This window comes from Lacibacterium aquatile (assembly GCF_042683105.1).
GTDB lineage: Bacteria > Pseudomonadota > Alphaproteobacteria > Elsterales > Elsteraceae > Lacibacterium > Lacibacterium aquatile.
Genome location: NZ_JBHUIP010000012.1, coordinates 623,863 through 681,533 on the forward strand (window position 1 = coordinate 623,863; position 57,671 = coordinate 681,533).

The window sequence follows — 57,671 nt, forward strand, 5'->3', positions numbered from 1 at the left end:
GAAGGGGAGATCGGTGATCTGCATCGGTCTTAGACTCTCAAGAGGCCCATGGCGTCATAGGTCTCGGCCAGCACCGGCTTGGCAATGGCAGAGGCCCGATCGGCGCCCTTCTTCAGGATAGCATCGATATCGCCCGGCGCCGCCATCAGGCGGTTCAGTTCGGCCGAGATTGGGGCGATCTTTTCGACACAAAGGTCGGTCAGATCCTTCTTGAAGCCCGACAGCTGCTGCCCGGCATATCGAGCAACGACCTGCTCGCGGGTCATGTCCGAAAGCGCGCCATAGATGCCGACGAGATTGGCGACCTCGTACCGTTCCGCCATCGCCTCGACCGTTTCCGGCATGGGCTCGGGATCGGTCTTGGCCTTGCGGACCTTCAGAGCAATGGTTTCGGCATCGTCGGTCAGATTGATGCGCGAATAATCGCTCTCATCCGACTTGGACATCTTCTTCTGGCCGTCACGCAGCGACATGACGCGGGTTGCGGCGCCGAAGATCTGCGGTTCGGGCAGCGGGAAGACTTCCTTGCCGAACTGACGGGCAAAGGCACCGGCGATATCGCGCGCCAGTTCGATATGCTGCTTCTGATCCTCGCCCACCGGCACGTGGGTGGCCTTATAAAGCAGGATATCGGCCGCCATCAGCACCGGATATGAGTAGAGGCCCAGGCCTGCGTTATCCCGCGCCTTGCCGGCCTTTTCCTTGAACTGGGTCATGCGGTTCAGCCAGCCCAGCGGGGTGATCGTACCCAGCAACCAGGCGAGCATTGCATGCTCCTGCACCCCGGACTGGTGGAAGATGATGTTCTTCACCGGGTCGATGCCGCAGGCGATATAGGTCGCCGCGACTTCGCGGGTCGCGCGCAGCAGCGCCGCCGGATCCTGCGGGACGGTCAGCGCATGCAGATCGACGATGCAGAAGATCGACTCATACTGATGCTGCAGCCCCACCCAATTGCGGATCGCACCCAGATAATTGCCAAGGTGCAGATGATGGGTCGGCTGAATGCCGGAGAAGATGCGGGTCATCGATAAATCCAGGCGCTGACAAAAAGACTAGAGGGGGTGGCTTATACCACCCCCTCCTTTTGCCGTCATCTAACGAGAGCGCCGCAGCAACCTCAAGATATCCTTGAGACTGAAAGCCCCCAGCACCTGACCCAGAATCGCATAGACCAGCCCCCCGCCCGCAACCAGTCCCGCCAGCAACGGGTAGCGCCAGGGCTGACCTGCCGCCAGATGGGGCATCGCGTAAGGCACCACCACCCACAGGGCGCCGCCCATGACAATCGAGACGATCAGCAGGCGCCACAACCGGCCCTGCAACGGTTTGTCCATAACAAGGTGCCCCTGGCGCGACAGGGTCCAGCAGAGCATGGCGACATTCAGCCAGCTCGACAGGCTGGTCGCTAGCGCCACGCCCACATGGGCCAGAAACGGCATCAGCGCCAGATTAAGCACCACATTGGCGACCAGACAGATGATGGCAAAACGCATCGGCGTCTTGGTATCGCCGCGCGCAAAGAAATTGGTCGCCAGCGCCTTGGCCACCACGAAGGCGGGCAGACCAGCCGAGAAAGCCGCCATTGCCCCCGCCGTGCCGATGGCATCGGCGGCTGTGAACAACCCGCGCTGGAACAGCACCACGGTGATAGGCAGAGCCAGAGCGACCAGACCGGCGGCAGCGGGCATGGTCAGGATCAGTGCATATTCCAGCGCCTTATTCTGGCTGGACAGGGCTGCGGCTTTGTCACCGCCCCGGATTTGGCGCGATAGCACCGGCAGCAAGGTCGTCGCCACCGCCGCCCCCACCACGCCCAGCGGCAGCTGCGCCACCCGGTCGGCGTAATAGAGCCAGGAGATGGCACCTGCAGGCAGCAGGGAGGCGATGATCATATCGACCATCACGTTGATATGGGCGACGCCGCCTGCGATCAGCGCCGGACCCAGCGTGCGCAGCATCTCGCGCACCTTGGGTGACAGTCGGGGGCGACGCAGGCCAACCGGCACCCCGGCCCGGCCGCAGGAAATCGCCAGCCAGACGAACTGTGCGATGCCCGAGGCCACCACACCCCAGGCCAGGGCATGACCTTCGGTCTGGGTATATTTCGGCAGGAAGATCATCGCCGCGATCATGCAGAGGTTCAGCAGAACCGGCGTGAAGGCCGCAGCGCCATAGCGCTCGACCGAATTCAGGATCCCGGACTGCAGGGCCGCCAGCGACACCAGCAGCAGATAGGGGAAGGTGATGCGACCGAGGTCGACCGTCAGGCCAAACCGTTCCGGGTCATCGATGAAACCCGGCGCCATGGCGGCGGTCAGCAGGGGCATACCCGCCTCGGCCAGCACCGTAAAGATCAGCAGCGCGCCCAGCAGACAAGCCATGGCCTGTTCGGCAAAGATCAGGGCGGCCCGGCGCCCGTCGGTGGCCAGCAGTCCGGCGAACACCGGCACGAAAGCCGCGTTGAAGGCCCCCTCGCCAAACAGGCGGCGGAAGAAGTTCGGCAGCTTGAAGGCCACGACAAAGGCATCGGCCACCGGCCCCGCGCCCAGGACAGCGGCCATCATCATATCGCGGATGAAGCCGAGCACGCGGCTGAGCAGGGTCAGGCTACCGACGGTCGCGAAGGCGCGGGTGAGACTCATGATGGCCCGGTTCTAGCGGCAATCGGCAGGTCGCACAATCGGCTTTGGCTGCAGCCCTCCGGCCTGATAAGAGGGATTGATGGATGAACCGCTGTTCGATGCCCCCTTCCGTGCAAGTTTTGGCGAGCTCTTACGCTGGCGCCGGGATGTGCGGCACTTCCGAACCGATCCGGTCGCCTTCTCCCTCATCCAGACCTGCCTGGATGCCGCCCAACTGGCACCGTCCGTCGGCAATAGCCAACCCTGGCGCTGGGTTCGCGTTACGCAGGCCCGCGCGGCGGTCCGCCACTCCTTCGAAGCCTGCAATGCCGAGGCGCTGGCCCGGTACGCGGGCGATCAAGCGGCCGACTATGCCCGCCTGAAGCTGGCCGGACTGCGCGAAGCCCCGGAACAATTCGCGGTCTTTACCGATAGCGGGACGGCCCAGGGCCATCACCTCGGGCGCCTCACCATGCCCGAAACCCTGTCCTACTCCACGGTCGGGGCGATCCAGCATTTCTGGCTGACGGCCCGCAGCCTCGGGCTTGGCGTCGGCTGGGTGTCGATCCTGGATCCGGTGACGGTCACCCAAGCGCTCGACGTACCGGATAGCTGGCACCTGACGGCCTACCTCTGTGTCGGTTGGCCCCGAGAACCATCGGACGTGCCTGAGCTGGAACGGCGCGGCTGGCAGGATCGCACGGCGGCAGGCCGGGTTGTTATCGAGCGGTAGCATCCCGCTCCCAAACAAACGCTGTCATCCCGGCCCCTGAGCCGGGATCTTGTGTAGCCAAGCCGCGTCGTCCGATCCTTCCGCCCCTCCATCGTCATCCCGTGGCTTGACCACGGGATCTCCTCCGGGAGCTTGCCCAAGCAGTCTGAGGACATGTGGAAATGCTCTGGAAGGAGATCCCGGGATCAAGTCCCGGGATGACGATTCATGAGGGGGAGACCGAAATCCGCACCCAAAAACAAAAAGGCCCGGAGAAGCTCCGGGCCTTCAGGTAGCGGGGAGGAACCCTTACGACTGGATCGACAGGCGGCTCTTGTTGAGGTCCATCTTGGCCTCATAGGCGCGCTGGCGCTGATCGACGTTATTGACCTGGGCCTGATCCTCTTCTCCGGCTGTCGCATCCAGGCTTTCGAGGGCCGAGAAGGCGAGCATGGTCAGGAGATCGAGGTTCAGCGGACCGGTCGGCAGGCCATCGCTGGCAAGCGCGCCGCCCGAGGCATTCAGGCCGGTCGGGCCGGTGCCATTGGCGGCCAGCAGGCGGGCATTCGCCATGGTCGGGCCGAAAGCGGGGCCCTTGGCGGCGCCCGTCGCACGCGGACCGGCAGCAACGCCATCTTCGAGCGAGGCGAAGGCATCCGACTTGGTTTCGATGGAACGGCTGAACAGCTTATAGACTTCGCCCACCGTGCGCGCACGGCCCGTGGCCTTGTCATAGAAGACATTCTTGTTCGACGCGGCAGCTTCCGGCATCAGGCTGGCGGCCGACTGGCTGCCGTTCTTCTCGATCGCCTGCAGGAAGCGGGTTGCCCCGCCGGCGCCCAGGAAATGCGCGAGATACAGCTCGGTCGAACCGACATCATGGCCGAGCGAGGCTTCGATCTGATTCTTGTTCGACAGGGCGAATTCGGCGCCCAGGACCGCCGCGACCTTCGGGTCCTTGCGCATGTCCATGATGCGCTGCTTCATCGCCGGGTCGGCGACCTTCAAGCTGCCGCGACCGTCGGACTGAATGGCATTGGCTTCAGTGGCAAGACCGTGCTTGGCGCCATGGTCCTTCATGGTGCGAAGCCAGGTCGAATCGATGAACTGATAAAGGCCCGTGGCGCTGCTGGTCCCGGCCTTGGCATCCGTCTGGAAGCTGCTTTCCTGGGCGGCCTGGGCCATCAGGTAGCCGAACTCCACACCCGTCTTGCGGGACGCATGGCGGATGCTCGACAGAACTTCGCCGTCGATTTCATATCCGGCGACCTTCGCGTCCGAAGCGCGCGGAGTCTGGCGAGAAAGAGGGGCCTGGGTCAGAGTCATCGTGCACAAACCTGTTGCTAGTCGAGACACCATAACAAGTTCTCGAACAGGTTTCAGCGGGCATTATTTGCCGCATTCACTAGGAGATTCTTGCCGAGGACTCTTATTCTGTCTTACCGCCGCGCTGCCGCTAACAGAGCAGCCGCGCCAATAAAGGCGCCACCCGTAATACGATTGAGCCATATCCTGCCGCGCAGACCCAGATTGAGCAATCCAACACCGCGCCCCGCTGCCACATACGCCAGCGCCGCGACGACCTCGGTCGCCAGGAACCCGGCCCCCAGCATCAGGAACTGGGGAATATACGCAGCGTCGGGGGTCACGAACTGTGGGAAGACGGCGGTGAAGATCAGGATCGCCTTGGGGTTTCCGGCGGCAATCCAGAACTCGCGCTTGGCCAGCGCCAGCAGACTGTCGCCCTTCCCGCCGCCCGGACCTGACAGGTCCATCGGCGGTGCAAGCCATATCTGGATACCCAGAAACAGGAGATAGAGCACCCCGCCCCATTTGATCACTTGGAACACCAGTTCGGATGTCGCGAGCACGGCGCCAAGACCAACCGCCGTCAGGCCAATCATCAGCAGAAAAGCGACCAGACGCCCTGTGACTGCGATCATCGCCCGCGTCACGCCGAACCGTAGGCCATTGCTCAGGCCCAGCAGATTGTTCGGCCCCGGCGCCATCGACATCAGGAAGGCGGCAGGAAGAAACAGCAACCAGGTCTGCGCACTCATGACTTCTCTTCCAACGTGCAAAATATTTAGGCAGCGCCCTTGCAAGCAGCGCCGACTTGGGCCTCTATGGCGCGATCATGAGCCTAGTGAAGCGTTACTTTGACGTCTATCGCGGATTGCCCGCCGCGATGTGGTGGTTGGCGGGCAGTATGTTCGTCTGGAACTGCGGGCAGACCGGCCTCGCCTTCACCGCCGTGTATCTGGCTCAGAAATATGCGACGTCTGCGACCGACATCGGCATCGTGCTGGGGGCTGCCGGGCTGGGCCGCTTTCTCGCGGCCGTGCCATCTGGCTGGCTGGCGGACCGGGTCGACAACCGTCGCCTGATGATCATCCTGATGGCGATCCAGGCCCTTGCCTTTATCCCGATGGTCTATTTCGCCAGCATTCCGGCCTTAAGCGCGACCGCCTTCGTGATCGGCATGTGCGATCAGGGGCTGCGCCCGCCCGGCATGGCCTGCGCGCTGTTCCTCTGCCCGCCCGAAGACCGCATGCGCGGCTATGGCCTCAATCGCCTTGCCATCAACGCGGGCCTAGGGGCCGGAACCTCGCTGGGCGGGCTGATCTATGCCGGATGGGCCGACGGCATCTTCTGGGTCAATAGCGTCGCCTGTATCGCCGCCACCCTGATGCTGCTGCCCATGCCGAAGGTGGAGCCGCGCGGGATGGATCCGAAAGCAGAAGGTCAGACAAGCTCGCCGTCGGTCTGGCTGGACAAGGACTATATCCTGTTCTGCGCCGTGCTGATCCTTGGCACCACCGTCTTTATGCAGTTCCGCTCCACCCTGGCGACCGATCTTGTCAGCATCCAGGGCGTCTCACCCGCCACCTTCGGCTTCCTGATCGCCTTCAACTGCCTCGCCGTCGCCCTGTTCGAGATGCCGGTCATCGCCGCCATACGCCGCTTTGCTGCCCATAAGGTGACGGCTGTGGGCGTGGTTCTGGTGGGGGTCGCCTATGGCTCGCTGGCGATCTGGGGCGGGCTGCCGGGCGCGATCATCTGGATGATCCTCTGGACCTTAAGCGAGATGGCCCTGCTGCCCGCCAGCATGGGCATTGCCCAGAAGCGGGCGGAAAAGGGCCGCCCAGGGGAAACCATGGCGATCTATTCGCTGGTTTTCTCCATCGCCTCTACCATCGGGCCGCTATTCGGCGGCTATCTTCTAGATCACGCAGGCGGGCAGATCCTGTGGGGCGGATCGTTCTTCCTGTGTCTTGCCTCAGCGCTGGCGGTCCTGAAGATCGGGCGTAAGTTCGGCTAGACGACCGTCGTTCGGCCTTGGGTCGGGCATGCCCGCGATTTCCTTGACCAGCTTCGCCCGCACAGCAGCGGCAAAAGCCTGAAAGTCGCGGGCCGGCTCCATGAAGGCGCCCGGACCGCCGATCACGAAATTGCGATAATACTCGTCGAGCTTCTGATCGAGCTGGCCAAAGGGGTTGGGCCGGTCGTTCAGGATCGGCAGACCGTTGATCACAATGCCAGCTTTAACAGCTTCATCGCGCGCCACCGTCACAGGTGCGCCCGAGTTGTTCGAGCCGTCGCCCGACACATCGATCACCTGACGCATGCCTTCATGCGGGGCGCTGGCAATCAGGCTGGTGCCTTTCTTGATGGCTTCGGAGATCGAGGTATAGCCATAGAAACTGCGGTCGGCTTCCAGGATCCGCCCAGCCGCCATACGAGCACTTTCCTCGTTCTCGATCACCGTCCAATCCAGGATCAGCACCTGCTGATCCGCCCCCGACCATTCGATATAGCTGATGGCAATGGCGCCGATGGACCCGGACTGGATCGCCGCCAGGATCTCCGGATGGGTCAGGGCCTGGGCATACCCTTGGCGCTGAAGCTGGAACTCCTCCGAATCGACCGACCGCGAAATATCGACGGCCAGGACCAGCAGCAGGTCCACCACGCGGGCTGAAGCGGAAGCGATGGGCAATAGACTGGCGAGAAGCGCCAGCAGGAGAGGACGGAATAGCTTTCGTATAAAACGCTGCCAAAGTCGCTGAACGTGGGCCATGTCTACCCCCCGACGCGCTGTCATCTGCCTTTAACATTAACCCGGCTGGGCTTTTCGGCAAGAGGCAGAGATGACAGGCCGCGCCCGATCACCCTCCACCGTGACATCTATGCACGAGGGGTGGGGTTGGTTCCGTAGAGCAGGTAACCGGCCTCAAGTAGCGAAGCGGTAGGCCAACACAAAACGACAAAACGGCCTCGATCCGCCCGATCGAGGCCGCTTGTCTCCAGATACCCTACCCAAAGCGGGGGCGTCGGTTAGGGCATCGGGAACCCTATTCCGCAGCTGCCGCCTTTGCGTTGCCGTGGAACTGTTCGGTTTCGGTCGATCCCGCCATCGCGGTCGTGGAGCTGAGCCCGCCGGAGATCGCCAGCGACACGGCATCGAAATAGCCGGTGCCGACTTCGCGCTGATGACGGGTCGCGGTATAACCCGCGCTTTCGGCTGCGAATTCCGCCGCCTGCAACTCGGAATAAGCCGCCATGCCGCGTTCCTTGTAGCCCTTGGCCAGTTGGAAGGTGTGGAAGTTCATGTTGTGGAAGCTGGCCAGCGTCACGAACTGGAACTTGTAGCCCAGCGCCCCGAGTTCCCGTTGGAACTTGGCGATGGTGGTGTCATCCAGCTTCTTCTTCCAGTTGAAGCTGGGCGAGCAATTGTAGGCCAGCAGCTTGCCGGGGAACTTCTCATGCACTGCCTCGGCAAAGCGGCGCGCTTCGTCCAGGTTCGGCTCGGAGGTTTCCCACCACACGAGATCGGCATAAGGCGCGAACGCCAGACCACGGGCAATCGCATGATCGACACCGACCTTGGCGCCCTGCTTCAACCGGAAGAAGCCTTCCGCCGTGCGCTCGCCGGTCAGGAACGGATGGTCCCGCTCGTCGATATCGCTGGTGATCAGCTGGGCCGAATGGGCATCGGTCCGGGCCACCAGCAGGGTGTCGACGCCGCAGACATCGGCGCCGAGGCGTGCGGCATTCAGGGTGCGGATGAACTGCTGGGTCGGCAGCAGCACCTTGCCGCCCAGATGACCGCATTTCTTCTCGGACGCCAACTGATCCTCGAAATGCACACCGGCAGCGCCCGCCTCGATCATCGATTTCATCAGCTCGAAGGCATTCAGCGGACCGCCGAAACCGGCTTCGGCATCGGCGACGATGGGGGCGAACCAATCGATGCTGTCGTCATCCTCGGCATGATGGATTTCGTCGGCGCGCTTCAAGGTGCGGTTGATGCGCTGCACAACTTCGGGAACCGAGGAGGCGGCATAGAGGCTCTGGTCCGGATACATCTGGCCGTTGTTGTTGGCATCGGCCGCGACCTGCCAGCCGGACAGATAGATCGCCTTCAGGCCTGCTTTGACCATCTGCATCGCCTGATTGCCGGTGAAGGCACCCAGCGAATTGATGTAATCCTCACTGTGAAGGTCACGCCAAAGCCTTGCCGCGCCCCGCTTGGCAAGCGTGTGATCAATCGCGACCGAACCCGCCAGACGCTGCACGTCGGCCACGGTATAGTCGCGCTGGATCCCCCGCCAGCGATTGTCTTTGGCATCGGGCAAGGGGCTGTGCTGGATGGTCATCATGCTTCTCCGCATCGGTTCCTGGTGGCGTCGGCCGGGCTCTTCCATCCCGTTCCTGCGATGAACTTATTGCAGCGCAAAAACCTCCCTTACGGCAATGCAAACTTGAAAATCTGCCAGATAGAGTGCAATGATTTACTGATTTACGAATTGCAAATACCGAACATGTAAGGAATTTACATGGCGCGCGAACAGATCAGACTTGGCGGAAAACTGCGGCGTCTGCGCCAGGAGCAACGTCTTAGTCAGGTGCAGATGGCCGAGCAGCTGGGCATCAGCGCTAGCTACCTCAATCTGCTCGAACACAACCAGCGCGCCGTGACGGTCCCGGTTCTGCTGAAGCTGGCGCAGCGGTTCGGGATCGATCTCGACAGCTTCACGGACGACGATGACGGACGCCTGGAAGCCGAGATGATGGAGGTTTTCGCCGATCCGTTGTTCGACGGGCAGGACATCAAGCCGGCGGACGTCAAGGAACTGATCGGCGCCGCGCCCAGCCTGGGGCGGGCCGTCCTGTCGCTCTATCAGGCCTTTCGCGGCAGCCGCGCCCCCACCGCCGCTGCGGGTGATATGGCGGGCGAAGATGATCCGGTGCCGACCGGCATGCCGTCCGAAGAAGTGACCGACTTCATCCAGGACAAGAAGAACCATTTCCCGGATCTGGAAAGTGCCGCCGAAGCGCTGCGGGCGGAAATCGGCGATGGCGATCTCTGCACCGGCCTGATCCGGGTACTCGCCGAACGCTACGCCGTGGATGTCGCCGTAGTGCCGGAGGCTTCGCTCGACGGGCTGTTGCGCCGATATGATCCGCACAGCCGCCGCTTGCTGCTGTCCGAACGTCTGCCCCGCTCCTCGCGGGTGTTCCAGCTGGCCCATCAGATCGCCCTGATTGGCGAAGCACCCCGGCTGGACCGGCTGGTCGCGGGCGGCAAGTTTACGACGCTGGAGGCCGACCGGCTGGCCCGCATCGCGCTCGCCAGCTATTTCGCCGGGGCGGTCATGATGCCCTACGGCAGTTTCCTCGCCGCCGTGCGCGAAAGCCGCCATGACTTCGATCTGCTCCAGGCCCGGTTCGAGGCCAGTCTGGAGCAGGTCTGCCAGCGCCTGGCGAGCCTGCGGCGTCCCGGCGCCCAGGGGCTGCCGTTTCATTTCGTGCGCATCGATGTCGCGGGCAATGTCTCCAAACGCTTCACCGCATCCGGCCTGTCGATCCCGCGCTTTGGCAGCATCTGCGCCCGTTGGAATCTGCACCGCGCCCTGGCGCAACCGGGGCGCCTCTCGGCCCAGGCCGCGCGCCTACCCGATGGCCAGGGTTTCCTGATGCTGGCAGCCTCCGCCCCCGGTGGTCGCCATGCGCTGGGCCTGGGCGTTCCGCTGGGGTTTGCCAAGGAAGTCCGCGCGGGCGATGGCCTCGATCCGGACGCCGCCAGCGCCATCGGCATCAGTTGTCGCCTGTGTCCGCGCTCCGATTGTGACGACCGTGCGGTGCCGTCCTTGCATCATCCCCTGAAAGTCGATGAAAATAGGCGCGCGCGTTCGACTTACATGGACGCCCGTCCAGAGGATCGATCGTGAAGACCGGTAAAGATATCGCCCATATGATCGCCGTCGCCATCAAGGAGGCGGACAATAGTTATTTCTTCGAGGATTACACCAAACAGGCGAATGCTGTGGTGGCGGCACTTGCCCGGAAAGGACTTGTAATCGTCCCGGTCGACCCGACGGAAGATATGATCAATTTCACCAAAGAAAACCTGCCCTACGGCCGCCAGAAGCCCGAGGACATGCTCAAAAACATCTATAAAACGATGATCGCAGCCGCTAAGGGCAACCTCAAGGTCAAGGCTCCGACGGATAGCTGACCCCCATGTTTCTGGACCGAATCCCTGTCGCCGTCTTCGATTATAGCGGTGCAGCCTGTGTCATCGTTTCGCTGATCTTCCTGGTCCGCAAACACCCGACCTACTGGCATTTTTCGAACCTGAGCCTTGCGCCTTACTTCCTGCTATTCATCGCGACTCAGCAATATATGCTGGCCGGTCTTCAGGTCAGCTATCTGATCTTCGGGCTGCACGGCAGCTTCCTCTGGCTGCTGGAGCATCGCCGGGATGGTCACGCCAAGCCCTTCAACGAGACCTTCTGGTATAATCTCGGCTGGGTCCTGACCCTGGCAATCTTCGCCTATACCGCGTCGCTGACGGAATTTCGAACCCCATGGGACATACTGCAATTTGTCGTCACGTCCCTGTCGCTGATCGCCAACTGGGCAACCACGCGCAAATGGATCTGGAGCTGGTATGTCTGGATCCCGGTCAATCTGTTGCAGGCACTGCTGTTTCAACACCTCGGCCTCTGGATCCAGGTGGGCCTGCAGGTGGTTTTAGCCTCGATGTCCGTCTGGGGACTGGTTGAATGGCGCCGGATAAGATCTTCCGTCACGGCCTGATCGTCGGCAAATTCGCCCCTTTCCATAAGGGACATCAGTATCTGATCGATCGCGCCCTCAAGGACTGCGGGCAATTGACCGTGCTGGTCTACGCGAACCCTGATTTCGGAGCGATGCCCCAGGCTGTTCGTGCTGCTTGGATAAAAGCGCTCTACCCCGACATCACGGTCCTGCAACCACTTGATCCCCCAGTCGATACGGCAGACGACTTCACCCACCGCGACTATGTGCGGCACTATCTTCTCGACAAACGGATCGAGATTGACGCCGTCTTCACCAGCGAAGATTACGGCGATGGTTTCGCCAATCATCTGGGCGTAACTCACCGCTCCGTCGACCGGCAGCGATTGGCGGTTCCGGCGTCGGGGACGCAGATACGCGCAGATGTTCATGCCCACCACCATCTGCTGGACCCTGCTGTCTATCGGCACTTCATTCAGAAGATCGTTCTGATGGGGGCTGAATCGACGGGCAAGTCGACCCTGGCCAAGCATTTGGCCGAAACCTTCCAAACCGTCCATGTTCCCGAATACGGCCGTGAACTCTGGGAACAGAAGAAAGGTCAACTAGAACTGGCGGACTATGTGCAGATCGCCCAGGAACATCAAAGGCGCGAAGACGAGGCACTGAAAGCGGCCCGACGTTTCCTGTTTATCGATACCAATGCCATCACCACACTTGCCCTCAGCTATTACTACAATGGCGGCGCCCTTCCCGAGCTGCATGCGATAGCCCGGAACTGTATCTCGCGCTACCATCGCTGGCTGGTCTGCGCCGATGATATTCCCTTCGAACAGGATGGGTGGCGCGACACCGAAATTCTGCGGACCAAGATGCAGCGGATGATTTTGTACGATCTTACAGAGCGCGGTATCCGCTTCGACTATGTCGAAGGGAGTCTGGCGCAACGAATCGCGACGGTGCGCCGCCTGCTTGACGGCCCCCTCGCCTAGCCCAATCCGCTTTCCCGGATGAGCACCGGCAGCAGCCAATTCCATAGACGGTCCGCCAAGCTTTGGGACGGTGCGTCGATCAGGACGCGTCCCGGCACCGCTATCGCCGCGGCAGTTTCACCCGCAAGATCCAGGCGGATGCGATAGATCCCGTCGCGCACCATCAACCGGCCATCGGCTTGCCGCACCACGGCCAGCGGCCCACCGTTGGTGGCGGCCAGGGCCGGTTCGTCGAGGTAACTCAGCCCGCCACGGTCAACCTCGCTCACCCGCAGCGGCTGGGGGTCCAGTTGACGACCGTCGGGGATAAAGCGGGCCGCGCCTCCTGGAACGATGCGTGGCAGCGCGATTTCCGGAATATAGGCGCGCACCACCGGTTGACCGGCATCCACCAGCAGCGCCAGCGGGGTCTGGGCCGCAACCCAGCGCCCCGGCTGGATATCCTCACCGATAGCGGTGATCTCTCCGGCAAAAGGCGCGGTGAGCCGCAATTGCTGGCGGCGCACCTGTAAGGTCTGGAGTTCAGCCGCGATCCGGGCCCGGTTTTCCTGGAGCTGCGCGCGATTCTGTCCGCGCGGCTCGCCCCCGGCCCTGGCGAGATGCTGATCGAACAGGGCGATCTCTCCCTGCGCCTTTTGGATGGCGCGCTCCAGACCGGGGGAGACAAGCTGCAACAGCAGATCCCCAACGGCGACGGACTGCCCCAGCGAAACATGCACCGCGGCGATCATCGCATTTTCAGCGCTATAGAGCCGGGCCTCGGCGGGGCGCATCATGGCCGGGGCGTCGATGGGGCTGTGCCAGGGGACAAACAGCAGGCCGATTGCTCCGACAAACAGCGCCAATGGCCGCCAGACCGTACCCGCCTGCGCCATCTCCCCTCGGGATCGCCACCAGACAAACAGCTCGTTCCAGATTGGCCGCAGGATGAACCAGCCAACCTCTACTGCCATCAGGAAGAGGCCGAGCAGCTTGAAACTCACATGGTAAACCAGCAGGGCAATGCCGATGAAAAGCCCCGCCCGGTAGATCCAGCAGGCATAGGCATAGAGCGCCAGCAGACGCCGCTGCCCCGGCCCCCAGGCTTCCGGACAGGGCGCCTCCAACCCCAGGAAACAACGGCGCAGATACCAGCGGCCGACGGCGAAACTGCGATCCTGGAGATTGGCGATCCCCAGGGCGTCGCTCAGCAGATAATAGCCGTCGAACCGCATCAGCGGATTGAGATTGACGGCCAGGGTCATGAACCAGCTGGTGGTCGCCAACAGGAACGCCGCACTGCGCGCTGGCCCATCGGGCAGGAAGTTCCAGGCCAGCAACGCCAGGTTGGCCAGCCAGGTTTCCGCGATCAGGCCACCCGCCGCGATGTGTAGGCGGGCAAACCGCGACCGCAGCTTCCAGGCATGGGTCGTATCGGTATAGAGCATCGGCCAGAGCACCATGAAGGCGACGCCGATGCGCGGGACCGGCACCCAATAGCGGCGAGCAATCCAGGCGTGCCCCATCTCGTGGATCGCCTTGGCCACCACCAACGCCCCGCCGTACCAAACCAGCCCAAGCGGGCTGAAGAAATAGAGGAAGGTGTTGGCGAACCCGTCCCATTGCCGGAATGCCAGCAACAGGCCGATCACCCCCAGCAGGAGCGCCATCAACAAGGCGGCAGGCTGGAAGAAGAGACGCGCCGCCGGTTCTGTTGCCCGCAGCAAGCCATCGGGGCGGAACAGCGGGATGCGGAAAAACAGGTAATGATGCAGCGCCTGTTTCCAGGGCGATTGCGCCGCCGCCGCCCGCCGGGCTTGTTCCGCCAGATGACGCCAGCCGCTATCCGGCACCGGTTGCAGCAGACGATTGGCCGCCAGGAACCCCAGCAGGTCCCGAACCCGGTCAGAACTGATCAGGCCATTAGCCACCAGATCGGGGCGTGCCTCGCCCAGCGCCTCGACCATGCCGTCCGGGGTGACGCTCCCGCGCCACAGGGCCAGCATCTCGAAATCCAGCCAGTCGATAGCAAAAAAGCGGTTGGCGAGCGGATCATGCAAGGTCCAGCCCGGCGCGCCGTCGGGGGCAGAGGCTGCGCGATGCAGGACGATATCCTCCCGCAGCGGCGGCAACAGGATGGCCCCCGGCTCCATCCTACCAGCCCACGACGCGGCGCAGCGCACTCAAGGGACGGCGGGTGAGATAGTCGAACAGGCTGACCTTGTCGCCATCGATACGGGAGGTTCCCTTCAGCCCTAGGCGTGGCCGGGGCGCTGCCTCGAACTCCGCCCGCAGCAGATAAGCCGCTCCGCCCCCTTCCGGCAGCGCTTCCGGCTCATACCCAAAACTCGTGACCTTGGCGGGCACACCCCGGGCTGGGTCGATATTCAGAAACAACCGGACCGGTGCCTCCGCCTGATGCCGGATCGCATCATCGACGGCCAGACGGATCCGCAGGCAGGTATCGTCGGGATCGACCACCGCCATCACCCGTTCCCCCACCCGCACGGGTCGGCCAATCCAATCGACAGGATCGCCGAACACCGCAATGCCGGGGCGGGTTGCCTTGACTTCGGCCAGGGCATGGGTCGCCTCGATATAGGCGGTCTCCGCCTCCCGCTCCTGCACCAGGGCCCGCAGCCGGGCCAATTCGATCTTGCTGTCGGCATCATCGAAAGCCCGCTGGCTTGCACGGGCGAGATCGGCGCGGGCAACGCCCAGGCTTTTGCGGGCAATATCCGCCTGTCCCTCCAGCAGCCGCCGATCCAGGCGATAGAGCGCATCCCCCATCGCCACGCTCTGGTTCGGACGCACCAGAATCTCCGCGACAACACCATCGATAGGCGGCGCCGCCACGCTGGGGTGACAGGCGATCACCTCGGCAGGGGCCAAGGCCGTCTGGGTCACGGGAAGGGCGAGCAGACCGACCAGCCCCGCCGCCGCCAGCCCCCATAAAGCCCGCCGTCGCAGGAAGGCTGGCCAATGGCGGGACCGCAGATGCGTCACGCTCTGCCAGGCATGGGCGTAGGCATCGACCAAAGCTGCCAAGACAGCCTGCTCGGCCGGTGAAAACGCCTCGCTGCGGGCAAGCCAGAGGCCGCCGAAGATGTCACCGCGCCGACTGACAAACGGACACCAGAGAGCGAAAGGCACCTCGAGCCCGGCCCATTCGGCACGCGGACCGGGGGGCAGATCATCGGCGGACACCCCCGCCAGCTTGCCCGCTTCCGGCCTTGCGCGGCAGTGCTCCAGAACCTCCGTCAGCCAGCTCAGATAAGGGCCCGCTCTATCGATCTGCACTGCCCCCGAGGCGGCGAACGCCCTCGGTTTTCCAAAGGCTGAGGTGTGCCAGAGGATGGCGTGGCTATAGGGAACAAGGCGCTGGCTTTCATTGACGATCAGAAAGGCGAGCTCCGTCAGCCCTTCAGCCTGTCGCGCCTCGTGCTGGAGGCGCAGCAGTGTGGCGAGATGATCGCCTCCCTTGCTCATGGGCGATTGAAGACGGCAACGCCGCTCATGCCTGCCAGCAGGCCTTCACGCTCCCCAACGATGGTGGCCTTCACCGGCAAGGACTGGCTGACAGGATCGATACGGGCACCGAGATTGGACACGCTGGCCTTATAGCGCCGACCGGTCTCCGCGATGGCAACCGTCAGTTCCGTCCCAAGCTTCAGCCAGCCGGCCCAACCCGATGGCACCAGCAGATCGACCTCCAGCTGGCGGTCATCGATGATCTCCAGCAGCGGGTGGCCGATGGTGGCGCTTTCCGCCAGTTGAGCGCGCCGCTTCACCAGCCGTCCGTCGAAAGGCGCCCGGACCTCGCATTTGGCGGCCATGGCGCGGATGACCTGGACCTCGCCGCGCGCTCTCGCCAGATCCGATTCCGCCAACGCCATCTCAAGCTGGGTGGCAGAGCCGAGCTGATTGAGCTTGCGCCGCGCTTCGAGCACTTTCTCGGCCCCCGACCGCGTCGCATCGGCAGCATTGAGGCGTGCTTGCGGTTCGCTGCAATCCAGGGCGAGCAGCAGATCGCCCTTCTTGAAAGCAGCCCCTTCGGTCAGGGGAAAGGCCACGATCCGCCCAGCCATATCGGCGGACAGGACAGCCTCGCGCACCGGCACGATCCGGGCGGGAATATCCTCGGCCACCGCCGTCCAAACAGGCAGAACGACAAGCAGCAACGCCCCCCAGACATACCTCATGGAGTCTCAGCCACCTCCGGCTTGGGCAGAACTCCGGTATCCCATAGATGCGTGCGCAGCCGGTCGGGCAGAGGCTGGGCGAGACGCTGTTCGATGGCATCCCGCAGGGCGGCCAGATCGTCGGTCGGCACGGAGGCTGGCAGCGGATCGATGCCGACCGAACTCTCGATCTGACTGAGGCTGCGTTGCAGTTCGGCATAGCTGTTGTAAAGCGCCATCTGTGACGACAGGGCCGCCAGTTCCGCGCGCACTTTGGAAAGATCGGTCGCGGTACGGGCTTGAACCGCCTTCCCCGCCTCGGCCAGTGCGCTCTGCTCCAATTCATCCACCAATTGCGCGCGTTCATAATCCTTGCGGGCAATCCGGTGACTCTGGATGGCGAGATTGACCTGGGTCACCACGGCGACGCTCAAAGCCTTGCGCCGGGCGGCATCCACCTCCTCGCGCGACTCGTTCAGGCGCATGGCGCTGGGCAGGGAGGCAAGACGGAACAGATTGAGCGACGCCCTGGCACCGATCTCGTTCCAGCTGTTGTTCAGCAGCAGATTACCGCTTTCGAAATTATGGCTGGCATTCAGGTCCAGACCGGGCAGCAGCGACAGGATCGTCGCATAGCTTTCATTCTGGCCGATGCGTGCCTGATAGCGCTCGCCCACCAGTTCCGGTCGCAGCGTCAGGGCCAGAAGTTCAAGCGCGGGTAAGGCCACCTGCGGGTCATGCCCCTCGGCAAAAGCCGGATCCAGATCGGTCCGCTTCAGGCTGAACAAGGTATTGGGTGGCAGGTTGATCAGGGTCGCGAGCTCGGTCCTGGCCAAGGCGAGCTGTTCGCGCTGCCGCTCCAACCGTCGCAACTGATCCAGCAGTTCGCGCCGGTAGGCCAGCATGTCCTGCGCCGGGGCCAGCTTTTGATCCTGGGCGGATTGCGCGCGCTTCTGCGCATCCTCGACCCGGGCGATCAACTGGGTGACCCGCCCTAGGAAGGCATCGGCCGCCGCTGCCCGCCAATAGGCATAGCGCACGTCCTGCATCAGGTTCTGGACGACTTTCCGCCGCCGCTCCTCGGCGATCAGTACGCGGTCTGCCTGCTGCCGGGCGCGGATGTAGGAGACGCCGAAATCCAGGACGTTCCAGGAAATCCCAACATCCGCCAGAAGACGCTGGCGCTCCCGCGAATAGGTCGCCTCTCCGGCCGTATTCCCCGTCGTGACATTCCGGCTGAAAGAGGCATCGTTGCTGTCACGCGTGGAGTAACCGGCAGATGCCGCCAGCCGGGGCAACAGGTCATAGCTCGCAAAATTGAGCTGCCCCGAAGCGAGGGCGGTCTCCATCAAAGTCAGGCGGCGTTCGACGTTATATTTCAATGCCCGGGCCATCGCGTCGGGCAGGTCGATGTCCCCCGTCAGCGGCTCCTGATCCGTGAAGAGTTCCGCCATATCGGCCGCAGCGCTCGTGCGGATGCTCTCCATCGTCATCGGGTCGGGATCGAGGGAACAGCCCACCAGAAGTAGACCTGCCGCCACCGCCCCCAAACCCCGTACGAAAGCTCGTCCCACTGTCTTTTCCTTCATCATCAGGCAGCCCTGCCCTCACCCAGCAAAGCCGCCAAGGCCTGATCGACAACGGCACCGCGTGCGGCCACCGCTGCCGCCGTCTGGGCCGAGAAGCCACCAACCGACTCAACCGGCATCCAGTCCCCCTGCAAGGCGGCAAGCGCCTGTTCGATTGCGTCGAACTCACCTGCCGCCGCCGGTGGTGTCAGCCCTTCTTCCGCAGGCTCATTCGCCCACCCCGTCAAGCTGCCGCCATTCTCGGCTGCTCGCAGCGTAGCGCTCGCAAAGGGCAGCGCCTTATGTCCGTCGGGAAGATCGTCGATGAAATTGTCAGCCCAGGCGTCTTGAAAGATCCGGGTCAGGGCGGTGTCTAGCGGCTGGGTCGGAAGCTGACCAAAATCGCGCTCAATCTCGCCCAGTCGCAGAGCATCTTCCAGGCTGCGATTAGCCTGCGAGGTGACACCGGAAGCTCCCATCAGCTTTTCGCGATTCATTGAAGCCAGCACAGGGTCGCTGACGGCGGGGGTCGGATCCACCTGCGGCAGTTCTGGCAGACTCTGAACCCATTCAACGGCACCGATATTGATGACCCCATCGATCCGGTTTTGTCCGTTGGCATCCTTGAGAGGAATACCATCCACGCCCGCCACGGCATCCGGATTGCCGACGTCGATACCGATACTATCTGCATAGAGTGCATGGGTTTTGACCTTGCCGCCAAAATCGCCAAGTTCGGTCAGATGGGGGGCAAGGCCGATATAATCGGTGACGGCAGTCACAAGGGCAGGCCCGGTCGTGGAGGCACCGACGCCGCGCTGCAGAATATTGTAGCCCTTGTCGTTGAAGGTCGAGACCGGGTCATCCGGTGCGGCCGTGCTGGACCGCTCCAGACGATAGATCTCGTAGCCGAGGCTGGCATTGGCGATGATGGAATTGCTGATCGTAAAGGACACTGAAGTCCCAGACATGCCGATGGCGCGCCTACTCGAAACCGTGCTGCCAGTCGTATTATTGTAAAGCGTCGAGGAATGGATCTCCGCCGCGCCCGAACTCACCGACAGGACGACGGTAGACCCCGATCCGGACGCATTGCCCGATATCGTGGTACCGCTCAGCAGCATCGTCCCTTTGGAATAGAACTGCGTCAGGACGGTGCCCGTTTCGGAATAATTGCCAACCATCAGACTGTCCCTGATGTCGGCCAGCATACCGCCGTTATAGAGCACGGAGCCGCCGTCGCCGGACTGATTACCGCTGAAAGTCACCGAGTCGACCGTCAGCATGCCCGTCGAATTGCGGTTATAGATCGCACCGCCCATCGATCCGGCTTCGGCAAAACTGCTGACCACCTTATTCTGGGCGAAGGTGCCGAGGTAAACATCGGCATTCCCGATATTATACAGCGCACCGCCCATGGCATCAGAATCGGCATTTGCGCTGGCGGTTTCGGCCCTGTTGCCGGTGAAATTGGTATTGGAAACCGTCAGAGTTCCGCTATTGGAAATAGCGCCACCCGCAGCCACCACCGCGCCTTTCGTATGGCCTGCAACCGCGACATTGCCGGTAAAGCTGCCGCCGCTGAGGGTCAGGGTGCCGTCCGAGCTATTGTAGGCCCCGCCGCCGAAGGCGCCGTTTTCTGTGACCCCGCTGTTGCTGCGAACCCGGTTATCTGCAACTGCGACTCCCCTCAGAACCGCTGTTCCGCTGTTATAAATCCCACCGCCATAGGCCTTGCCGGTCGAAGTTGCCAGCCCGATCAGCACCTGATTCCCCGCAACGGACGAATTGGTGACCTCGAAGCTGCTGCCGGTGTTATGCAGCGCCCCGCCCTGCGCGGTCGCTGCGACATTACTGCTGTCGGCAATGGCTTTATTGCCGGTGAAGCTGCTGTCGCGGATCAGGGCCGTTCCCGCCATGCTGATGGCGCCACCGCGAGCCGTACCCGATGCTTCACCCTCGGCACGAGCCTGATTATTTGTGAAGCTGCTGGCGTTGACCGTCAGTTCACTGCCCGTCGCGCCGTAGATCGCACCGCCCCGGGCGCCGGTATTCCCTGTTGTCGAGCCGGTAATATTGCCTTTGAAGACCGAATTGGTAACCACCATTGTCCCGTCATCGGCTCCGTCGCCATCGCCGGAGTTATGCAACGCCCCACCCTGGGCCGTCGTCGCTCCATCACTACTGGTCGATAGAGCCTTGTTGCCGATGAAGCGGGAGTCCGTGATGACGACCTTGCCTACACCGGCAACCGCACCGCCACGGGCGATCCCTGGTGATGTGCCGGTGACCGTCGCCTCATTATTCGTGAAGACGCTGTCGGTGATCGTCAGGACGCTGCCGGCCGTCCCATAGATCGCCCCACCCCGCGCGCCGGAACTGCCTATGCTGGTGCTGACGCTATTTCCGGTAAAGGTGGAATTGACGACCACCATCGTACCATCCCCAAGGGATGCACCATCCGCCGAGGCATGCAAGGCGCCGCCCTGGGCCGTCGCAGCCCCTTTACTACTGATCGCCAAAGCCTTGTTGCCGACGAAGTGAGAGTCGGTGATCGTAACCTTACCGACACTGCTGACCGCCCCGCCGCGCGCATAGCCGGAGGCCGCTTCGGAGACAATCGCCTGGTTATTGAGGAAGCTGCAGTCGGTAATGGTCAGCATCGTCCCCGACACGCCATAAACCGCACCGCCGCGCGCGCTGTTCGAACCCGACGTGACAATCGAGATATTGTCTTCGAAGACCGATCCGCTCAGCGTCACCGTTCCGGCGTCAATCTTCACAGCGGCACCACCGCCGCCCGACATCCGCCCGCCTTTCAGCTTCACATGATCCAAGGTCGCCTCACCTCCGGAAACCTTGAAGATTCGGACGTCACCCACATCGACCAAGCCATTCTTGTTGGCATCGCCACTGATGGTGACATCGACCGTGCCGTCGTGATCGACATCCCCGTCGATGGTGATCCCATCCACATCGTTCAGGGTCAGCGTGGATTCCACGATCACCGTCTTACCCGCCAGGGATGCGTCGAAAGTTACGACATCCGCCCCCGCCACGGAGGCCGCGAAACCAATCGCCTCCCGAAGTGAAGTCTTGCCGTCATAGGCATTAACCACATCCTCCGTCGTCGTGACGGTCAGGCTGGCGGTTTCAAGTACGGGAGGCAGCGTCGCCTTGTTCGTAAAGCTCGACTCATAAGCGCCGATATCCAGAGCAGTACTCAGAATACGGCCATGGCCAGCGGCATCGTTTGTCGGAACGCCGCCCGCACCCGCCACGGCCCCGGGCGAGCCGGAATTGATGGCAAGGCTGGTGTTCAACAGAGCGTGAGTCTTGATGCCGCCGCCAGTATCGGCCAGCGCAGCAAGTCCAACTTGCGCATCGGTGATCGCCAACCCGCCCGCAGCCATGACGATGTCCGATGTGGCGGTCACGAAGCCACTGCTGTCCTGAACCAGATTAAAACCAAGGCTGGTCAGCGTCCCGCCCGAGACCTTGATATCGACGCCGCTATTGATGCCCAGCAGACTGTTGCCGAGTTGAAGAGTGCCTGAGCTGGTCCGAATCCCCTCTCCGGTATTGAAGGCAATGGTGGAATGGCTGAGCGTCGCGGTTCCGGCATTATGCAGACCCGCGCCCCCCGTTGCGGCCTTATTACCGCTCAAGGTTACCCCGGTCGCAGTCAACGAGCCCGCATTATAGAGTCCGCCGCCCAGCGCGGTGATCGTCGACGCCGTGTCCGTCGCACTGTTTCCCGACAGGGTGGAATTGCTGATCGTCAGATTTCCGGTAGCAGAAACATGGATCGCACCGCCCATCGCTTCTGCACTGCTGTTGCTGGATCCGGCATTCGCGGCGTTGTTCTCGAACGTCGATCCGGTAATCGTCGCCGTCGCCTCGATGTTCAGCGCGCCTCCCAATGCATCGCCCGTTCCAGCAGAACCCGAAGTGAATGCCTGGTTATTCACAAAGCTGCTGTTGGTGATGGTCAGCGTCCCGGCCGCCTGATGGATCGCCCCGCCGCGCGGATTGGTCGAACCTGTCGATGCGGTAGAGACATTGCCATCAAAGATCGAGCCAATGACACTGACCGTCCCCGCGTCGATCTTAATCCCGCCACCGGCGCCTGCGGACACACGACCAGCTTGGATCTTGAGGTGATCGAAGGTGGCGCTACCGCCGGAAACCGTGAAGACACGGACATCCCCTGTGTCGACAGTACCGCTCTTATTCGCGTCGCCACTGATCGTTATGTCGACAGTGCCGTTATTGTCGATGTCTCCATCGATGGTGATCCCGTCGGCATCATTCAGCGTCAGGGTCGAACCTAGGATCAGGGTCTTGCCCATCATTCCAGCATCGAAATCGACAGTATTTGCCCCGGCCAGAGTCGCCGCATAGGCAATCGCTTCGCGCAAAGAGGTCTTACCGTCATACGCGCTCGACACATCATCCGTCGTAGTAACGGTCAGGCTCGCTGTTTCCAGGGTTGGGGATACGAAAGGCGCTGCCGTCGATGCCGATTCGTAGGCGCCGATATCGATGGCCGTGCTCTGGATACGGATATTGCCCCCGGCGTCCTTGGTCGGCACTCCGCCCGAGCCCGCCGTCAAACCGGGAGTTCCCGAATTGATGGCGACACTACCTGTCAACAGCGCATGGGTCTTGGTGGCCCCACCGTTATTGGCCAGCGCTCCAAGCCCGATATCGGCACTGCTCAAGGCCGAGCCGTCGGAGGCCAAGGTGATGTCCTTCGTCGACATCACAAACCCCGAAACCGCTTTCTGGAGGATGTTATAACCGTTGTCGGTAACAGTACCTGCGCTCCTGTTGACCTCTTGCCCAAGCGCACTATTGGCAAAGATATTGTTCGCAATCGTCAGTGTGCCGCTGGAGGCCATGTTGACCGCCCGCGCGGTTCCAGCGAAGGTCGAGCTATTGTTGTGGAACGTCGAATGGCGCACCGTTGCGTTGCCAGTGCCCGAGATTGCCACAGCGACGCTCTGGTTTGAGGTACTGAGCCCAGAGAATGTATCCTGGGTGAGCGTCATGGTACCGGCCGTCTGCGCTATGGCCGCATTAGCGCCGGAGGTTCCGGTGAAGAGGCTGTTCTCTACCGCCAGGGTACCCGCGCCCGTCGGAGCAAAATAGATCGCGGAACCGGCAGAGAAAGCCGCGTTGTTTTCGAATGTCGTATTCTTGACCGTAACGTTGGTCGCTGCCCCGATGATGGCGATGGCGCCACCATTCGATGTCCCGGCCCCGGCAGTCCTCGTCGCCCCATTATTCAGGAAGGTGCAACCATCGAAGGTGACCGTCGGCGAATTACCCGACGAACCGACGACGATAGCGCCGCCAAACGCATTCCCCGCCCCCGTCACATTGATCACATTGTCGCGGAAGGTAGAATTCAGGAAAGTCGCCGTCCCATTATCGATGCGGGCAGCCCCCCCGTTGGTCGCAGATGCTCCAGCGTTGGTCAGGCCCTTTTCAATCGTGATGCCCTTGAAAGTGACGACGGTACCGGCGACGCTATTGCCCACCTGCAGCACACGAACATCGCCTGTGCCATTGCCATCGGTATCACCCGAGATAACAACCGAGACGTCTGCGACGCCGTCATTATTCGCGTCATTGTCGATGGTCACACCAGCGGCATCATTGACGGTCAGGACCGCCGCCAGCCGGATGGTCTGGCCGTTCAATCCGGCGGCAAAAACGATGGTATCAGCACCACCTGCCGCTGCCGCATCCGCCAGCGCCTGACGCAAAGTCCCTGCGCCGGTGCTGGCCATCGAGGTGACGGTATAGGTCGCCAACCGCTCCCCATAGCTCGCCATGCCTTTAGCATTTAAGGCCAGCCTGCTCTCAATGGTTCCGACCTTGGATTCGAGCGCCCAGTCACCACCAACCCCGGTCGCATCGGTGGAGGCTGCCACGTCGGCACCGGTCAGGTCAGCAATCTTGGCGATGAAGGCACGCCCGCCCGTTCCCTGCGCCAGATTGCAGGCAAGCAACTGGATATCACCCTTTGCCGTCATCGCATCACCCCAGGAAGCGATAAACCCGGCCTTGGCGGCGATATTCCCGGCATGAACCACGTCATTACCAAGATTGAGTGTGCCGCTCGATCCATGGCTGAGGATCTGGAGGCTGTCGACCGAATGATCATAATTTGCCAGGATATCGGCGATCTGCGCAGCGCCGTCCCGTTTGCCGCTCAGGTGATAGACGTCCACGGTCTTGGGATCGACGCCCTTCAGCAGCGACTGCCAATCTTTGACCCGCCAGTCGACGATAATGACCGTTTTGTCTTTCTTGGCGGGACTCTCACCGCCAGAGGCTGGCAGCGCATTCTCCCTCGTAATCGGAGCTGGAGCGGCCTTGGACGCCCCAAGAGTCTCCGCGGCCGGGGCATAGGCGCCGAGGGAATGATCGGCCGCGTCGCCGTCACCGCCATTCCGAAGAGCGGTTACGGCGCCCGCACCATCGAACAGGATCCGGGGCTCCAGCACCAGACGGCGCGAAGGCATAAAGGCTTGCGCAGCGCTTTTATGAATGCGTCCCACCATCTTCCTGTCCCCCTGTTCGTTTACCGTGATCGCCGCCTCTTAGTGAGTCAGCGCAGGGTAAAACTCAGTTTGCCCTTCTGTTTGCTGAACAGCCCAGGCATGTCGTCATCCCCATCGGCGCTCAGGGTCTTCTCGTCCACCTTGCCGTCCATCGCCCCGCAGGCCGTCAGACCGAGGCACAGCAGCAGGCAGAGAGGCACCAGTCGCAGCAGCATTCTTTCCCCCATTCTCAGAACTTCAGCCTGAGGCCGCTCATCACGACAAAAATACTGTCCGCGCCATTAACCCCGAGGCCACTCTGTGTCGCGGCATCCATGGCTCCGATGGCGTTTTCCCGGTCGAGATAGGCCGCAATCGCATAGCTGCGCGACCCGTTGTCCGGCAGGCGGTCGATCTGCGGCAGATTGATCTGATAGTGGCGGGCGGCCACAAAGACCTCGGCCCCCCAGTTGCTGACGCGCTGGACCACCGCCGCACCGATCATCTGGGCGCTCTCGCCTTTTTGGCGGTGTTCGTTCTGATAGCCGAAGTCGAGGGCGAAGGAGGTCGGCCCGAACTTGAAGGCATCCATCTGATAGGCAAGCTTGCCGTAGTAATAGATGTCCTTGCGGTCATTCAGGATCCGAAGTTCGTCATCGGTCAGCGACAAAGTCGGCCCGCCGTTCAAGGCGACCCGGCGATACTCGCTCGATCGCTTGCTGATGGCCTGGGTCAGGCTTAATCCGAACGGCATCAGAACCGACACGGAAGCAGTCAGCAGCCGGTCATGGGCCACGGCATTTTCAGGGTCCTCGCTGGCAGCATAGCTGCCCGTGGTCGCACCGATCAGGCCATTGCTGGCGATAGCCCGTTTGGCCGCTTTGGTATTATCGGCAACCCCCAGACCGGCTGCGATCTGATAACCGCCAAAATTCCGGCGGAAACGGGCCCCCAGATCCCAGACACCATTCTCCCCGTACCCGGCCGAAACACCGAAGCCGCCGAGCGACGGGCTGTCGTACCGGATGCGATCAATAATCCCCAGACCGCTCGGATCGTTAAAACTATCGCTGACCGTTGCATGTCTGAAGGGAGCAACAGTGCTGGTGGTTGCAGCCGACCCTGCAAACCGCACCAGTGAGACAGAGCCGTCCATCTGCTGCGCCGAGGAAGCGCCATTGAAACCTAGCCCGCCACCAAGATTGGCAGCCGTCGCCCCCAGCGCCACACGTGTTCCCGACAGATCCATCAGCCCCGTGCCGTAGCTGGCGCTTTCCCCCTGACCGAGCGACACGCGGCCGAAACGGCGGTGGGTGGCATACACATCAGCTTGACGAAGTTGTACGGCGGTCGAATTCGATGTGTCCTCATCGTCAAAGCCGGTCGAATAACCCGCCGTTCCGGTTACCGGACCCGGACCGCTGCTGTTCGAGGGCACGGCCAGTTCCACAAACGCGCCGAACTTCGCATCCTTGTCCGCAATCAGACTTCCCCCGAACCGAAATTTGCTGGGCGTGGCGGCATTGTCCACATGCATCACCCGGCTTGTGTCTCCCGAACCGGCAGACATAACAGCACGGCTAAGTTGGCCCGAGACGTCGAGCTTAAGAGCCCCAGCCCCGACGGATAGCCCCTCTTCGCCCTCGTCATCGCCCCCGATGACACCGGCGTCTTCTTCATCGTCACCCGCCTCTTCATCGTCGCCGGCCTTTGGCTTCGCCGCCTTGATGGAGGCAGCATTAAGCGTGCCGCTCGGCAACTCGCCGCGACGGGCCTGGGCAACAGTGCGCAGGCCTTCGATTTCCTTACGCTGCGCCGACAGCAGGAACTCCAGTTCCTTAACCTGGCGCTCCATCTCCTTGATCTCATCGGCCGTCACCAGAGACGGGGAAAACGCAAGCAGCAGCGCCAGGACGGAGGAGGCACGAAGCGGATTCATAGTTTCACCTTCACGCCGGTAAATAGGACCAGGACAGGGTCGAGGCTGCCGGCCAGCCCATCGCGATAGGGCATATCCATGGCCCCCAGCGCCCGGTCGGAATTGACATAGGAATAGATCGCGTTAGACCGCGAGCCACCGCCAACCAGGGCATCCTCCTTGGGCAGCGAGATGTGGAACATGCGCGCAGAGATGTAGAATTCAGCCCCCCAGTCATCCATGCGCTGCACAGCCCCTACACCATAGGCATAGGCCCGCTCGCCGGTTTGACGGCGCTCGTCATGCAGCGCGGCGTCGATGGCAAAGGAGGTTTTGCCAAAATCGAACCAGGAGGCGCTATAGCCCAGCTTTCCATAGAAGAACTGGTCGTTTCGCTCGTTCAGCATGCGGATTTCGTTGCGGGTCGCTGCGCTGTTATCCAAGCGGGCGAACTCGGTTATTCCCCGTCCATAGACGCCGGTCATGCTGACGCCGAACGGCGCCAGAACCGAGAAGCCCGCATTGAAGAACTGCTGCTGCCGAATCAGATCGCCATTCGTGACAGCGCCATCCAAGTTCCGCTGGGCAGCGCGGGTATTTTCCGAGAAGGCAGCCCCAGCCGCGATCTGATATCGGGCGATTTTGCCCTTATATCGCAAGGCCACGTCATAGCTGGCGTTTTCACCGTAAGAAGCCGACAGCGAGAAGCCCTTGAAGGCCGCAGTGTCATAGCGAATGCGGTCAAGACGTCCCAGACCATCGTAGTGATTGATCATGTCGCCAATGGTCGGCGCCACGCCCTGCGCTTTGGCGGCATCGGTTCCGACCGGATAGAAAGGCGCCTCCCCCCCGAAGGAGAAGCCGCCTCCCACATGCTGGACACCGGCCCAGATGGCTCCGCTCGACCCCGAAAGATCGATTTCGGACACGCCGTCACCCGCCATCGAGCCCTGCCCCACCGACAATTTTCCGTAGGGATCGGCCCGCAGGAAAAGATCGGCCTGACGCAGGCTGATGGCCGAAGAATTAGCCGTCACCTCATCCCCGAAATCCACCGACCCACCGCCATTAGAGGCCAGCGCCAGTTCCATGGCACCGCCGATCTGGACGTTACGCGGGCTGCCGTATTTGGCCGACACATTCAGGCGCGACGGCGAAGCACCGCTGTCGACGTTAGAGAGCTGTTTGCTGCTGCCGGAACGTCCAAATATCAGGGCCCGGTTGATTTGACCGCCGATGGAAACCTCGAGTTTCTCACTTTCCATCAGGCTGGCGTCATCTTCGCCCTCCGTATTGCCGGTCGGAACCTCGGCCGCCAGCAACCCCGTCGGCACGGGGCTATTCAGATCCCGCTTAAGAGCTTGGACTTGCTGATATTGCAGCAGCGCCTGGCGATAGGCCTTATCAAGCCTATGGGCCAGCTTCTCGCGCCGCAGGGGGTCGAATTCGGAAGGCAGCTCGACGCTCGGCATCGCCGGGACGCCGGGCTCTTCCTCATCTTCCTCTTCGTCGTCTTCACCCATGGCAGCCGGATCGTCGCCGTCCTCATCCTCGTCGCCGATGGGGACGGAGACTCGCATCTTGCTGCCCGCTTGTGCCTGTACGGAATCCGGGACCGACAGAAGACCAGCAAGAAGCACAGCCAACGGCAACAGCCACCCGCCCCGGCCAAAAGCCGGAGCGGGTGCAGCGTCGGGTGGCGAGATCAGGCTATTGCCCAACGGCGACCCCTTCACGACGCGGATCCGCGCCACCGACAAGGCCATCCTTCAGAACTTCGATACCCTGCAACCCGCTGTTCAGTTCCCCCACCGTGACCTTATGGCCCCGGCGACGCATCTCGTCGGCAAGCCCGGCAACAGAGGTTTCCGCTTCGAGTTCAAGCCCGACATTCCGGTCGAGATAGTGCGGCAGGTTGATCGCCTGCTGGATATCGAGCTTCCAGTCGAGAACACCGACAATCGTCTGCGCCACATAGCCAATGATGCGCGCGCCTCCCGGCGAACCGACCACGAGGCGCGGCGAGCCATCCTCATTGAAGACGATCGACGGCGACATGGAGGAACGTGGACGCTTGCCCGGCTCGATACGATTGGCGACCGGCTTGCCGTCCACCACATCGTCGGCCGAGAAATCGGTGAGCTGGTTATTGAGGATGAAGCCGCGCGTCATCTGACGCGACCCGAAGACCGCCTCGATGGTCACCGTCATCGAGACCGCGTTACGATCCTTGTCGACGATGGCCACATGGGTGGTCGACGGCAGTTCCGGCGAGGCATCCTTGCCGAACAGCATACCATGCTTTTCCGGCGGCTCGCCCGGCAGTACGGGCTTTTCGCTGCCCTTGTCGAGATTGAGCAGCGCCGCCCGTGACCGCAGATAACTGTCGTCGATCAGGCCCGAAATCGGCGCCTTCACGAAATCCGTATCGCCGACGTAGAAGTCACGGTCGGCATAGGCGATACGCCCGGCCTGCGCCAGAAGATTGATCGCATCGGGCGATGTCGGCTTCAGCGACGGCAGGTCGAAGCGCGACAGGATGCCGAACATCTGCAGCATGTTCACCGACGAGGAGGGCGGCGGCACAGTGCAGATCTTATGGGCACGATAGGGAACGCAGAGCGGATCGCGTTCCTTGGCCTTGTAACCGGCCAAGTCGGCGAGTTCCATGCCGCCAGGATTGCCCTTATGGCCCTTGACCGCCGCAACGATGTCCGCCGCGATCTCCCCCGTATAGAAGGCGTTCGGGCCTTCTTTAGCGATCTTGCGCAGCGTTTCCGCCAACTGCTTGTTGACCAGTTGGGTTCCCACCGGCTTGGGCTGGCCATCGGCGCCATAGAAGATTTCTTTGCCCATGGCATTGCCGGGCAGATATTTCTCGTCCTTGAGCAGATCAAAGAGGCGGGGCGACAGTGGGAAGCCCTTCTCTGCCAGTTCGATTGCCGGTTCGAACAGGGCCGCCCATGGCAGCTTGCCGAACTCGGCATGCACCATCTCGAACATGCGCAACTCGCCTGGCACCCCAACCGAAGCGCCCCCCACGACGGCATCGATGAATTTCTTCTTCTTGTCGCCGTCATAGAAGAGCTTGGTATTCACCCCGGCAGGCGCGGTTTCACGCCCGTCGAAAGCCCGCAACTTCTTCTTGGTATTGTCCCAGACGACCATCAGACCGCCGCCGCCGATGCCCGAGGACTGCGGCTCGACAACATTGAGAGCAAGACCGGTCGCAATTGCGGCATCGATAGCAGACCCGCCCTTCGCCAAGATCATAGCGCCCGCCTGAGCAGCCAGCGGATTAGCCGCAGCAGCCATATAGTCCTTGGTCTTGACCGCTTTCTTGTCGGTCCAGCCCGTCGCCGCTTCGGGCGCGATATTCTCGAAATTGCTGGTCGCCTGGGTCGCTGCGGCTCCAGCGGGCGCTGCCGCCGGCTGCTGCGCCACTACCGGCCAAGCAACAGAAGCCATCAACACAGCACCAAGCAGACCGGTTGCCAGTGCTGGTCGCCGCACCACCGCTGCAAGGCGAATATTCTGCTGGCTCACGTCCATTGCTACCCTCGTCGTTTTCAAGATATCGCGCCATTCGGCACTGCTTTACGTACGGGTAGGTTCCGAATCGGAATGACTTTTTGTCAAAAGCCAATCGGTGCGAAATCCATAACGTAATGGAATGCGAGCGATTGAGATTCGCGAAAACTGCGCTGCTCAAAAATTAGACAGGCATTCATGAAATATATGAATAAAAAGGATATTTTTATTACATTGAAAACCGTGAAAATCATCTCACCCCTCAATACTGAGGAATTTTCAGAGAAATATATATCATATTGGAATGTTTCTTGTAGAAATTTGACTTGCGATTATTTAGATGTAGAAATCATGCATATTAGACATCTAGAAATTCTTCACGCCCTGATGTTGACGGGCACCATTACGTCGGCGGCCCAGTTGCTGAACATATCTCAGCCGACTGCGACGCGACTGCTGCTGCGCGCGGAAGATCTTCTGGGATACAAACTATTTGAGCGGGTCCGCGGGCGATTTGTGCCGACACGGGAAGGGCAAATCCTGCACGCCGAAAGTGAGCCGCTTATCCGGGGGCTCGACGGCCTACGGAAACTTGCGCGTAATCTCGGCTCCACCACTACGGAATGCCTGCATATCGCTGCAGCGCCCGCCATGTGCGCGCAATTGATACCGATGGCAATCACGCGCTTCCGGCGCAAATACCCAAATGTCAGTTTCGAGGTCGAGACTCGGCAATATGCCGATCTGGTGCGTGGCGTCCTGACCCATGAGGCAGATATTGGTATCGGCTTTGACGTCGAGTCCCATGCTGGCCTGGATATGGTCAAAATTGCCCGCGCGCCGTTTTTTGGCGCCTTTCCAGCGAAGGACGCGGCAACATTACCACCCACAGTCTCGCTGGATATTTTTCGCAGCTTCCCAATCGTCGGCTTGCAAGGAAATGACCCTATCGGCGCCGCTTGCGAGAAAGCCCTGAAAGCCGCCGATATCGATCTTGACCCCATCGTCCTGGTGAAAACCAACCAGATCGCGCTCTCGCTGGTCTCCCGGGGAGATTGCGCTGCCATCATCGATCTTTATACAGCAGCGACCCATGACCCCCGGTTGGTGACCGTCCGTCAGATCGAACCGCCGTTTGCAGTAGAAATTCACGGTCTACGTGCCCGCAATCAGCCCGCATCGGTCGTTTCGAGGGATTTCCTCGCGACCGTGAAAATTGTCGAAGCCGAGATTGCCCAGCGCCTTCAACGCCAAGCCGGTCCGATCCATGAGGAGATTCCACCGAAATGATGCAAATCCGCCATCTCGAGGTCTTCCACGCCGTGATGCTGACCGGGACTATCACGGCTGCCGCCGGACTGTTGAAGATTAGCCAACCTGCAGCCACCCGCCTGTTGCTGCGCGCCGAAGATCAGCTTGGTTATCGCTTGTTCGAACGACGGCGTGGGCGTCTTTTTCCAACGATTGAGGGGCGTATCCTGCATGTTGAAAGCGAACGGGTCATCTCTTCGATCGATAATCTGAGGAAGCTTTCAGACAGCCTTGGTGCCGCGCCATCGGGCCGCATCCGCATCGCCGCCGCCCCTGCTCTCTGCATCGATCTGCTGCCCCAGGCGATTGCCCGATTCCGCAAAAAACACCCGAATGTCCATTTCGAGATCGAGACGCGCCAATATGCCGATCTGGTGCGGGTGGCAATGAATCAGGAGGTCGACCTCGCCATAGGTTTCGATGTCCAGGCGAACCCCGGCCTGGACCGGACCACCCTGACCCGCGCTGCATTCTACGGGATATTCCCGCACAGCCTGGGCAAGGATTTGCCGGATGTCGTCAACCTCGATATTTTCGAGCGCTTTCCCCTTATCGGTCTCAAAACCGATAACCCCCTTGGCTCCACCACCGGCATGGCCCTGAAACTCGCGGGCCTGTCGCTGCAGCCCATCGTTGCGGTGAAGACAAATCTGATTGCGCTGGCACTGGTCAGCGATGGCGCCGGTGCGGCGATCATCGATCAATATACTGCCGCATCCCTAGACCCTAGTAAGGTGGTGATCCGCCGCCTCAATCCGGAACTGGGCCTTGATGTCCATGTGATCCGCGCACGCCATCAGGCGACATCTGTTGTCGCGCGTCGCTTCCTGGGTCTGCTGACCCAAACGGAGCAGGAAATCTCCGAAAGCCTGCGATTGCTGCTGGATCCGACGGTCGAGCCAAGCGAGTCCATGCACTAAAGGTATAGAAGACTGCAGCCCCTTACATAGATTGCGATCTGCCCCGCGCTTACGCTGCGATCTGGACGAGAGATCGGGAGTGGAAGCATGAGATACGCCAACTTGGCTGCGGGCCTGACACTGGGATGTGCCCTTCTTGTCGGCGCGAGTGCCGCAACGGCCGATGAGTTGAAGACGGTCAAATTCCCGAGCCTTGACGGCAAAGTCGATCTGGTCGGCTATGTCTCCATGCCCAACGGCAGCGGCCCTTTTCCCGCCGTCGTGATGATGCATGGGCGCCAAGGCCCTTATTCGACCGCCGCCAAGGGAAAATATAACGCCAAGACCCTGTCTGGCCGCCATAAGGAATGGCTGGAATTCTGGGCCGAACAGGGGTACGTCGGCATCCTGGTCGACGGTTTCGGGCCACGCGGCTATCCCAAGGGCTTCGGCAAAGGCTCCTATGAAGATCGTCCGCCGGAGCTGGATGAAACGACGACCCGTCCGTCCGACAGTTACGCCACGCTGAAATATCTGCGCACCCGCCCCGACATCATTCCCGGCAAGATCGGCATCATGGGCTGGTCGAATGGTGGCAGCACCGTGATCACCACCATGGCCAAAAATGCGATGGGTTATAATACCGTAGGGGCGCAGGGTGGTTACCTTGTCGGTGTTGCCGCCTATCCCGGTTGCGGCTTGAAGGAAAAATTCAAGGCCGGGGTCGATGTCTCCGCCCCTCTCCATATATTCGCCGCCGAAGATGATGACGAGGTTTCGCCCAAACTCTGCGTGACCCTCGCCAACCGTTCCAAGGCCAAGGGCTATCCGGTTACGGTGAAGGTCTATCCCGGCGCCGAACATAGCTTCGATGCCCCCGGAGAGTCGAAGCAGAGCCACGCCCCCAATGCGGAAGCCACCAAGGATTTTTATCAGCAGGCGCTGACCATCTTCACGGCGGCATTGAAGAAGTAGAGACTGCAGACGTCACCCCGGGACTTGATCCCGGGGTCTCAAGCTCGTTTGTGTTGGCCTACCGGGCTTCGCCCTACTTGAGGCCTTTGTTCTGTCGTCACCCCGGGACTTGATCCCGGGGTCTCCTCCGGCAGCATTTCCAACAAACAACAAATCCTCGTCATCCCGGACTTGATCCGGAATGACAGAGTTTTAGGGGGACAGGGTCCCGGAGGAGATCCCCCGATCAAATCGGGGGATGACGACAAAACAACAAAGATTGGAGATCCCGTGGTCAAGCCACGGGATGACGACAAAACGGCAAAGATTGGAGATCCCGGATCAGACCGCTTGGGGGGACGCGCTCTGCTCTAAAGCCCCGCACTGAGGCGCATATCATCGGTCAGCAAGGCAAACAGGAGGTGATCCTCCCAGCGGCCATTGATCTTGAGGTAGGCGCGGGCCTGACCTTCCTGGCGAAACCCGACCTTCTCCAGTAGCCCTCGGCTCGCCTCGTTCTTGGGCAGGCAGGCGGCTTCGATGCGATGGAGATTGAGCGCGCCAAAGCTGTAATCGGCGGCGGCGGCCAGCGCCTCGGTCATATAGCCCTGGCGCGCGTAATTCTGGCCGATCCAATAGCCGATGGAGGCGATCTGGGCGACGCCACGGCGCACATTGGTGATCGACAGCGCGCCTAAAAGCGCCATGTCGGTGCGGCGGAACATATGGAACGTATAGGCTTCGTCCTGATCCCACTGGGTCATCTGGCGCCGCCAGCGGCGGCGATAGGAGGCCGAGGTCAGCGCGTCATCCGGCCAGGTCGGCTCCCACGGGGTCAGGAAGTCGCGGGAACTGGCCCGGACCTGCGCCCAGGCCGCCCAGTCCCCATTCTGCGGGGGGCGTAGCAAAAGCCTCGCCGTGCGTAACTCTATGTCGGGAAAACCGGTTCCAAACCAGAGCAGCATGGCGAGGGCTCTTAATGCAGGTGACGCTGAAGAAGATCGAACGGATCTTCTGAGACCGCAGGCCCCAGCAGAGCAACCGTCGGCGGTGCCGAGAGCATGCGTTCGGCAAGCCGCTGCACGTCCTTGACCTCGACCGCTGCCAGACCCGTCAGCATCTCCTCGAGCGACACATGCCGCCCATGGACGAGATAATTCTGCGTCAACGTCTCGACCCGAGCCGACGTGCTTTCGCGCGCCATCAGCGTGCCTGCGCGCAGTTGCGCCTTGGCGCGCCGCAGCTCTTCCTCGGTCACTTCCGAGACCGACTTCTTCAACTCGCCCGCCAGCACCGGCACCAGTTCGGCCACTTCGTCCGGCCCGGTCCCGGCATAGATCCCGAGCAGGCCGCTGTCGCGGTAGGAGGAGGCGAAGCTATAGACGGAATAGACGAGGCCGCGCTTCTCGCGGATCTCCTGGAACAGGCGCGAGGACATGCCGCCGCCCAGCAGGGTCGAATAGACCGAGAGCGCGTAATAATCCGGGTCGGTAGAGGCGACACCGGGGAAACCCGCCACCAGATGGACCTGCTCCAGATCGCGCTCTTCCCGGAAGAAGCCGCCCTGATAGCTGGCGGCCGGACCGTTCGGCACCTGGGCGGCATGGAGATCGCCCATCCGGTCGGCAACTTCGGCGACAAAGCTGTCGTGATCGATCTTGCCCGCCGCTGCCGCCACCAGGGTGGAGGCGCCGTAATGACCATGCAGATATTGGCGGATATCGTCCGTCTGCAGCCGCTCGACAATCTCCGCCGTCCCCAGCACCGGGCGCCCCAGGGCCTGATCCGGGAAGGCTTCGGCCTGGAAATGGTCGAAAATGATATCGTCCGGCGTGTCTTCGGCCTGCCCGATTTCCTGAAGGACGACCGCGCGCTCGCGGGTCAGTTCCTCGGGATCGAAGGTCGAATTGCGCAGAATATCGGTCAGGATATCGGTCGCGAGGCTGGTGTCGTCCGCCAGCACCTTGGCGTAATAGGCCGTCTGCTCGCGCGTCGTATAGGCATTGAGGTGCCCGCCCACATCCTCGATCTGGTCGGCGATATCACGGGCGCTGCGGGTCTTGGTGCCTTTGAAGGCCATATGCTCCAGCAGATGGGCGACGCCATTCACTTCCGGCGCCTCGTCGCGCGTGCCGACACCGACCCAGAGGCCCAGCGACACGGTTTCGACCTGCGGCATGGTGTCGGTCAGCACCACCAGCCCATTGGGCAGTGTCGTCTGACGCACACTCATGCCGACACCTTGAGGCCGAGGGACTTGGAGACAAAATCCTTCACCGCCGCCGCGCTGTTGGGCAGGCGGGTCACGCGCTCCTCGGCCGTCATCAGATGGCTTAGATGCGGGGGCAACGGCACCGGGGCGCCCAGCGCCTTGGTCGCGGCATCGGTGAATTTCGCCGGATGGGCACAGGCCAGCGCCACGATGGGATCGCGGCTGTCGCCCCGCAACGCCTGCATCGCCCGCACGGCAATCGCCGAATGGGGATCGAGGATCTCGCCCGTTTCCGCATGGATCTTGCGGATGGTTTCCAGCGTCTCTTCGTCCGACACGCCGATACCGTCGAACACCGCCTTGGCCTTTTGCAGACGCGCGTCGTCCAGACGATAGGTGCCCTCTTTGCGGAAGCGGGTCAGGATCTCCGTCACTGCCGCGCCGTCGCGGTCCAGCAGTTCGAACAACAGGCGCTCGAAATTGCTCGATACCTGAATGTCCATGGAGGGCGAGAGCGAGGGCTCCACATCCTCCATCGTCATATCGCCGCGCTGGAAGAAGCGGGCCAGGATGTCGTTACGGTTGGTGCCGATAATCAGGCGCTCGATGGGCAGGCCCATGGCGCGGGCGCAATAGCCTGCGAAGACATTGCCGAAATTGCCGGTCGGAACGGCGAAATTCACCGTGCGGTCAGGCGCGCCCAGATGCAGGGACGCCACAGCGTAATAGACGACCTGGGCCACGATGCGCGCCCAATTGATGGAGTTTGCAGCCGACAGATGGGCGGCGTCGCGGAATTCCAGATCGGCGAACAGCGCCTTCACGATGTCCTGGCAATCGTCGAACGTGCCATCGACGGCAATCGCATGCACGTTCTTGGCCGGAACCGTCGTCATCTGGCGACGCTGGACTTCCGACACGCGGCCATGGGGATAAAGGATGAAGACATCCACGGCCTCGCGGTCGCGGCAGGCTTCGATGGCCGCCGACCCGGTATCGCCGGAGGTCGCACCAACGATGGTGACCCGCGCGCTCTTGGCTTTGAGCACATGGTCGAACAGCCGCCCCAGGAATTGCAGGGCATAATCCTTAAAGGCGATGGTCGGGCCGTGGAACAGCTCCATCACCCAGTCCTGCTGGCCCAGCTGCTTCAGCGGCGCGACGGCGGGATGGCGGAAGTCCTTGTAGGTATCCTCGATGATCGCCTGCAGATCGTCATCGCTGATGGTACCGCCGATGAAGGGCTTCAGGACGGCGAACGCCACTTCCTGATAAGTCTTGCCGCGCAAGCCGCGCCACTCAGCGGTCGAAAGCTTGGGCCAGGCCGCCGGGACATAGAGGCCGCCATCGCGGGCAAGGCCCGTCAGGACCAGATCATCGAAGGGAAGTTGCGGCGCCTGGCCGCGGGTCGAGACGTACTGCAAGGGTTCTGTGTCCGTCAGCTACGCGAGATAGCGGGTTTCAAGGTGGGTACGGAAGGCATCGACGCCGAGCGGCTTGCCGGTCGCCGCCGTGACGATATCGGCAGTGGAGGCAAACGAGCCCTTGCCATGGATGTTGGTGCGCAGCCAGCCGAGCAGCGGGGCGAAATTGCCTTTGGCAATCTCCACCGGAATCTCCGGCACCGCCAGCTTGGCCGCCTGGAACAGCTGCGCCGCCGTCATCGCACCCATGGTGTAGGTCGGGAAATAGCCCCAGGCGCCCATCGGCCAATGGATGTCCTGCATGCAGCCATCCTTATCGCTGGGCGGCACCACACCGACCAGTTCCTGCATGCCGTCGTTCCAGGCACCGGGCAGATCATCAAGCGACAGATCGCCCGCGATCATCGCCCGCTCCAACCGATAGCGCAGGATCACATGGGCCGGATAGGTCACTTCGTCGGCATTGACGCGGATGAGGCCGCGTTCGACCGTCAGCGCCCGGCGATGCAGATTCTCCGCCGTCCAGGCCGGGCCGGAACCGCCGAAGATCTCCGCCGCCAGCGGGGCCGCGAACTGGAAGAATTCCGCCGACCGGCAGGCCTGCATCTCGATCAGCAGCGACTGGCTTTCGTGCAGGCTCATGCCGCGTGCCTGTCCGGCGGGCTGGTCGCGCCAGTCAGCGGGCAGGCCCAGCTCGTAGAGCGCATGGCCGGTCTCGTGCAGCACGCCCATCATGCTCTCGAAGAAACTGTCGGTGCCATAGCGCGTGGTGATGCGCACATCCCCCGGCGCCCCGCCGCAGAAAGGATGGGTCGAAACATCGAGGCGGCCGCGCGTGAAATCGAAGCCCAGCGCATGCATGAACTTCTCGCCCAGCGCCTTCTGCTTGTCGATGGGGAACGGGCCGTCGGGCAGCAGCGCCGCCGGGCGGGTCGCCTGTTTGTCGATGGCGCGCTGGATATAATCCGGCAGGAAGCTCGCCAGATCGCCAAACAGCTTGTCGATATCCTCGGCCTTGCCGCCCGGCTCGTACTGATCGAGCAGCGCGTCATAGAGCGAGCAGCCGAACTTTTCGGCCTTGGCCTGCGCCGTCTCCCGGACGAGATCCAGCACCTTCTGCAGCTTGGGCTTCAGCCCGGCATAATCATTGTCGGCGCGCGCCTGCCGCCACGTCATCTCGCAATCGGCATTGACGATGGCCGAGGCTTCGACCAGATCGGCGGGAACGGCGGTCGCATGCAGCCAGTTGCGGCGGATCTCGGCCAGATTGGCCCGTTCCTGCGGGGAAAGCGCATTATCGCCCTCGGCCCCTGCCAGCAGGTCGGCCAGCGCAGGATCGGTCAGCTTCTCGTGGATCGTCACTTCAAGCGCCGCATATTGCGCACCGCGCGCCTCGGCCGATCCGGTCGGCATCATCACCGCCATGTCCCAGCCCAGCATGCCAGCGACGGCGCGCAGCTTGCCGATGCGATCGAAACGGGTATGCAGCGATGTGTAAGCGGTCATGGGCGCCTTATTGTCCGGTTTTACTGTCGCGGGCCTTGCCACGCAGAACCGCTGCATAGACCCCGATCAAGACTAGTGCCAGCGAATACCAGGTAAGAGCGTATTGCAAATGGTTATTGGGTAAGGCAACCCTGGTCTGCCCACCGATGGGGGGCTGCTTTTCACCATCGTCCAGAACTTCGAGATAATAGGGGCGGACGGGTTCGGAACGCCCGGCCGTCATCTCGGCCAGATTCACCCGGAACCAGACGTTCTTGACCGGGTCATTCGGCGGCTGCATCCAGCCCATTTCCGGCTCAGGCCGCAGCACACCGACCAGTTCCACCGGGCCGGCGGGTCGGCGGATCTGGCCTTCGCGCGGCGCCCAGCCACGGTTGACCAGCAGCAGCGAGCCATCGGCCAGCTTCAGCGGCGTGATCACATGATCGCCCAGCTTTTCCGGCTGGTTCTGCATCGGCAGATATTGGCCGGTCACCCGCTTCTCATCGCTGAAGAGCAGTTCGCCCTGCACGACGACCCGGCGGAAATCGAGGCCGGAGAGCCCCACCCCGGCATCGGGCAGCGCGACCGGTGGCGCCGCAACGGCCCGCGCCCGGTCGTTCAGAATATCCTCCTTCCATCCCAGGCGCTGGATCTGCCAGGTCCCGAGGGTCAGAAGGATCAGAACGCCGATCAGGGCGGCGACGGTCAGCCCAAGGCTGCGGGTTTGGCGAAGGAACGCGATCATCTTGTCCGGAAAATGAGGCCTGTCGCCTCAAAAGACAACGGGGGCGCCAGAGACGCCCCCGTTGGATCAGCTATGCGTGGCAGTTAGTGCGCTGCCGGCGGCACGCCATGACCGCCCCACCAATAGACGGCGACGAACAGGAACAGCCACACAACGTCAACAAAGTGCCAGTACCAGGCAGCCGACTCGAAGCCGATGTGGGTCTTCTCGGTGAACTGGCCCTTGATCGCGCGGACAAGGCAGACCGCCAGGAAGATGGTGCCGACGATCACGTGGAAACCGTGGAAACCGGTCGCCATATAGAAGGTCGAGGCATAGGCGGTGTCTTTGAAACCAAACGCGGCATGGGCGTATTCGTAAGCCTGCAGCGCGGTGAAGAGCATGCCCAGGCCGACCGTCACGGCCAGACCCTGGATCAGACCCTTGCGGTCCTTTTCCAGCAGCGCATGGTGCGCCCAGGTGCAGGTGGTGCCCGACAGCAGCAGGATCAGGGTGTTCAGCAGCGGCAGATCGAACGGGTCGAACGGATGGATGCCCGCAGGCGGCCACTGGTGATTGATGCCTTCACGCGGGAAGATCGACAGATCGAAGAACGCCCAGAAGAAAGCGACGAAGAACATCACTTCCGACACGATGAAGAAAATCATGCCGTAGCGCAGGCCGATGCGGGTGATCGGGTTATGGATCTTGGTCGACTCGTTCTCGGCGACCACATCGCGCCACCAGCCGGCCATGCAGCCCAGCACGAACAGGAAGCCAATAATCAGCAGCCAGGGGCCCAGGTTCTGCATATACAGAATGAGACCGGTCGCCATGGCGCCTGCCGAGATGCTCGACAGCAGCGGCCAGGGGCTCGGGTCGACTAGGTGGTAGGGATGCTTCTGCTCGGCCATCTCTCTCGTTTCCCTTCGGACGAAACGTCTTCTTCTAGTGTTCTAATCGATCAAAGTTTCGGAGTCGCGGCTTTTTCGGTCGCGGCTGCCGGAGCTTGCGCCAGGGGTTGCTCCTTGGCGCGGAAGAAAGTGTAGGACAGGGTGATGGTCTTCACCCCGTCAAGACTGCGGTCCTTGACCAGTTCCGGGTCGACGAAGAAGGAGACGGGCATCTCGATCTCCTCGCCGGGGGCCAGGGTCTGATTCTCGAAGCAGAAGCAGGCGATCTTATCGAAGAACGGCCCGCTCTTTTCCGGAGTGACATTGAAGGTCGCAACGCCGGTAATCGGCTCGTTCGACAGATTCTTCGCCTTGTAGAAAATCAGCTTCTCTTCGCCCAGCTTGACCGTCACTTCGGTCTGAAGCGTCTTGAAGGACCAGGGCATGCCGTGGGCGACATTGGCGTCGAACCGCACCCGCATCAGGCGCTCGTTCGTCTCGCTCGGAGCCGCACCCGAATGCTGGGTCGTGCCGCCAAAGCCGGTGACCTGGCAGAAAATCTCGTAAAGCGGGACCGACGCATAGGCAAGGCACAGCATGCCCGTCGTCATCATCGCGAGCGACAGCATGGTTTTCTTGTTCTTGGCTTTGACGTCCGGGGCCTTGCTCATCGGATCTCTCCGCTTTGCCGCTTCGCGTTGCTCATCGGCGGGCTACCTGCACGATGGTGATGGCAAAGAACAGCGCCACCAGACCCAGCAACGTCCACAGCATCGCAAGATTGCGACCGCGGGTGCGGCGCTTATGGTCCTGGGTGGGAATCACTTTGGGTTCGCTCATTTAAAATACCTTCCAGACCGGGGCCGACACCAGACGGTCGACCACCATGGAGAGGAACAGCAGCGCCAGATGCAGCAGCGAGAAGCCGAACATCTTGCGCGCCCACTTCGTTCCCTCTTCCCGCAGCACGGCAATAGCATGGACAACAAAGCCCAGGCCCAGCGCGACGGCGGTTGCGCCATAGACGGCGCCCAGATCGCCCATCAGCACCGGCACGGCAGAAACGGGCAGCAGCAGCAGGGTATAGAGCAGCATCTGACGCTTGGTTTCGCGCGCACCGGCGACGACCGGCATCATCGGCACGCCCGCGCGGGCATAATCGTCGGACCGATAGAGGCCCAGCGCCCAGAAATGCGGCGGCGTCCACATGAAGATGATGGCGAACAGCGCCAGCGACGTCAGCGAGATATCGCCTGTCACGGCCGCCCAGCCGATCACCGGTGGAAAGGCACCGGCCGCCCCGCCGATCACAATGTTCTGCGGCGTGCGGCGCTTCAGCCACATCGTATAGACGAAGACATAGAAAGCGATCGACAGCGCCAGCATCGAGGCGGCGGCGACATTGACCCCCAGCGCCATGACGATGACCGAGGCCACCGCCAGCACCACGCCAAAGCCTAGCGCCTCGCCCGGAGCGATCTTACCGGCCGGGATGGGGCGGCCCTGGGTCCGGTTCATCACCGCGTCGATATCGCGGTCGTACCACATATTAATCGCCCCCGACGCACCCGCGCCGACAGCGATGCAGAGAATGGCGGTGAAGGCCAGCACCGGGTGGATATTCCCCGGCGCCAGATACAGCCCGACCATCCCGGTAAAGACCACGAGCGACATCACCCGCGGCTTCAGCAGCGCGATGAAATCCCGCGCACTGCCGGTGCCGACGGCGGCGTCCGTTTCGGTCGCCATCCGCTGATCTTGGACGGATACGTCACTCATGGTCCTAGCCTTAGTCCTAATCCCAAGGGTCTTGCGATCTATCCGATCACAAGACCCTGTAGCCGTTTCAATTCAGAGCCGGGCAAGCCCCGCCCTGCGCCTTACTTAACCTTCGGCAGCTCGTCGAAGGTGTGGAACGGCGGCGGGGACGACACGGTCCACTCCAGCGTGGTTGCGCTCGGACCCCAGTAGTTGCCCTCGACCTTGCGGCCGCTGGTCAGCGTGCGGATCGCGATATAGACGAACAGCAGGGCTGCACCGAAGGAGATGTAGGAACCGATCGAAGCAACGTAGTTCCACGGTGCGAACGCATCCGGATAGTCAGGAATACGGCGCGGCATGCCCGAGAGACCCAGGAAATGCATCGGGAAGAACGTCAGATTGACGCCGACGAAGGTGACCCAGAAATGGATTTTGCCCAGGGTCTCCGGATACTGACGGCCGGACATCTTACCGACCCAGTAGTAGAAGCCCGCGAACATCGCGAACACCGCCCCCAGCGACAGCACGTAATGGAAGTGCGCGATCACGTAGTAGGTGTTGTGCATGGCCACGTCGACACCGGCATTGGCCAGCACGACACCGGTCACACCGCCGACGGTGAACAGGAAGATGAAGCCCATCGCCCAGAGCATCGGGGTTTCGAAGCGGATCGAACCGCCCCACATGGTCGCGATCCAGGAGAAGATCTTCACGCCGGTCGGCACCGCGATGATCAGGGTCGCAGCCGTGAAGTAGGCGCGCGTGTCGACATCGAGACCGACGGTGTACATGTGGTGAGCCCACACGACGAAACCGACGACACCGATGGCCACCATCGCATAGGCCATGCCCAGGTAACCGAAAATCGGCTTCTTGGAGAAGGTCGAGATGATGTGGCTGACGATGCCGAAGGCCGGCAGGATCATGATGTAGACTTCGGGGTGGCCGAAGAACCAGAACAGATGCAGGAACAGCATCGGATCGCCACCGCCCGACGGCTCGAAGAAGCTCGTGCCGAAGTTACGGTCGGTCAGCAGCATGGTGATGGCGCCGCCCAGGACGGGCACCGACAGCAGCAGCAGGAAGGCCGTGACCAACATGCCCCAGACGAACAGCGGCATCTTGTGCAGCGTCATGCCCGGCGTGCGCATGTTGAAGATGGTGGTGATGAAGTTGATCGCGCCCAGGATCGACGAGGCACCGGCCAGATGGAGCGACAGGATCGCCATATCCATCGAAGCGTTCGGCGTGCCGAGCTTGGAGGAGAGCGGCGGATAGATCGTCCAGCCCACACCCGCGCCTGGATTATCACCGCCGACGAAGGCCGAGCCCAGCAGCAGCAGGAATGCCGGAACGATCAGCCAGAAGCTGATGTTGTTGAGGCGGGGAAACGCCATATCCGGCGCGCCGATCATGATCGGCACGAACCAGTTGCCAAAGCCGCCGATCAGGGCGGGCATGACGACAAAGAACACCATGATGACGCCGTGGGCCGTCGTGAAGACGTTCCAGACGTGACCGTTGGACATGTACTGCATGCCCGGGTTCTGAAGTTCCATACGCATGTACACCGAGAACGCGCCGCCGATCAGGCCGGCGATGATCGCGAAGATGATGTACAGCGTGCCGATGTCTTTGTGGTTGGTCGACAGCAGCCAACGACGCCAGCCCGTCGGGGCATGGTGATCGTGGTGGTCGTGGCCGTGTGCGTGACCGTGCGAGTCTGCAGCTTGTGCCATGACTCGGGGCTCCTTCCAGTACTATTAGCGCGATGCCAGCTGCACGCCGGTGGCGGGCAGGGTCGGCAGGGCGGCGTATTTTTTCTTGGCTTCCTCGACCCAGGTCGCGAACTTCTCTTTCGAGAGGACTTCGATCGTGATCGGCATGAATCCGTGGTTGATACCGCAGATCTGATTGCACTGGCCGTAGAAGATGCCTTCGCGGTTGGCCTTCAACCAGGTTTCGTTGGTGCGGCCGGGGAAGGCATAGATCTGGACGCCGAACTGCGGCACCAGCCAGGAATGCATCACGTCGGTCGAGGAGACCAGGACGCGGATCGTGGTTCCGACCGGCAGGACCAGCTTGTTGTCGACTTCCAGCAGGCGCTTGCCGCCCATCTTCTTAGTGTCTTCATCCGACAGCATGTAGCTGTCGTAGGTGAAGCCGCCATGGTCGGGGAATTCATACGACCAGTACCACTGATGCCCGACGACCTTGATGGTCATTTCGGGATCGCGCGCGCGATCGACGAAATAGAGCAGACGGAAGGACGGAACGGCGATCACCAGCAGGATCAGCACCGGCACCACGGTCCAGACGATCTCGATCAGCGTGTGATGCGAGGTCTTGCTCGGAACCGGATTTGCCTTCTCGTTGTAGCGCACGACCACCCAGATCAGCAGCGCCAGCACAAAAATCACGATGCCCGTGATGATGTACAGCAGCAGCGTGTGAAGATCGTGAATGCGTTCCTTCACCGGCGACGCCGCGTCGATCATACCCATCGCCCACGGCTGCGGGCCGTTTTCAGCGAAAGCCGGGCCCGCAATCAGCACGGCAAACACAGCGGCCATGAACCGGCCAAAATTACCCCAGATCTTCATCATTCCTCCGGTGGCATCCCGTCGGGCGGCGGCCCAGCTTTCGCAGGTTGGTTCCCGCAATGCCGTGCCTGCTCATTTTCCTTCCGAACGAAACCGTAAACCTAAAAGCCTAAGTTCCCGTAACGAAGTGACCTTCGCCGGGCGCGCCATGATGGCGCGGAGCCTCTCGCAAGTCAAAGTCGGCGTGAGGAAATCCGCGCATCGCCGTCCATATGTCCTGAGTCAGCGCGGCCCGCAGCCGAAATCGTCAGCTTGCGGCACTCAGTCGCAGCGTCGGTGCGTGAGCGAAATCCGGCTCCCGGCAACCTTGGGGCGCAACCTTTCGCCGTCTGCGGTGTTGTTAGGAAAACATTGCAGGAGGCAGCCATGAGCAGCTTTCGTTCCCTAGCAGTCCTTGCAAGCCTTGTCGCGGCCCCAGCCGCAGCCCTGGCGGAGGCATCGTCTCAGAGCGACGTTACCGTGATCCGCACCACCATCGAGCGGCAGCTCGAAGCCTTCCGCTCCAATGATGGCGCCGCTGCCTTTGCCCTGGCCGCCCCCAAGATCCAGGCCTCCTTCGGCTCACCCGACCGTTTCATCGGCCTGGTGAAGGAGGGATATTCCCCGGTCTTCAAGGCCAAGTCCGTGATGTACGGTCGCCTGGTGAAAAACGAGGATGCGACGCTTCAGCTCGTGCATCTCGTCGATAACCGGGACCGCCCCTGGCTCGCCCTCTACATCATGGAAGCCCAGGCCGATGGCAGCTGGCGTATCGCCGGGTGCCTTCTGACGGGCGATCCCGGCGCGGACATCTGACGGCTATTTGTCCGGCAGCTTCGAGGCATCGGCCTTCGCAGCCAACGTCTCCACGAAGCTCCAGGTCAGCTTGACGTCGACCGTGCCTTCATAGCGGGCGTTGCTGATCGGCAGGACGATCACCGGATCGGTCAGCTTTACCTTGCCCGACTGGCTGCCGGACAGGGGCGCCTTCTGCAGAATGCCGCTGGCCCAGGTCGCGACGTCGCCCGGTAGGGCCGCCAGTTCGCCATCCTCGCTGCCGGTGATGCGGCGCCCGCCTTCCTTGAACTCCGTCTTACCCCGGACGATCGGGAAGAAGAAGCCGCGGGTATAGAGGGTCTTGCTCATCACATCGACGACCGACTGATAGCCCAGGCACTGCAAGGTACGGTGGGCATCCAGCCCAACATAATCCGCCGTCACGGTCTTTTGCGTCGGAACGACACCCCCGACGTCGGCAAGGCCACCTTCGGCCGTGTCATTGACCGTCGCCCGAAGCTTGGTCGGACATCCTTCATAGCCGAACCAGCTTTGGAATTTGGCCGTCTCCTCGACCTCTTCCTCATCGTCCTGAACCGGCGCCGCACCGGTCGGGGGCATCTGGACGCCGCCCATCATCTGCGGCATCAGTTTCATGCCTTCGCGCTGCTGGCACGCCTGATCGCCCTTGCAGAGCGCCATGATCTTCTGCGCCGCCGCCATCAGATCCTGCTGCGACATCGGCGCCGGACCAGTCGAAATTCCCTTCTTGCGCAGATTTTCCTGGGTCTGGGCGATCTTGGCCTGGGCCTTGTTGGCCTTGGCCATGGCGTCGGTCGCATAGTTGGGATCGAGCGGGTTTTCCGTGCTCAGCTCTTTATGGCGCTTCACTACCGTCGCAAAGAAATAGCGCTGGGCGATCTTGCCCTTCTCCCAATTGGTGCCTTCCTTCCAGCTTTCGGTGCCGGATATCGTCAATTCGACCTTCAGAATGCGCCGCTCGTCGGCAAATTCATCAGCCCTGACTTGAGACCCAAGAAGAACAGTCAATAAAATCGCAGAACCGGCAATAAACTGCATTTCCATACCAGAAAGTTATTATCGTTCAATTTGCCTAGCCGGTTTTTGTACCCGATGCCAAGCATATTCAACCCTGTCCCGCCGATGCCACGCTCGACGGCGGCGCGAGCTTGGAGTAAAAGGCCTCGCATTCTCGTGATCCCGCTGTCCGGAGTGCGCATAATGGCCGATGAAGCCGCTTCCCAGAAAACCTTCCCCGTCTCGTGGGAAGAACTCCATCGCAATGCCAAGGCCCTGTCCTGGCGCCTGCTCGACCGCCAGTGGAAAGGCATCATCGCGATTGCCCGCGGCGGCATGGTTCCCGCCGCCATCGTCGCCCGCGAGCTCGATGTCCGTGTGATCGAGACCATCTGCGTCAAATCCTACAGCGACGATCATCGCCGCGGCGAAATCCAGATCCTGAAGGGCGTCACCGAAGCAGTCGGCGATGGCGAAGGCTGGCTGATTGTCGACGATCTGGTCGATACCGGCCTGACCGCCAAGGCTGTGCGCGAAATGCTGCCCAAGGCCCATTTCGCCACCGTCTATGCCAAGCCGTCGGGCCGCCCGATGGTCGACACCTTCGTGACCGAAGTCAGCCAGGACACCTGGATCTACTTCCCTTGGGACATCGAACTGCAGTTCGCCCAGCCCATCGCGACCACCCGCCGCCAGGGCTGAGCAAAACCATGACCGCACTGCCGATCCTGCGTCTGCAAGCCGGACGCGACCGACGCATTGGCTCCGGCCACCCGTGGGCCTATTCCAATGAAGTCGTGATGGACGCAGCAGCCAAGGCGCTGCCGCCCGGATCGCTGGTGCGGGTCGATGCGGCCGAGGGTGGTGCCCTCGGTCTCGCGACCTTCAATCCCCATACCCTGATCGCCGCCCGTCTGCTGACCCGCGACCTTGGCGCCACGATCGATGAGGCGTTTCTGGCCGGTAAGTTCAAGGCTGCCCTCGCCCTGCGCGATGCGCTTTACGATGCGCCTTATTACCGTCTGGTCCATGCCGAAGCCGACGGCCTGCCCGGTCTGATCGTCGACCGCTATGGCGATATTCTGACCGTGCAGATGAATACCGCCGGGATGAACCGTCTGCGCGAACCATTGATCGCGGCTTTGACCTCGGTTCTGAACCCGCGCTCCATCGTTCTGCGCAACGACACACCCGCGCGCGGCATCGAAGGCCTCGACGAAGAAACCGACGTTCTGGGGGATGCCATCGACGGCCCGGTCGAACTGATCGAGAATGGCGTCAAATTCGCCGCCGATCTGGTCGGCGGACAGAAGACCGGCTGGTTCTACGATCAACGCGACAATCGCGCCGCCGCCGCCCGCTTTGCCAAAGGTGGCAAGGTGCTGGACGCCTTCTGCTACGCCGGGGGCTTCGGCCTGACGGCCGCTGTGGCCGGGGCAGCGTCGGTCGAATTCATAGACCGCTCCAAGCCCGCCCTGGATCGCGTGCTCGATGGTGCAGCCCGCAACGGCGTTGACGGGAAGGTTCGCACCATCGCAGGCGATGCCGTGCATGTCATGGAGCGCAAGGCCCAGGATGGCGAGAAATTCGACGTCGTGATCGCCGACCCGCCCGCCTATGTGAAGTCGCGCAAGGATCTCGGCGCCGGTCTCAAGGCCTATCGCAAGATGGCCCGCGTCGCCGCTTCCCTGGTGCGTCCCGGCGGTTACCTGCTGGTCGCCTCCTGCTCGCACAATGTCGAACCGGAAGCCTTCGCGTCGGAAGTCCGCGCCGGTCTCGCCCGCGCTCAACGGAATGGCCGCATCCTGCGTTCCGCAGGCGCTGCAGCCGACCATCCGGTGCATCCCTTCCTGCCGGAAAGCGCCTATCTCAAGGCTCAGCTTCTTCAGCTGGACTAGGCACTACACAACTTTATGTTGTGAGAACAAAACAAAACCGCAACAGTGACGGCACGGCCCGAGGGGCCGTGCGGGAGCGTCCCGTTTTCTTCCAAAAGAAAACGGGACCGGTGCTACCAACACCGATCCCGCCAATCATCATGGTATGAGGAAGCACACCATGACAAATCTAATAAGACGCATATTAGCGTCTTTCTGGCCGTCCCTTGTCAAGCTGCATTGCGAAACCAAGGGGCATATTCTTAGCGTTCACTATGAGCGCAAGAAGAACAGGCTAGAGCGGCATTAAGCCGAAACTGGGGCGGTCTTCGATGAAAGTCAAGGCCGCCCCTGTTTCTACCCTGACGCGCGCCCTAGCGCATTCCAAAAAGCATCGCGGTGATCCGGTTTGTTCCGACCAGACGCGATAGCCCCAGGCTGATCGCGAAGGATAGGCCAGCGATTGCCAGGAACTTCAGCAGCGGCTGCTCGCTCCAGGCCAGGAACAGATAGCCCAGCAGCACGATTGCGGTCTGGTGAAAGATATAGAAGGGGAAGCTGAGCCTGCCAAACCCGGTTAGAAAAGGGAGCGGGCGGTTCAGATAGGCCGCCCCAACACCCAGCGCCCCCAGAAGTGCACTCCATTCAGCCGCCGTCCGCAGGATCAGGCGGATTTCCAGCGTCGGCCGGATACCGCTGAGCATCAGCCCCAGCCACAGGCAGATCAGAAGAACCGCCGCCCCCAGGAAATAGCCCCCATACCGCTTGACGGCAGTGGCCAGAAGCGGACTGGCGGCAATCATCCAGCCGATCAGGATCAGCAGGCCATAGTGCGCATGGTTTGCCCAATCGTCGATCAGCGCATGGGTCTGCGGAAAACTCCGCCGCAAGGCGACCTCCGCCAGGATGACGGGCAGCCCCAGAAGGCAGAGCCCAAAACCATTGGCCAGCTTTTCCGCCAGTCGCTTCGGCCAGATCGCGCGGCGCAGCAGCAGAAAGATCGGCAGCAACGCCAGCGAATAGGCCAGCAGATAGACCAGGAACCAGAGATGGTGCCAGCTGAAGTTCGCCGCCGGATAGCAGCATTGAAAGAACTGGGGATAAAAAGCCAGGAACCCACCGTCGAAATCGATAGGACTCGAACGTCCTGGAAGCCCATGGGCGATCCGCTCCACCCAGACCTGGGGCACAACGGCGACCAGAATACCGACGACAAGCGGTAGGAGGAGGCGCAGGCCCCGTTCCTGTACAAAGCGCCCCGCCGTCCGCTTCTGCAGGCTGAAATGAATGGTCAGGCCGGTCAGCAGGAACAGTAGCGGCATCTGCACGACATTGAAGACAGCCACAAGAATGTCTGCCGCCAGATATTGGCCCGCATCCTTCATATGCCAGGGATCATCGTCGAACAGACGGGCGGTATGAAAGAGGATGAGGCCCAGGATAACGAGGCCACGGAGGTGATCGACATGCAGCATCCGTCCGTCAACACGGACCGGATCACTCTCGGCAGGCATTTTCATCGCAGCATATCCCATAAGGGCTCGTCGCCCGATCAGGGCGGAGACGTGATTTCGGAACGGCCTTCTGCTATATCTGGAGAAGTATCATTAATGAATGAGTCATTCAATTAAAAATGCGCACCCGGAAACCCGGCCGCCGTGCCGATATCGCCAGAGCTGCCCTGACGGTTTTCACCCGCCAGGGCTTCCGACTGACTCAGATGGCCGATGTGGCCCGCGAAGCCGGTGTATCGGCTGGGACACTCTATAGCTATGTCGAGGGCAAGGAGGCGCTGTTCGAACTGGCCTTGCAGGTCGCGCTGGAGCGTCTGCCGCTCGATGAGGAAGAGTTACGGCTGGTCGGCCCGAGCGCGCTTGGGGCTTGGCTGACGGGCGAGCTGCGGGGCGCGGTGAACTGGCCGCGCTTGATGACCGCTACCCGCACCGGCATGCCGATCCCAAAGCCGGAACCGGTGATCGAGGAACTGTTCGATCTGCTGACCCGCCATCGGCATCTCATCTGGCTGCTGGACCGCTGCGCCAACGAGATCCCGGAGCTTGCGGGGGTTTATGAGAGCGAGGTTCGGGACCGCTATATCGCGAAGTTCGCAGCCTTTGTCGGCCGCAGCCCGGCCTTTCAACGCGCCGAGCCGGGGGTGACGGCGGCCACGGCCCGCGCCCTGATGGAGATGGTTGCTTGGATGGCGATGCATCGCCTGCGTGACCGCCTGCCCCCCGCCTGCACGACCGAGGAGGCCAAGCAGGCGGTTGTCGCCATCGCGACGGGCAGGTTGAGCGGAACGCCCTAGGGCCGCCTATTCCGCCGCGTGAGGCACGCGACGGGTGGTCACGGGGACAGGTTCCTCGTCCTCTTCCTTCGGGCCGACAAAGCGGCCAAAGAAGCGCCAGAGCAGCCCGGCCAGATCGTCAATCAGTACGAAGATCGCGGGCACAAAGACCAGCGACAGCATGGTCGATACGATCAGACCACCCATCACCGCGATAGCCATCGGCGCCCGGAACTCGCCCCCGGACCCCAGGGCCAGAGAGGACGGGATCATGCCCGCCACCATCGCCAGGGTGGTCATGATGATCGGACGGGCGCGCTTGCGCCCGGCATCCACGATGGCCTCGGTACGTGAGACACCCTTGGCGATCTCCTCCACCGCGAAGTCGACCAGCATGATCGCGTTCTTGGCGACGATCCCCATCAGCATCAGGAAGCCGATGACGACGGGCATGGAGATCGCATTGTTGGTCACGACCAGGGCGATAAAGACACCACCGATGGAGAGTGCCAGCGAGAAGAGGATGCTGATCGGCAGCAGGAAGGACCCGAACAGCAGCACCAGCACGCCATAGACCAGCATGATGCCCGCGCCCATGGCCGTGGCGAAGCCCTGGAAGACTTCGGCCATCACCTCGGCATCGCCCGATTCGGTCAGACTGACCCCCGGCGGCAGGTTCTGCGCCGTCGGCAGAGCGTAGATCGCCTTCAAGGCCTCACCCAAGGCGTCGGTGCCATGGAGATCGGCCTCGACCGCGATCTTGCGGGCGCGGTCATAGCGGTCGATCCCCGTCGGCCCCTGTCCCAGTTCCATCTGGGCAATGGCGGCAAGCGGCACCATTTGCCCGGAACTGCCGCGTACGGTCAGGGACTCCAGTAGCGAGCTATCGCCCCGGGCGCTGTCGGGCAGCTGCACCCGAACCGGGATCTGGCGGTCGCCGACATTGAACTTGGCCAGATTGGCCGAGACATCGCCGATGGTCGCAACCCGGATGGTCTGGGAGAGCGCTTCAGTGGAAATCCCAAGCTTGGCCGCCCGCTCCAGATCCGGCTTCACCTGCAGTTCGGGCCGGTCCAACGCCGCTGTCGAGACGACATTGGCCACCAGCGGCAGTTTGCGCATATCGGACGCCAGATCATTGGCAACCCGGGCGACCACCTCCTGGTCCGCCCCGACCACCAGCAGCGACAGGCCGCGCTGACCATTCTCGTTCACGAACCAGAAGCGGACGTCCGGCTGATCCGAAACAAGGCTGGAGATGGCGCTTTCCATATGCTTCTGGGTTCGCTCGCGCTCGCCTTTCCCCGTCAGATTGACGATCAGCGAGGCCTTACGGACTTCCGAGCCCGCGCCCAGGATACGCCCACCGTCGACATAGACATTGGCGATTTCCGACATGGCCTTCAGACCATGGGAGATCTTGTCGACCGTCGCTTCGGTGTCGGCAAGGCGGCTGCCGGGCGGCAGTTCCAGGGCCAGCACGATACGCGAGGTATCTTCGGCCGGCAGGAACCCCGACGGCAGCAGCTGGGTGGAATAGACGGAGGCCGCAAAGATCGCGAGGCCGAGCAACACCGTCTTGAAGCGATGGCGCACCGCCCAGGCAACCGTGCGGGTATAGCGCCGCATGATCGCGCCTTCCTGCTCTTCGCCATGGGGTTTTCCCCGCATGAAATAGGCCGCCATCATGGGCGTTATGAGACGCGCCACGAGTAGCGAGAACAGCACGGCCACCGCGACCGTCAGGCCAAACTGGCGGAAATATTGCCCGGCGATTCCGCTCATGAAGCTGACGGGCGCGAACACGGCAACAATGGTGAAGGTGATGGCGATAACGGCAAGGCCGATTTCATCTGCCGCCTCCATCGCCGCGCGATAGGGCGTTTTACCCATCTGGCGATGGCGCACGATATTCTCGATCTCGACAATCGCATCGTCGACCAGAATACCGGTGACCAGGGTGATCGCCAGCAGGCTGACGAGATTCAGCGAAAAGCCGAGGCTGTTCATCACCCAGAAGGTCGGCAGGATCGACAGAGGCAAGGCAACTGCCGTCACCAGCGTCGCCCGCCAGTCGCGCAGGAAGATGAAGACCACCAGCACCGCCAGCAGCGCGCCTTCCACCAGCGTATCCATCGCGCTTTCGAAGTTGCCGACCGTATAGGCGACGTAGGTATCGATCAGATTGAGGCTGACCTCACCGTCATGGGCGGCGTTCAGACCCTTGACCTTGGCTTCCACCAGTTCGGCGACGGTCGCATCGCTGGCGCCCTTGGAGCGATAGATCGAGAAGGCGACGATGGGCTGCCCGTTCAGACGCGCGAAGGTCTTGGGCTCGGCGAAGGCGTCGCTGATGGTTGCGACCTGATCCAGGCGGATCGTCCGCCCACCCGCCACCGGCAGGCTGGTCGCCGCCAGATCTTCGAGAGTCTTGGCGCCGCCGAGAGTGCGGATCGACTGTTCGACCGTGCCGAGATCGCCCCGGCCGCCGGCCAGATCGACATTGCTGTCGCGCACGGCCTGGCTGATCTCCGCCGCCGTGACGCCGAGGGCCAACATACGGTCGGGGTCGAGGGAGATGCGGATTTCCCGCGTCACGCCGCCGATACGCTCGACCTTCGCAACGCCTTTCACGCCCTGGAGAGCGCGCGTCACCACGTCGTCGACGAACCAGGACAGTTCCTCGGCGGTCTTGGCGGGGGCAGAGGCGGAATAGGTCACGATCGGCAAGCCGGTCGCATCGATCCGCTGCACGATGGGTTCGTCGATGGTGCGTGGCAGATCGGTGCGGATACGGGCGATGGCGTCCTTGACGTCATTGACCGCGCGATCCTGTTCGACTTCCAGGCGGAATTCGATGGTCGACACCGACTGCCCGTCGGTAACGGCGGAGATGATGTGCTTCACCCCGGCAACGCCGGCGATGGCATCTTCGACCTTCTTCGTGACCTGGGTTTCGAGTTCGGCCGGGGCTGCACCCGACTGGGTAACGGCCACCTGCACCAGGGGAATATCGACGTTCGGAAAGCGGGTGATCGGCAACGCGCTGAACGACACGATGCCCAGGATCATCAGCACGCCGAAGAGCACAATCGACGGGATCGGCTTGCGGATCGACCAAGCGGAGATATTGACGGCCATGGGACTATTCCTTGCCCCCGATCACGGGACGGACGACGTCGCCCTGGCGCAGGAACGAGCCCGAACGCGCCACGACGGCGGCACCGGCAGCAATGCCCTCTTGCACTTCGATGGACGCGCCATCCACCAGTCCGGTCACAATCGGCTTGGTGACGATGCGGTCGTTCTCGATGATCTGGATCGACTTGCCACCATTGGTGAATAGGACAGCCGATGCAGGGATCGCCAGGGTTTCGCGCTGATTGGTGATGATGGCGCCACGCATGAAATTGCCCGAGGCAGCCTTGGTTTCGGACGCCAGCGCGATACGGACGAGGCCGAGGCGGGTCACCGGGTCCACCCGCGGCGCGATCAGCCGGATGGTGCCCGTTGCGGCACTGCCGTCCGGCAGCGTCAGTTCAGCCTTCTGCCCGATGGCCAGACGCGCATAGCGCTGTTCCGGCACCTCGGCCGCAAGATCGAGTGCACCATTTTCGATGATGCTGAACATCGGATCGGCAGCAGACGAGGCGAGCCCGCCCAGCTTGGCATTCCGGCGCGAGATGATGCCATCTGCCGGGGCTTTCACTTCGGCCTGACCGAAGCGGATACGTTGTTCGCGGCCCTGGGCATCGATCTCGGTGAGACTGGCTTCGGAAGCGCGCAGCCCGTCCCGGGCCGAGGCCAGACGGGCCGAGGCGGTGCGCGCAGCCGCCGTGCGCTGGTCGAGCTGCTCCTGACTACCCGCGCCCGTGGTCCGCAGCGCCTGGGCGCGTTTCAGCGCGGCATTCGCCTCGGTCAAAGCGGCATCGGCTTCGGCGATCTGGGAGCGCGACTGCGCGATGGCGGCAACGGCCCGGCTGCGGGCGCCATCGCTCTGCGCAACTTGGGTCGCCAGGGTTTCACGCGACAGGCGGGCCAGCACCTGACCTTTGGTCACCCGGTCGCCCTCTTCCACCAGAATTTCTGCAATGCGCAGCCCATCCACCTCGGGCGCGACCAGGATCTCTTCGCGCGGCACCACGGTGCCGGTCACGGAAACCCGCTCGGTCAGAGTCTGACGGGCTGCCAGCACGGCACTGACCGCCGGCGGCTTCGGCCCGGCTTCCACTTTTGCCTCCTGGGCGGCAACGGGCAGAGTGGCAAGGACGAGGACGAAAGGCAGATATTTCATGGAACGAGGTCCGATTTCTGAATCATGAGATTGCTGCGGATCAGCTTGAAAAGCCCATCGATGAAGTGGGCCGCATCGAAGGTCGGGTCTGTTGCGCGCCGCCAGAAGACGCCGTCGCTAAGAACAATCAGGGTATCGACGATCAGTTCCGGATCGCCCTTCGCGATCAGACGGCCATCGGCAACACCCTGCAGCGTCAGCGCCCGGAAACGCTCATTGATCAGGTGATCCGTCTCATGGACGGTCGCCGCGACATCGGGATTACGATTCGCTTCCGCGAAAATCTCCACCATCAGCTTCATCCGGCTGACGGGTTCGTTGACGCAATAGTGCACCAGCATGCCCTGCAGCGCGTCGAGAAGGTTCGGCACCGCTTCAATCTGCGCGATACCGGCCATGACTTCCTGGCGATCACGCTCGCAGATGCCGACGATCAGCGCTTCCTTGGACTTGAAATAGAGATAAAGCGCGCCCGGACTCACCCCGGCCTCGCGGCAGATATCCTGCATCGTGGTAGGATGAAAGCCCTTGCTGGCAAAGCAGCGTTCGGCACCTTGCAGGATCGCCATACGGCGGTCGTTCTGCTGTTGAGGAGTCAGTTTTGGCATAAAACGAACGCTCGTTCTTTTTTAACCGTTCGTCAACACCTGTTTTCGCAATGCACAAAAGCATAATACGATGCCCATCGCCAACAGGTACACTGCTACGCCAAGGTATGGCAGCGCCTCTTGGCATTCACTCCTGTCGATGTTAAGCAGGAGGTGGGTCTTCCGAGTTCATATGTCAGGCGGCGGGCCCGATGTCTCTTCATTTCGATATCGAAACAATTGAGCTTGCAGCCCTGTCGGACCTGCATGCGATTGCCCATTGTCAAGGCATCGCTGCCGCACGCTATCGCCAGGAAACCCTGGGTGCCCTGACCCTTTCCCTTGCTCCCCATGAACCGCAGTGCCTGGAGTTGAACCGGGCGCTGGGCATGGGCGGTCGCGAGCCGATCAGCTTCGATGCCATCATGGACGTGGTCGATTGTTATCGCGCCGCCGGGATTCCGAATTTCCTGCTGCATGTGGATGACCGCCGAGCCACGCCGGACTGTCTGCGCTGGTTATCGGAAGCAGGCTTGGCCGCGCGCCGCCGCTGGGTAAGCTTCACCCGCCCGCCGCTGCCCGCGCCCCCAATCACCTCCGCCTTCACGGTGGAGGAGATCGACAGTCTGCATGCCGATGCCTTCGCAAGGATCGGCGGCTATTGCTTCAGCTTGTCGGAATCCCTGCAGCCCCTGCTGGCAGGGCTGATCAACCGGCCAAACTGGCATGTCTTCATGGCGTTCGAAAAGGAACGGCCGGTGGCGGGGGCCGCCCTCTATGTCCGGGACGGCATCGCCTGGTTCGACTGGGCGGCGACCGACCCCGTCATGCGGCGGATGGGGGCCCATCAAGCCCTGCTGGCCGCCCGCATCGATGCGGCCAACGCCCTTGGCTGCCGGCTGATGGTGACCATGGTGGGAGAGGATGTGCCGAGCCGCCCGCAACCCGCCTTCCATAATGTGGAGAGGGCGGGTTTCAAACCGGTCTTCAGCCGCGCGAACTACGCGCCGAAATAACCGTCGAGGATGCGGCGGTAGATCTTGGTCAGCGACAGCAGATCGGCCACGGCCACCCGTTCATCCACCTTATGCATCGTCTGCCCCACCAGGCCGAATTCGACCACGGGGCAGGCATAGCGAATGAACCGCGCGTCCGAGGTGCCACCAGTGGTGCTGAGGTCCGGCTTACGGCCGGTTTCAGCCTCGACAGCCTGCGCGACCAGCGCCGACAGTTCGCCCGGCGGCGTCAGAAAAGCCTCGCCCGAGGTGACGCACTTCAACTGATACTCAACACCCACGCTATCGAGCTTGCGGCGGATATCGGCCTCCAGGCTTTCGCCGGTCCAGATATCGTTGAAGCGGGTGTTGAAGACCGCCTCGGCCCGGGCTGGGATAACGTTATTAGCCGGATTGCCGACATCGACCGTGGTGACTTCCAGGTTCGAGGGCTGGAAATGCGGCGTGCCGTCATCGATGGCGCCATTGCCCAGCGCCATCAGCAGCTTGACCAGCTTCGGCACCGGATTATCGGCCAGATGCGGATAGGCCACATGGCCCTGAACCCCATCAACGGACAGATAGCCGGTCTGGGATCCGCGGCGGCCGATCTTCATCATCTCGCCCATCGCACGCGGGTTGGTCGGCTCGCCCACCACGCAATGGTCCAGGCGCTCGCCCTTGGCTTTCAGCCAGTCGAGCATCTTCTTGGTGCCATTGATCGCGACCGCTTCCTCATCGCCCGTGATCAGCAGGCTGATCGATCCGTCGAGCCCCGGATTATCGGCCAGGAAATCGGCGGCGGCAGCAGCGAAAGCGGCAATCGCGCTCTTCATATCCACCGCACCACGGCCATAGAGATAACCCTCGATGATCTCGGCGCCGAAAGGATCTACCGACCAGCCTTCGATCTTGCCGACCGGCACCACGTCGGTATGTCCGGCAAAGCAGAAATGCCGCCCGCCGTTTCCCCACCGGGCATAGAGATTATCGATGGGATCGGTCCCCGCTTCCTCGAACCGCAGCGGATGGCAGACGAAGCCCAGAGGCTCGACAGCCGCCCGCAACACACCCAAGGCCCCTTCGTCGGCGGGCGTGACGCTCGGGCGACGGATCAGATCCTGGGCGAGGAGAACGGGGTCCAACACCATGGTTAGCTGCGCAGCAGTTCGTTGATCGCGGTCTTGGCGCGGGTCTGCGCATCGACACGCTTCACGATCACGGCGCAATAGAGGCTGGGGCCTGGCGAACCGTCGGGTAGAGGCTTGCCCGGCAGGCTGCCCGGCACCACCACCGAATAGGCGGGAACGCGGCCGATGAAGACTTCGCCCGTCTCGCGGTCGATGATCTTGGTGGAGGCGCCAATGAAGACACCCATGGAGAGCACGGCGCCCTCCTCCACGATCACGCCTTCGACAACCTCGGAGCGTGCACCGACAAAG

Annotated in this window: 48 protein-coding genes (2 of these 48 only partly in view); 14 read left to right on the forward strand and 34 right to left on the reverse strand. The window is 62.1% G+C overall.

Going from position 1 to position 57,671, the window contains the following annotated elements; all coding sequences use genetic code 11:
* The 3 genes from ACFSM5_RS14590 to murJ all read right to left on the reverse strand — a co-directional run.
* Window positions 1-24 carry the 5' portion of a DHCW motif cupin fold protein gene (locus ACFSM5_RS14590; protein WP_379877166.1) on the reverse strand. 306 nt of this gene lie to the left of the window's left edge, so the window shows 24 of its 330 coding nt (coding positions 1-24); its start codon is at window positions 22-24; its stop codon lies beyond the left edge, outside the window.
* 5 nt (window positions 25-29) lie between these two features.
* Window positions 30-1,028 carry a tryptophan--tRNA ligase gene (trpS, locus tag ACFSM5_RS14595; RefSeq protein WP_379877167.1) on the reverse strand — a complete coding sequence of 333 codons (999 nt, stop codon included), beginning with the start codon at window positions 1,026-1,028 and terminating at the stop codon, window positions 30-32.
* Between the two features lie 69 nt (window positions 1,029-1,097).
* Entirely contained in the window at window positions 1,098-2,645 is a 1,548-nt protein-coding gene (gene murJ / locus ACFSM5_RS14600) for a murein biosynthesis integral membrane protein MurJ (RefSeq protein ID WP_379877168.1), read from the reverse strand.
* 79 nt (window positions 2,646-2,724) lie between these two features.
* Here murJ and bluB point away from each other — a divergent pair, with 79 nt between their 5' ends.
* On the forward strand, window positions 2,725-3,357 hold the full coding sequence (bluB, locus tag ACFSM5_RS14605) for a 5,6-dimethylbenzimidazole synthase (RefSeq protein WP_379877169.1): 633 nt from the start codon (window positions 2,725-2,727) through the stop codon (window positions 3,355-3,357).
* A gap of 288 nt (window positions 3,358-3,645) precedes the next feature.
* Here the strand turns inward: bluB and ACFSM5_RS14610 are convergent, their stop codons facing one another.
* Window positions 3,646-4,662, reverse strand: a complete 1,017-nt coding sequence (locus ACFSM5_RS14610; protein WP_379877170.1) for a transglycosylase SLT domain-containing protein — start codon at window positions 4,660-4,662, stop codon at window positions 3,646-3,648.
* A gap of 113 nt (window positions 4,663-4,775) precedes the next feature.
* Entirely contained in the window at window positions 4,776-5,396 is a 621-nt protein-coding gene (locus ACFSM5_RS14615; protein ID WP_379877171.1) for a LysE family translocator, read from the reverse strand.
* Window positions 5,397-5,473: 77 nt separating this feature from the next.
* Between ACFSM5_RS14615 and ACFSM5_RS14620 the strand changes: the two genes are divergently transcribed.
* Window positions 5,474-6,658 carry an MFS transporter gene (locus tag ACFSM5_RS14620; protein ID WP_379877172.1) on the forward strand — a complete coding sequence of 395 codons (1,185 nt, stop codon included), beginning with the start codon at window positions 5,474-5,476 and terminating at the stop codon, window positions 6,656-6,658.
* Here the strand turns inward: ACFSM5_RS14620 and ACFSM5_RS14625 are convergent.
* Together ACFSM5_RS14625 and aceA are read right to left on the reverse strand one after the other, a co-directional pair.
* Window positions 6,617-7,417, reverse strand: coding sequence for a DUF1194 domain-containing protein (locus tag ACFSM5_RS14625; RefSeq protein WP_379877173.1), 801 nt, complete (start codon window positions 7,415-7,417; stop codon window positions 6,617-6,619). The two genes, ACFSM5_RS14620 and ACFSM5_RS14625, sit on opposite strands and share 42 nt — an antisense overlap.
* 274 nt (window positions 7,418-7,691) lie before the next feature.
* Window positions 7,692-8,996 carry an isocitrate lyase gene (gene aceA, locus ACFSM5_RS14630; protein WP_379877174.1) on the reverse strand — a complete coding sequence of 435 codons (1,305 nt, stop codon included), beginning with the start codon at window positions 8,994-8,996 and terminating at the stop codon, window positions 7,692-7,694.
* Between the two features lie 180 nt (window positions 8,997-9,176).
* On the opposite strand from aceA, the gene ACFSM5_RS14635 reads away from it, so the two are divergent.
* From ACFSM5_RS14635 to ACFSM5_RS14650, 4 genes are read left to right on the forward strand one after another with little or no spacing between them, the layout of a single operon-like run.
* The gene (locus tag ACFSM5_RS14635; RefSeq protein ID WP_379877175.1) at window positions 9,177-10,571 is read left to right on the forward strand and encodes a helix-turn-helix domain-containing protein; all 1,395 of its coding nucleotides are present in this window, start codon (window positions 9,177-9,179) and stop codon (window positions 10,569-10,571) included.
* Complete coding sequence (locus ACFSM5_RS14640; RefSeq protein ID WP_379877176.1) at window positions 10,568-10,858, forward strand: hypothetical protein; 291 nt, start codon at window positions 10,568-10,570, stop codon at window positions 10,856-10,858. The genes ACFSM5_RS14635 and ACFSM5_RS14640 overlap by 4 nt, the downstream gene beginning before the upstream one ends.
* 5 nt (window positions 10,859-10,863) lie before the next feature.
* Entirely contained in the window at window positions 10,864-11,442 is a 579-nt protein-coding gene (locus tag ACFSM5_RS14645) for a nicotinamide mononucleotide transporter family protein (protein WP_379877177.1), read from the forward strand.
* Window positions 11,409-12,395, forward strand: coding sequence for an AAA family ATPase (locus ACFSM5_RS14650; RefSeq protein ID WP_379877178.1), 987 nt, complete (start codon window positions 11,409-11,411; stop codon window positions 12,393-12,395). The genes ACFSM5_RS14645 and ACFSM5_RS14650 overlap by 34 nt, the downstream gene beginning before the upstream one ends.
* Here ACFSM5_RS14650 and ACFSM5_RS14655 read toward each other — a convergent pair.
* The 9 genes from ACFSM5_RS14655 to ggt all read right to left on the reverse strand — a co-directional run bounded on the left by ACFSM5_RS14655 (window position 12,392) and on the right by ggt (window position 30,141).
* Complete coding sequence (locus tag ACFSM5_RS14655) at window positions 12,392-14,527, reverse strand: HlyD family efflux transporter periplasmic adaptor subunit (protein ID WP_379877179.1); 2,136 nt, start codon at window positions 14,525-14,527, stop codon at window positions 12,392-12,394. The genes ACFSM5_RS14650 and ACFSM5_RS14655 overlap by 4 nt on opposite strands.
* 1 nt (window position 14,528) lies before the next feature.
* Window positions 14,529-15,863, reverse strand: coding sequence for an efflux RND transporter periplasmic adaptor subunit (locus ACFSM5_RS14660; RefSeq protein ID WP_379877180.1), 1,335 nt, complete (start codon window positions 15,861-15,863; stop codon window positions 14,529-14,531).
* Window positions 15,860-16,576 carry an efflux RND transporter periplasmic adaptor subunit gene (locus ACFSM5_RS14665; RefSeq protein WP_379877181.1) on the reverse strand — a complete coding sequence of 239 codons (717 nt, stop codon included), beginning with the start codon at window positions 16,574-16,576 and terminating at the stop codon, window positions 15,860-15,862. The genes ACFSM5_RS14660 and ACFSM5_RS14665 overlap by 4 nt, the downstream gene beginning before the upstream one ends.
* Complete coding sequence (locus tag ACFSM5_RS14670; RefSeq protein WP_379877182.1) at window positions 16,573-18,144, reverse strand: TolC family protein; 1,572 nt, start codon at window positions 18,142-18,144, stop codon at window positions 16,573-16,575. Before ACFSM5_RS14670 ends, ACFSM5_RS14665 begins: the two co-directional genes overlap by 4 nt.
* A 2-nt stretch (window positions 18,145-18,146) precedes the next feature.
* Window positions 18,147-24,659, reverse strand: a complete 6,513-nt coding sequence (locus ACFSM5_RS14675; protein ID WP_379877183.1) for a DUF4347 domain-containing protein — start codon at window positions 24,657-24,659, stop codon at window positions 18,147-18,149.
* An 86-nt stretch (window positions 24,660-24,745) separates the two neighbouring features.
* The gene (locus ACFSM5_RS14680; protein ID WP_379877184.1) at window positions 24,746-24,913 is read right to left on the reverse strand and encodes a hypothetical protein; all 168 of its coding nucleotides are present in this window, start codon (window positions 24,911-24,913) and stop codon (window positions 24,746-24,748) included.
* Between the two features lie 14 nt (window positions 24,914-24,927).
* Window positions 24,928-26,616: a hypothetical protein gene (locus tag ACFSM5_RS14685; RefSeq protein WP_379877185.1), complete on the reverse strand. Its 1,689-nt coding sequence runs from the start codon at window positions 26,614-26,616 to the stop codon at window positions 24,928-24,930.
* Entirely contained in the window at window positions 26,613-28,349 is a 1,737-nt protein-coding gene (locus tag ACFSM5_RS14690) for a hypothetical protein (RefSeq protein WP_379877186.1), read from the reverse strand. The genes ACFSM5_RS14685 and ACFSM5_RS14690 overlap by 4 nt, the downstream gene beginning before the upstream one ends.
* A complete protein-coding gene (ggt, locus tag ACFSM5_RS14695; RefSeq protein ID WP_379877187.1) occupies window positions 28,306-30,141 on the reverse strand; it encodes a gamma-glutamyltransferase in 1,836 nt (611 codons plus the stop codon). The genes ACFSM5_RS14690 and ggt overlap by 44 nt, the downstream gene beginning before the upstream one ends.
* Before the next feature lie 183 nt (window positions 30,142-30,324).
* On the opposite strand from ggt, the gene ACFSM5_RS14700 reads away from it, so the two are divergent.
* The 3 genes from ACFSM5_RS14700 (at window position 30,325) to ACFSM5_RS14710 (ending at window position 33,311) form a co-directional block, all read left to right on the forward strand.
* A complete protein-coding gene (locus ACFSM5_RS14700) occupies window positions 30,325-31,416 on the forward strand; it encodes a LysR family transcriptional regulator (RefSeq protein ID WP_379877189.1) in 1,092 nt (363 codons plus the stop codon).
* The gene (locus ACFSM5_RS14705; protein WP_379877191.1) at window positions 31,413-32,357 is read left to right on the forward strand and encodes a LysR family transcriptional regulator; all 945 of its coding nucleotides are present in this window, start codon (window positions 31,413-31,415) and stop codon (window positions 32,355-32,357) included. Before ACFSM5_RS14700 ends, ACFSM5_RS14705 begins: the two co-directional genes overlap by 4 nt.
* An 87-nt stretch (window positions 32,358-32,444) precedes the next feature.
* Window positions 32,445-33,311, forward strand: coding sequence for a dienelactone hydrolase family protein (locus ACFSM5_RS14710; protein WP_379877193.1), 867 nt, complete (start codon window positions 32,445-32,447; stop codon window positions 33,309-33,311).
* A gap of 350 nt (window positions 33,312-33,661) precedes the next feature.
* Here ACFSM5_RS14710 and ACFSM5_RS14715 read toward each other — a convergent pair whose 3' ends face one another.
* From ACFSM5_RS14715 to coxB, 11 genes are all read right to left on the reverse strand, one after another.
* The gene (locus ACFSM5_RS14715) at window positions 33,662-34,255 is read right to left on the reverse strand and encodes a GNAT family N-acetyltransferase (RefSeq protein ID WP_379877195.1); all 594 of its coding nucleotides are present in this window, start codon (window positions 34,253-34,255) and stop codon (window positions 33,662-33,664) included.
* An 11-nt stretch (window positions 34,256-34,266) separates the two neighbouring features.
* A complete protein-coding gene (locus tag ACFSM5_RS14720) occupies window positions 34,267-35,523 on the reverse strand; it encodes a M16 family metallopeptidase (RefSeq protein WP_379877196.1) in 1,257 nt (418 codons plus the stop codon).
* Entirely contained in the window at window positions 35,520-36,926 is a 1,407-nt protein-coding gene (gene thrC / locus ACFSM5_RS14725; RefSeq protein WP_379877197.1) for a threonine synthase, read from the reverse strand. The genes ACFSM5_RS14720 and thrC overlap by 4 nt, the downstream gene beginning before the upstream one ends.
* An 18-nt stretch (window positions 36,927-36,944) precedes the next feature.
* Window positions 36,945-38,432: a carboxypeptidase M32 gene (locus ACFSM5_RS14730; protein WP_379877198.1), complete on the reverse strand. Its 1,488-nt coding sequence runs from the start codon at window positions 38,430-38,432 to the stop codon at window positions 36,945-36,947.
* A gap of 7 nt (window positions 38,433-38,439) precedes the next feature.
* Window positions 38,440-39,159, reverse strand: a complete 720-nt coding sequence (locus tag ACFSM5_RS14735; protein ID WP_379877200.1) for an SURF1 family protein — start codon at window positions 39,157-39,159, stop codon at window positions 38,440-38,442.
* Window positions 39,160-39,242: 83 nt separating this feature from the next.
* A complete protein-coding gene (locus ACFSM5_RS14740) occupies window positions 39,243-40,052 on the reverse strand; it encodes a cytochrome c oxidase subunit 3 (RefSeq protein WP_379877201.1) in 810 nt (269 codons plus the stop codon).
* A gap of 50 nt (window positions 40,053-40,102) precedes the next feature.
* On the reverse strand, window positions 40,103-40,702 hold the full coding sequence (locus ACFSM5_RS14745) for a cytochrome c oxidase assembly protein (RefSeq protein WP_379877203.1): 600 nt from the start codon (window positions 40,700-40,702) through the stop codon (window positions 40,103-40,105).
* A gap of 31 nt (window positions 40,703-40,733) precedes the next feature.
* Window positions 40,734-40,871 (reverse strand): hypothetical protein, encoded by a 138-nt coding sequence (locus tag ACFSM5_RS14750; RefSeq protein ID WP_379877205.1) that lies wholly within the window; start codon window positions 40,869-40,871, stop codon window positions 40,734-40,736.
* Window positions 40,872-41,810 (reverse strand): heme o synthase, encoded by a 939-nt coding sequence (gene cyoE, locus ACFSM5_RS14755; RefSeq protein ID WP_379877207.1) that lies wholly within the window; start codon window positions 41,808-41,810, stop codon window positions 40,872-40,874.
* 101 nt (window positions 41,811-41,911) lie between these two features.
* A complete protein-coding gene (gene ctaD / locus ACFSM5_RS14760) occupies window positions 41,912-43,531 on the reverse strand; it encodes a cytochrome c oxidase subunit I (RefSeq protein WP_379877208.1) in 1,620 nt (539 codons plus the stop codon).
* 24 nt (window positions 43,532-43,555) lie between these two features.
* Window positions 43,556-44,398 (reverse strand): cytochrome c oxidase subunit II, encoded by an 843-nt coding sequence (coxB, locus tag ACFSM5_RS14765; RefSeq protein WP_379877209.1) that lies wholly within the window; start codon window positions 44,396-44,398, stop codon window positions 43,556-43,558.
* 363 nt (window positions 44,399-44,761) lie between these two features.
* Between coxB and ACFSM5_RS14770 the strand changes: the two genes are divergently transcribed.
* Window positions 44,762-45,190 (forward strand): DUF4864 domain-containing protein, encoded by a 429-nt coding sequence (locus ACFSM5_RS14770; protein WP_379877210.1) that lies wholly within the window; start codon window positions 44,762-44,764, stop codon window positions 45,188-45,190.
* Window positions 45,191-45,193: 3 nt separating this feature from the next.
* On the opposite strand, the gene ACFSM5_RS14775 is transcribed toward ACFSM5_RS14770, so the two are convergent.
* On the reverse strand, window positions 45,194-46,201 hold the full coding sequence (locus tag ACFSM5_RS14775) for a hypothetical protein (RefSeq protein ID WP_379877211.1): 1,008 nt from the start codon (window positions 46,199-46,201) through the stop codon (window positions 45,194-45,196).
* A gap of 192 nt (window positions 46,202-46,393) precedes the next feature.
* Here ACFSM5_RS14775 and gpt point away from each other — a divergent pair, with 192 nt between their 5' ends.
* Together gpt and ACFSM5_RS14785 are read left to right on the forward strand one after the other, a co-directional pair.
* A complete protein-coding gene (gene gpt / locus ACFSM5_RS14780) occupies window positions 46,394-46,891 on the forward strand; it encodes a xanthine phosphoribosyltransferase (protein ID WP_379877212.1) in 498 nt (165 codons plus the stop codon).
* Window positions 46,892-46,899: 8 nt separating this feature from the next.
* Window positions 46,900-48,087 carry a class I SAM-dependent rRNA methyltransferase gene (locus ACFSM5_RS14785; RefSeq protein WP_379877213.1) on the forward strand — a complete coding sequence of 396 codons (1,188 nt, stop codon included), beginning with the start codon at window positions 46,900-46,902 and terminating at the stop codon, window positions 48,085-48,087.
* A 353-nt stretch (window positions 48,088-48,440) separates the two neighbouring features.
* Here ACFSM5_RS14785 and ACFSM5_RS14790 read toward each other — a convergent pair whose 3' ends face one another.
* On the reverse strand, window positions 48,441-49,586 hold the full coding sequence (locus ACFSM5_RS14790) for an acyltransferase family protein (RefSeq protein ID WP_379877214.1): 1,146 nt from the start codon (window positions 49,584-49,586) through the stop codon (window positions 48,441-48,443).
* Between the two features lie 113 nt (window positions 49,587-49,699).
* Between ACFSM5_RS14790 and ACFSM5_RS14795 the strand changes: the two genes are divergently transcribed.
* Complete coding sequence (locus ACFSM5_RS14795) at window positions 49,700-50,374, forward strand: TetR/AcrR family transcriptional regulator (RefSeq protein WP_379877215.1); 675 nt, start codon at window positions 49,700-49,702, stop codon at window positions 50,372-50,374.
* A gap of 6 nt (window positions 50,375-50,380) precedes the next feature.
* Here the strand turns inward: ACFSM5_RS14795 and ACFSM5_RS14800 are convergent, their stop codons facing one another.
* The 3 genes from ACFSM5_RS14800 to ACFSM5_RS14810 are packed head-to-tail and all read right to left on the reverse strand — an operon-like array spanning window position 50,381 to window position 55,255.
* The gene (locus ACFSM5_RS14800; RefSeq protein WP_379877216.1) at window positions 50,381-53,494 is read right to left on the reverse strand and encodes an efflux RND transporter permease subunit; all 3,114 of its coding nucleotides are present in this window, start codon (window positions 53,492-53,494) and stop codon (window positions 50,381-50,383) included.
* 4 nt (window positions 53,495-53,498) lie between these two features.
* Entirely contained in the window at window positions 53,499-54,647 is a 1,149-nt protein-coding gene (locus tag ACFSM5_RS14805) for an efflux RND transporter periplasmic adaptor subunit (RefSeq protein ID WP_379877217.1), read from the reverse strand.
* Window positions 54,644-55,255 carry a TetR/AcrR family transcriptional regulator gene (locus ACFSM5_RS14810; RefSeq protein ID WP_379877218.1) on the reverse strand — a complete coding sequence of 204 codons (612 nt, stop codon included), beginning with the start codon at window positions 55,253-55,255 and terminating at the stop codon, window positions 54,644-54,646. The genes ACFSM5_RS14805 and ACFSM5_RS14810 overlap by 4 nt, the downstream gene beginning before the upstream one ends.
* Window positions 55,256-55,446: 191 nt before the next feature.
* Between ACFSM5_RS14810 and ACFSM5_RS14815 the strand changes: the two genes are divergently transcribed.
* Window positions 55,447-56,250 (forward strand): GNAT family N-acetyltransferase, encoded by an 804-nt coding sequence (locus ACFSM5_RS14815; protein ID WP_379877219.1) that lies wholly within the window; start codon window positions 55,447-55,449, stop codon window positions 56,248-56,250.
* On the opposite strand, the gene dapE is transcribed toward ACFSM5_RS14815, so the two are convergent.
* Entirely contained in the window at window positions 56,235-57,380 is a 1,146-nt protein-coding gene (gene dapE / locus ACFSM5_RS14820; RefSeq protein WP_379877220.1) for a succinyl-diaminopimelate desuccinylase, read from the reverse strand. The genes ACFSM5_RS14815 and dapE overlap by 16 nt on opposite strands.
* Before the next feature lie 2 nt (window positions 57,381-57,382).
* Window positions 57,383-57,671 carry the final stretch of a 2,3,4,5-tetrahydropyridine-2,6-dicarboxylate N-succinyltransferase gene (gene dapD, locus ACFSM5_RS14825; protein WP_379877221.1) on the reverse strand. The gene runs 554 nt beyond the window's last position, so 289 of the gene's 843 nt are visible here — the last part of the coding sequence; its start codon lies beyond the right edge, outside the window; its stop codon occupies window positions 57,383-57,385.

What these genes read in the sequence shown, in the direction of transcription:
- ACFSM5_RS14790 (WP_379877214.1), bottom strand. Translation starts at nt 49,586, where the DNA reads ATGAAAATGCCTGCCGAGAGTGATCCGGTCCGTGTTGACGGACGGATG.
- ACFSM5_RS14735 (WP_379877200.1), bottom strand. Translation starts at nt 39,159, where the DNA reads ATGATCGCGTTCCTTCGCCAAACCCGCAGCCTTGGGCTGACCGTCGCC.
- ACFSM5_RS14655 (WP_379877179.1), bottom strand. Translation starts at nt 14,527, where the DNA reads ATGGAGCCGGGGGCCATCCTGTTGCCGCCGCTGCGGGAGGATATCGTC.
- ACFSM5_RS14665 (WP_379877181.1), bottom strand. Translation starts at nt 16,576, where the DNA reads ATGAGGTATGTCTGGGGGGCGTTGCTGCTTGTCGTTCTGCCTGTTTGG.
- ACFSM5_RS14675 (WP_379877183.1), bottom strand. Translation starts at nt 24,659, where the DNA reads ATGCCTTCGCGCCGTCTGGTGCTGGAGCCCCGGATCCTGTTCGATGGT.
- ACFSM5_RS14685 (WP_379877185.1), bottom strand. Translation starts at nt 26,616, where the DNA reads ATGAATCCGCTTCGTGCCTCCTCCGTCCTGGCGCTGCTGCTTGCGTTT.
- ACFSM5_RS14660 (WP_379877180.1), bottom strand. Translation starts at nt 15,863, where the DNA reads ATGAGCAAGGGAGGCGATCATCTCGCCACACTGCTGCGCCTCCAGCAC.
- trpS (WP_379877167.1), bottom strand. Translation starts at nt 1,028, where the DNA reads ATGACCCGCATCTTCTCCGGCATTCAGCCGACCCATCATCTGCACCTT.
- cyoE (WP_379877207.1), bottom strand. Translation starts at nt 41,810, where the DNA reads ATGAGTGACGTATCCGTCCAAGATCAGCGGATGGCGACCGAAACGGAC.
- ACFSM5_RS14635 (WP_379877175.1), top strand. Translation starts at nt 9,177, where the DNA reads ATGGCGCGCGAACAGATCAGACTTGGCGGAAAACTGCGGCGTCTGCGC.
- ACFSM5_RS14715 (WP_379877195.1), bottom strand. Translation starts at nt 34,255, where the DNA reads ATGCTGCTCTGGTTTGGAACCGGTTTTCCCGACATAGAGTTACGCACG.
- bluB (WP_379877169.1), top strand. Translation starts at nt 2,725, where the DNA reads ATGGATGAACCGCTGTTCGATGCCCCCTTCCGTGCAAGTTTTGGCGAG.
- ACFSM5_RS14815 (WP_379877219.1), top strand. Translation starts at nt 55,447, where the DNA reads ATGTCTCTTCATTTCGATATCGAAACAATTGAGCTTGCAGCCCTGTCG.
- ACFSM5_RS14750 (WP_379877205.1), bottom strand. Translation starts at nt 40,871, where the DNA reads ATGAGCGAACCCAAAGTGATTCCCACCCAGGACCATAAGCGCCGCACC.
- ACFSM5_RS14730 (WP_379877198.1), bottom strand. Translation starts at nt 38,432, where the DNA reads ATGACCGCTTACACATCGCTGCATACCCGTTTCGATCGCATCGGCAAG.
- murJ (WP_379877168.1), bottom strand. Translation starts at nt 2,645, where the DNA reads ATGAGTCTCACCCGCGCCTTCGCGACCGTCGGTAGCCTGACCCTGCTC.
- ACFSM5_RS14810 (WP_379877218.1), bottom strand. Translation starts at nt 55,255, where the DNA reads ATGCCAAAACTGACTCCTCAACAGCAGAACGACCGCCGTATGGCGATC.
- ACFSM5_RS14705 (WP_379877191.1), top strand. Translation starts at nt 31,413, where the DNA reads ATGATGCAAATCCGCCATCTCGAGGTCTTCCACGCCGTGATGCTGACC.
- ACFSM5_RS14795 (WP_379877215.1), top strand. Translation starts at nt 49,700, where the DNA reads ATGCGCACCCGGAAACCCGGCCGCCGTGCCGATATCGCCAGAGCTGCC.
- gpt (WP_379877212.1), top strand. Translation starts at nt 46,394, where the DNA reads ATGGCCGATGAAGCCGCTTCCCAGAAAACCTTCCCCGTCTCGTGGGAA.
- ctaD (WP_379877208.1), bottom strand. Translation starts at nt 43,531, where the DNA reads ATGGCACAAGCTGCAGACTCGCACGGTCACGCACACGGCCACGACCAC.
- ACFSM5_RS14770 (WP_379877210.1), top strand. Translation starts at nt 44,762, where the DNA reads ATGAGCAGCTTTCGTTCCCTAGCAGTCCTTGCAAGCCTTGTCGCGGCC.
- ACFSM5_RS14610 (WP_379877170.1), bottom strand. Translation starts at nt 4,662, where the DNA reads ATGACTCTGACCCAGGCCCCTCTTTCTCGCCAGACTCCGCGCGCTTCG.
- aceA (WP_379877174.1), bottom strand. Translation starts at nt 8,996, where the DNA reads ATGACCATCCAGCACAGCCCCTTGCCCGATGCCAAAGACAATCGCTGG.
- ACFSM5_RS14620 (WP_379877172.1), top strand. Translation starts at nt 5,474, where the DNA reads ATGAGCCTAGTGAAGCGTTACTTTGACGTCTATCGCGGATTGCCCGCC.
- ACFSM5_RS14670 (WP_379877182.1), bottom strand. Translation starts at nt 18,144, where the DNA reads ATGAAGGAAAAGACAGTGGGACGAGCTTTCGTACGGGGTTTGGGGGCG.
- ACFSM5_RS14625 (WP_379877173.1), bottom strand. Translation starts at nt 7,417, where the DNA reads ATGGCCCACGTTCAGCGACTTTGGCAGCGTTTTATACGAAAGCTATTC.
- ACFSM5_RS14615 (WP_379877171.1), bottom strand. Translation starts at nt 5,396, where the DNA reads ATGAGTGCGCAGACCTGGTTGCTGTTTCTTCCTGCCGCCTTCCTGATG.
- ACFSM5_RS14650 (WP_379877178.1), top strand. Translation starts at nt 11,409, where the DNA reads ATGGCGCCGGATAAGATCTTCCGTCACGGCCTGATCGTCGGCAAATTC.
- ACFSM5_RS14740 (WP_379877201.1), bottom strand. Translation starts at nt 40,052, where the DNA reads ATGGCCGAGCAGAAGCATCCCTACCACCTAGTCGACCCGAGCCCCTGG.
- ACFSM5_RS14645 (WP_379877177.1), top strand. Translation starts at nt 10,864, where the DNA reads ATGTTTCTGGACCGAATCCCTGTCGCCGTCTTCGATTATAGCGGTGCA.
- ACFSM5_RS14700 (WP_379877189.1), top strand. Translation starts at nt 30,325, where the DNA reads ATGAAATATATGAATAAAAAGGATATTTTTATTACATTGAAAACCGTG.
- coxB (WP_379877209.1), bottom strand. Translation starts at nt 44,398, where the DNA reads ATGATGAAGATCTGGGGTAATTTTGGCCGGTTCATGGCCGCTGTGTTT.
- ACFSM5_RS14805 (WP_379877217.1), bottom strand. Translation starts at nt 54,647, where the DNA reads ATGAAATATCTGCCTTTCGTCCTCGTCCTTGCCACTCTGCCCGTTGCC.
- ACFSM5_RS14710 (WP_379877193.1), top strand. Translation starts at nt 32,445, where the DNA reads ATGAGATACGCCAACTTGGCTGCGGGCCTGACACTGGGATGTGCCCTT.
- ACFSM5_RS14745 (WP_379877203.1), bottom strand. Translation starts at nt 40,702, where the DNA reads ATGAGCAAGGCCCCGGACGTCAAAGCCAAGAACAAGAAAACCATGCTG.
- ACFSM5_RS14720 (WP_379877196.1), bottom strand. Translation starts at nt 35,523, where the DNA reads ATGAGTGTGCGTCAGACGACACTGCCCAATGGGCTGGTGGTGCTGACC.
- ACFSM5_RS14680 (WP_379877184.1), bottom strand. Translation starts at nt 24,913, where the DNA reads ATGCTGCTGCGACTGGTGCCTCTCTGCCTGCTGCTGTGCCTCGGTCTG.
- dapE (WP_379877220.1), bottom strand. Translation starts at nt 57,380, where the DNA reads ATGGTGTTGGACCCCGTTCTCCTCGCCCAGGATCTGATCCGTCGCCCG.
- ACFSM5_RS14785 (WP_379877213.1), top strand. Translation starts at nt 46,900, where the DNA reads ATGACCGCACTGCCGATCCTGCGTCTGCAAGCCGGACGCGACCGACGC.
- ACFSM5_RS14800 (WP_379877216.1), bottom strand. Translation starts at nt 53,494, where the DNA reads ATGGCCGTCAATATCTCCGCTTGGTCGATCCGCAAGCCGATCCCGTCG.